This is a genomic window from Paenibacillus sp. MAEPY2 (assembly GCF_000499205.1).
GTDB classification, from domain to species: Bacteria; Bacillota; Bacilli; order Paenibacillales; family Paenibacillaceae; genus Paenibacillus; species Paenibacillus vandeheii.
In genome coordinates this window covers 1-57,671 of record NZ_AWUK01000041.1, presented here as the reverse complement: position 1 = coordinate 57,671, position 57,671 = coordinate 1, and the positions used below count along the sequence as shown (strand labels likewise).

The window sequence follows — 57,671 nt, the reverse complement described above, 5'->3', positions numbered from 1 at the left end:
TTCTGCCCCGGTCGGAACATTCTGTTCCAGCCATTTCTCCACCGCAGCCGTTTTCTCATACTTTGCTTCCTTAACCACATCCATAAAGGCATCCAGCTTGGTGAGGAATTCACTATCGACGGATGCAAGACGCTGCAAGACGCCGTTATAGCCTCTTTGGGCGTTCGCAACCATTTTGTTCGTGTCATAATCAAACAGCGGTGTGTTGTTCAGCCCATAAAAAGTATACAGGGTATAACTGTTCAACTGATCCTGAACCTGCTTGGCCCGATTCGATTTCGGACGCAGCTCCAAGAATCTTTCCTGGCTGAGTGCTCGAAGGAGAATTTCCTGATAGCCAATGACCAGAGCTCCGTCATCCGCAGGCAATTTTTTTGTTTCCTTCATCATGATGTTGATGTAGCTTGAGATATCCTCTGTAATATCAGAGCTATATTTCACGAGGGCCGCATAATTCATAATGGGATAGAGGGAGCCTTCGAGCATGACGAGGCGATAGCCGCTGTCCCGGGCATCTTTTAACAGTGCACGCAGATTCGAGTCCTGGGTACGCTCCATTAGTTTGGTGAAGCTGTCATTTGCTTGGTATGCCTTGAGCATCTTGTCCTGAACGTTAGGAACGAGCAAGCGGTCCGTCATGGAGGTTAGAGCCTTCAGGCGCGCATTCTCCAGTTGGAGCACCATCAGGGTAGCGTGATGCGTTGTTACTTTTTTGATATTGGATTCCAGATAGGTGTCAGCGGCGGGCAAGCCGTTCTTTTTTTTGAGCATGGACTGAAATGTCTTATATATGGCGGTTGAACTACTGGTAGTTACTTTGGTATCCGCGCTCGACGGAGCTGCAATAGCGACCCCTGATAAAGGAGCGGAACCAGTCTGAAGCAGCATGGCGACGGCAGTTGCTGTAATGATGGTACGGATGACGTTACGTTTGGAAAAAAAGGACGCTGGTGTCATAAGGGTGAACCTCCCGTAGTTTAGAGATGATAGGCTACAATACACTAGTCACTTTACATTAAACGAATTCGGGAAGGATGTTGTTTCGGAATAATGACAAATTCTTCTGTTATTTTTAACCTTTGGAGGGTAGATGGAGGAAGGGCATTTCTGCGAAAATATTTTTTGTGGGATTGGAAACTTTTACTCCTATTCATACGTCTTAGATGTGCACAGGAAATTACAGGAATAAAATGAAATTCAAAACGATCACATTTTAACTTAAACAATGAAGAGAATGGGGATATTGGATATGAAGAAAGCGGGAGGACGTCAAGTGAAAAAGGTAATGTCAGCACTGGCTGTATCGGCTATGTTGATGTCAGCACTACCTACGTCGGTTATGGATGCAGCTGCGAGAATTAGTATATATATCAACGATGCGGAGTTGTCATCCGCACAGGCACCTGTCATGAAAGGTGGACGTGTACTGGTTCCGTTGCGGTCCATCTTTGAAGGATTGGATGCCACAGTAAAGTATACGAACAAAACCAAAACGATTACAGCAGTCCGTGAAGATCAGGAAGTGATCCTGAAGCTAGGCTCCAAAACTGCATACATCAACGGTGAAGCAGTCTCATTGGATGTGCCTGCGAATACAATCAAAGGAAATACGATGGTTCCGATTCGTTTTGTCAGTGAAGCATTTGGAGAAAAAGTATTTTGGAACTCTCGCAATCAGCGGGTAGATATTAAAACCACATCCACCCCTCCAGTGGATGAGACGAAATATGGAGCATGGAACATTTATGGTTCTGTATCCGGAAGCAATGGGGATGGTCGTGACCTGACTGTAAGCTTCACACGTCCGACATCCGAGAAGGCTGTATCCTCATATCGGATTATGCTGGTAAAAACGCGTGATGTGAACAGCTTCAATGAGTCTGCGGCATCGGTTGTACCATCCGGTAATTATACATCCGTTTCTCCAAATGGCACTGATCCAAGATTAACGCTGAATGCCCAGACACGCGACGTAAATGGGGATTTGTTAAATACAAGTGAAACCTATCGTCTGTATGTACTTACCATGGGGAACAGCAACAATAATTACAAAAATCTGCTGGCCTGGTCTTCCCAGTCCTTGAAACTAAACAATGTGAAAACGACGGTTCAACCTGTCACAGGCCTTCGGATCGCAGATATCAGTGACTATGGGGATGGCCGTGACTTGGAAATTAACTTTACACAGCCAAGCACCACATCCAATATTACGTATTATCGTGCTTTTGTAGTCAAGGCGAAAGACGCTTCTTCATTCAATCTGACTACGGCCAATAATGTATCCAGTTCGAATTCAACCATTATCTACAAAGGCAACAGCACGGCTGTCAAAAGCCAGCTCAGTTCCTCGACGCGTGATACATCCGGGGAATTGATCAAAAACGGCACATCATATGTCGTGTACATCATGTCAGTGAGCTCCAACGCGGCAACAGCGGACAACAAGCTGTCCTCTGTATCATCTTCGCTTACGCTGGGTGTAAACACAGCAACAGCACCTGTTATCACGTCAGTGAGAGACAATTCGGATTATGGAGACGGTCGTGACATTCAAGTGAGCTTCAACCGTTCATCTGATGAGTCTAAGGTTGCTAATTATCGGATTTTCGTAGTACGTAACTCGGTATCCAGCAGCTTTAATCTGACTACGGCGAGTAATCTGTCTTCCAGCTTGTACTATAATGTGAACAAAACAGGAAACAATATTACAACCACACTGCCATCCTCCATGAAGGACACAAGTGGGTATAACGTAACAAATCTTCAAGATTATCGGATCTACGTTATGGCTGTAGGCAACCAGCAGAACGGATATACCAATGCGCTGTCCTCGTCGTCGACGCTTTTGAGACTGACAACGAATAGTAATGCTGGAGTCGCAAGCAACATCGGAGTGGCTGATGTAAGTGACAACGGTGATGGACGCGATCTGCGGGTTTCGTTTAATAGAGCTTCGGATGAATCTAACGTTTCCGTATATCGAGTATATGTAGTACGTTCCGGAAATGCAGGCAGCTTCACACTGAGCGCAGCGAATGCATCGAACAATTATTATCAGGTGAACAAGACAGGTGGAAATCAGTCATTTACCCTCCCTAACTATATGGTGGATACCAACGGTTACACATTGTCCAATAATGTTAGCTATCGCGTGTTTGTCCTGTCGGTAAGCACAAGTGGAAATTCCAGTCAGAATGCTTTATCTTCTTATTCTTCACAGATTACGTTGACTGCCAATGCAGCTGTGACTGCACCAAGCAATGTGGCAGCAACAGATATTGGGGATAACGGCAATGGTAGCGATCTGCGTGTGACGTTCAATCGTTCGGCGGATGAGACGAATGTGAATCACTACCGTGTGTTTGTGGTAAAGTCGGGTACCAGCTTCAATCAGGCATCAGCTAATGCAGTTGGTAGTGCGAATTATACGTATGTAAGCAAAAATGGAAACAACCAGACTGTTAATCTCTCGAGTGGTGCAAAAACCGCGGATGGTAGCAATATTGTTAATGGAGTGGCCTACCAAGTATATGTAATGGCAATAAATAACAACGGCTCTCTTGCTAATGCATTGTCTTCAGGCTCGGGAGTGATTACATTGGCTTCCAATACGGCTGTAGCCGCAGTTAGTAATGTAAATGCAACGGTGAAAAACCAAGGGCAAGCGGGAGATGCGTCGGATGTATCTATAAGCTTCAGTAAGGCTTCCAGTGAGAATGGGATTTCGGGTTATAAAGCGTTTATAGTACCAGCAAATCAAGTGAGTGGTTTTAATATTTCTTCTGCACTTGGAATTTCTTATAATATTGATATCAACAAAAATGATGCTTCAAGTCCTGTCTTCTTGAATAATGGTCATCGAGATATTAATAATAAGCCACTGGTTGTAGGGCAGAAATATCGGGTCTTTGTTTTATCCGTATCAGACAGCAGTTCTCGTGCTTCCAATTTGTCCGCTGCTTCCAATGAATTTAACATCTTTGCACAAGCTACTGAAGTAAAAGCATCAACGATCAATGAACTTCGGAATACCAGTTCAGCAACGGAAGCCAGTTATAAGATATTTTTTAGTAAACCATCAATTGAAACTGGAATATCTGAATATCGACTTATTGTAGTTAAGGGATCAGATAGTCTGAATCCAGCCTCAGCAGCAACGGCAGTGTATAAAGCAATCACTCCGGGAGAACTTGCATCGGGGGAAATTAACTTGACACAAGGCACAAAAGATTCTACAGGAGCTGATATTTCTGTTGGCGGTGAGTACAAAGTATATATTCTGTCTGTAGCTGGAAATACAACAACGTATAGCAATGCTCTTTCAGCTGCATCAAGCGCAGTCAAACTGGAATTAGCCAAACCTGATGCTTCTGTTCAAGTTACGATTCCAACTGCTGATCCTGCTCAGAGCAGTGGGAATAAACAATAGATTTAAAATGAATGGTATGAACTAATCGCAAAAAGAAATGCTCCCTTTCCCAACTGAAAGGGAGCATTTTCAATTACTACCCAGTAATCAATATACATAACAGGAGTACGTGACCACCTTTACCTCTGATGGAGTGAGGGTATTGTGAAATTTTCCTGAACGGTCTGAAAATAAAAATAGCTGTCGAGAATTTCTCAACAGCTGGCTGGGGGATAATGGCCCCTTTTTTTGAAACTCGATATACTACCTCATCACCGAATGTCGTACTTCCTCTTCGCACATCATACACCTGCATGAGATACCCAATGCTGCTGCCCCACTATGGGCATTAGCATCCTTACGCTTTCTTTCGTCCAAAGAGTGGTCTCAACGTAGCCAATCCTACAATTCCAATCACGAGACTAACCCATGGAGCCAGCGTAAATACGGGAAGGCTGTCACGCAGTGGATATCCTACAAATAGGACAAGCACAACGATAACGATATAGATGGCGATCCCGCGAAGATTGACCTGTGGTCTGGCAGTCTTGTCTGCTCCCTGATCATCTGGACGCTCTGCAAGGCGACGAAGCATTTCAACGAGTGCAATACCGCCAACCGCCGCAACGATAAGAGAGAACAAGCTAATATGGCTAAACGGTTCCGTATCCCCACCTGTCCAGCCAACAAATAGCCCAACAGCCCCCTGAATCAGCATGACAAAAGATAAAGCTGCCCAGGAGATCATGATATACCATTTTGGCGCTCGTTTAACCTGATCCGGCGACTCCGCTGATTCGGCTTCAACTGTTGCTGCCTTTTTGGCTGACGCATTACGTTTATTGGAGTTGCTTCGGGTGCCCGCTGCAACCGTACTTGAAGTTGTGGATGGACCGATATTAGATTCAACAGCATCAGCATCCTCATGATTAGTTGCCACGCCTAGCTGTGAATAGATATCCTGTTCCAGATCAGGTCCATATAACTCGCGCGCAGGTTTACCGTCACGCTGAGCTTGTACGATAGCTCTCCCGGCAGAGAGAATCCATTCTTCTTGCGTTCTCTCATCGGCTGGTGCTTGGCGCGCAATGGTGCTGATCTGGTCGAACAGTTTGACATGTTCCGGTGTCATCTTACTCATTTCGGTCATTTGCCGATTCTGTATTTCTTTCAACTTCTTATAGGAAATCCCCAATGATTGCTCCCCCTGTCTACACACGTTCTGATCCCCGGTGATCTGGAGACCCTGACGGTATTTTAGTATACGGGAAGGGCTCTCGTTTCGCAAAGTCATTCCTTATAAAACAATTGTTTACGATTCGACCATAGCCCTGCGCAGGCCAGAATGACACAGGTGCATAGCAGCACCAGTTTACCGTGAATACGAATCCATTCCAAGATGTGTTCCATGATTTCAACCCTTTCGCCAGAAGGAATCGGAGGCAAATGTTGGCTATGATATATTGTTTAGGTTCTCCTTGGTTCGCCGTTAATATGCGTAAGAGAGAGAGTTCAGTTCCAACGATTGTGTGAAGAATGAATAAAGTGCAGCCGAATCCACCACAATAGTAGCATTTCCAACAGAAACCAGGGATTGGAGTGTGGCAGATATGGATCAACAAAAGGAGCAATTAACAAGGAAGCTGCTGCTGAATAGCAACTCCCGCGGCGTAACGGATGAAGTTGTGCCGATGGAAGACACGTTGGAGGATGCTGAATATGCGGAAGAGTATACAGAGGGAACCTTTCAGTCGGGGAGCTTTTGGGAAAGCTCAACTTCGGTTTATGAAAACGATTGGCAGGGTCGCGTGGAGACCCATGAGATGTTTCGTCGCAGCTATGAGTAATTTCTAACAGAAGATTCAGGTCGCCAATATGGATGGCAGAGTATTGGTATTACTCAACCCGCTTATTAAGAAAAGCTGAGCTGAAATTTCAGTTTCTAGGGTTCTGCACCAGTATATTAGCACTAGGTATAATTCGAGTCAGCTGTAGTCAGCTTGGCTCATTTTTTTCGCGTTTTTGCCGATAAAATGTAGATAAGATATGTCTGGATATGGACATTTCCTCACGTTGACTTGAGGTTCACAGGATGATAATATACTAATATATCTTAATACACATTAAACTTATCGGATTTATATATAATTAACAAAATGAACATGAGCAGGGAAGAATGGAAAGGGGAAATGGGCATGGAGCGTCAGATTAGTATTCGTCATGGGCAGGAAGAATTAACAGCCACGATTCATTATCCGGTCGTCAAAGACATCAAGGAGGGAAATCACCAACAGCGCGTGCCTCTTGCTGTCATCTGCCACGGATTCGTAGGAAGTCGGATCGGTGTGGATCGTCTGTTTGTGAAGACCGCCCGTGAGCTGGCCGAAGATGGGTATTTGGTACTGCGCTTCGATTATATCGGCTGCGGGGAGAGCAGCGGTGAGTACGGAGCTGAAGGACTTGAATCCATGATTACCCAAACACGTTCTGTGCTGGATTATGCCGTAAATTGCAGTGATGTAGATCCAACCCGTGTGACGCTGATAGGTCATAGTCTGGGTGGAGCTGTTGCTCTGCTGACTGCTGTCCGTGATAAACGAGTCAAGAATCTCGTCATGTGGTCATCCGTAGGATATCCGTTCAATGATATTGTGAAGATTACGGGACGTAATGTGTACGATGAAGGGGTGAAACTGGGATCTGCTGATTATCTCGGCTACAAGTTTACACCCGCATTCTTTGAATCACTGGCTGAACATCAGCCGTTCCAGGAAGCCGTTAAATTTAACGGGGATGTTCTGGTGGTGCATGGCACGTCGGATGAGATCATTCCTGTCGACTACGCGTTTCTGTATCAAAAGGTATTCTGGATGCGCCAGGAAGGCCGCTGCGACAAGGAGATTATTTTCCAGGGCGATCATACCTTCTCTTCCGGTAAAGAGCGGGAACAGCTGATCACACGTACGAGAGAATGGCTGGGAGAGCGTCAGAAGATCGAACAGGATTGGCAGCATTGGATGATCTAAAAGGGTCCTATGCCAAGCTTTTTCGTTGGTCTGAAGCATGGCATGGTCAACATGAGCTGATTCAAAAGACAACATGAGCGTACGGAATGCATCCTGATTGGGATGATAGCTTGGAAAAGCACCTTCTTCGGGGTAAAATAGAAGGGTAAGCATCCTATCCGTGTCTGGAGGTTGGCAGCAATGACATTACCCGCATTATTCATTGCGCATGGTTCTCCCGCTCTGGCGGTGGAGAGCAATGACTACACTCACTTTTTGAACCAGCTTGGAGACAGGCTGCCGGCTCCGAAAGCCATTGTTGTATTTACGGCGCATTGGGATTGTCCCGAACCGTCCGTGACAATGGATGATACACATCAGACCTTGCATGATTTTTACGGATTTCCCTCTAATATGTATACAATGAATTACCCAGCATCTGGTCAGCCAGACCTGGCGAATGAGATCTGTGCTCTGTTCACTCGGAGTAATCTTGCACATGAACCGGTTCTAGGCCGAGGTCTGGATCACGGTGTATGGGTACCACTATTACACATGTATCCAGAAGCCAATATTCCTGTTATTGCGGTATCTGTTGATTCGTTGCGTTCCCCGCAGGAACAGTATGATATTGGCCGGATGCTGGAACAGCTGCGTCATGATAATGTGCTGATCATTGGCAGCGGCGGAACAGTCCATAACCTGCGCATGCTTGGTAGCAATGATGAACCACAAGACTGGGCAGTGGAATTTGATAACTGGATTGGCGAGCGGCTTGAGCAGTGGAACACGAGAGAGCTGTTTCAATATGACAAAAAAGCACCCCACGCCCGCACGGCAGTTCCATCTTATGGAATGGAGCACATTGCGCCCTTGTTTTATGCCATGGGTACGGCTGACATGTCCCGATCTGCAAAACGACTATTCCAGTCGTATCCTTACGGTACGCTCAGTTTGAACTGCTGGCAGTTTGGTGACAGCGTATAACTTGGCGCAGACAACAGAACGTGAACAGGTCTATAGGTCATATTATGCCAATACACGGTAGATCATTGACCGCAAGACCTAGGTTAATAAATCGTTGAACAAAAAAGGTTTCTGCTGCCAGCCTGATGGCTTCAGAAACCTTTTTCTATGACTTATGACTTGAGCATTTTGAAAGTTAATGCAGCTACTTACGAAATTCGAAAAGCTCACACGCTGTACGCGAATGATAAGCCAGATCACTTACACTGGACTGCACAACAATGGTATTGCTGTCGAAACGGATAATGATGCCACCAGAATCAATCTGATGGTTATCTTTAAAAACACGAACCTTATGCTTCATGTCCATGGCTTCCTGGAAGTCGGCATCGGTTTCAAGACGGCGCTGGGTTGGCATGTCATGTGCTCCTTTAATTATATTCGATCGATACGTTCATCATAATACGTGTTTCTGTAGATGAGCAAGTCAGATGAATGTGCAAGCATATATAAAGAACAAAAAAAGTCCCGCTCTCCAGGGGGAGGGGAGCAGGACCGGGAATACTATTTATTTTTTTATACTTTTTAATAATTAGGCTGTTTTGTGCGTATGGTTTATCGTTGGTGTATCTTTAGGCTGGCTGCCTTTATTGCGAGTGAACAATCCGCGAAGGTAAGGCATTACCCAACGATCCAAACCGATTTTACCAGCATTTGCACCAGCGACTACAAGGAAGATTTCCATCAGAACCAATTGAGCATTCGTGCTTACGGTTCCCGAGAAGAGGAACGCGAAGTTCATGACCATTGCCATCAGTGCTGCCAGTGTTGTGAAGCATCCAAGAATGAGGCCCAGACCTACCAGGAATTCACCCATCGGGATAACGAAGTCGAACAGTCCTGCGTTTGGTACTGCGAATTTCTCAAGGAAGGTTGCCCACCAAGCTTGAACGGCTGGATGATCACCTGTTGCTTTTTCTACAGCGCCTGCAAGGAAACCACCTGCCTCAAATCCGCCAGTCAGTTTGCCCCATCCGTGTGTCATCCAGTCGTAACCGATATACACCCGAAGTACTGTCAAAATCCACATTGCCACTTTGTTTTCTCTAAGCCATTGGTTGATGCTGAACATATAAACCACTCCTTCATGGAATCTAGTGTGTGTTGTTGTTTTTGTTTTTTCTAAGTGATCACCTTTGATGTCTTTATTGTATAGTTCAAAAGTCATCTTGTTTGTGATTATTATCACAATCTAGTTCAAATTTTAAGTAAGGTTTGAGAAGTTCACATTTAGGACATATTTTTCATCCTGCCTCACGTTTCAAACGTAAAACAAAGGGTAGAAAATGCTCTCCTTATCGAAGACAAATGGTGCTGTGTGTGATTAAATGGAAAGAAATACGTGAAATGGTCACCTACATAAGAGCAACTACAGCCTAGATTTCAGCCATATCGTTCAGGAGGTACATATATTGAAGCAATTGAAATGGAACAAAACGATTTCTGCGGCGTCGCTGTTTATTTTGGCCCTAAGTCTGGTCGCTTGCCAAAATAAGGAGATGGTCCAGGTCCCGGAGTCCGTTCCTACACCTGTACAGGAGGAACAAGTAACGGAAGAACCTGCCACGTCGCTCTACACAGCACCACTGACGGGTCTGCCTGTTGATGCAGCAATTACGCGTCGTCCACTGGCGGTTATGATTAACAATGCTCCTGCAGCGCGGCCCCAATCAGGTCTGAGTGCGGCTGATATTATTATCGAAGTGCTCGCAGAGGGAGGCATTACCCGTTTTATTGCCATCTTCCAGAGTGAAGGCGGGGCTGAGACGGTTGGACCAATACGCAGTATCCGCCCGTATTTGATCGAGCTTGGTGAGAGCTATGATGGTGTATTGGTACATGCGGGTGGCAGCCCGGATGCGTATTCCATTTTGCAAAAGCAGCAGAAACAGCATATGGATGAGATATCGAATAGTGGCCCTTATTTCTGGCGTTCCTCGGATCGTAAAGCACCTCACAATCTGTACACGTCGGCGGACAAGCTAAGAGAAGGCGCAGATACCAAAGGCTATAGTCACGACTTCAAGTCCCCTGTGTATACGTATAACGAAGAAGGTGCGACATCTGCCGGAGAGTTGGCCAAGCAGTTTGAGCTTCATTATTTATTGGAGAGTTACCGGGTTACGTATGATTACGACGAGGTTAGTGGACGATATATGAGATTGGTGAACGGAAAGGCTGATCAGGATCTGGATAATGGCATTCAGATTGGAGCCGCCAACATTATTGTAGCCGGAGCGGATCACAAGGTGCTCGACAACGTGGGCAGAATGTCGGTTAATCTGGAGCAGGGTGGGGAAGCCATGTTGTTTCAGAAAGGTAAAATGATTCGAGGTCAGTGGGTCAAGAAACCGGGTGATATTATTCGATTTGTACAAAATGGGACTGAAGTTGCTCTTGTTCCTGGCAAAACTTTTATCAGTATCGTTCCGAATCAGCCTGACTTTGCAGGGCATATTAAAATTCAAAATTAATCCAATTTGAAGAGAAATGTAAACGCAGTGTAAAATTTCATCATCATTTTTCCAGCCATTCCAAATAATTAAGATTCATTTCAGATTTATGTGATAAGAATATAAAAAAGGATCATGCCTTATGTACAAACCGTGAAACATTTATGATAAGATATCAAAGGTTGTCATTTCATGTTTCATCGGTTATCGGCAATTTCTCGTAAAGGGGATAGAGCTATGAAGCTTAAGAAGAAGAAGGATATATTTTTTGAGACACTAGAGAACATGGCAGATGCGGTCGTGCAAGCGGCAGATTATTTCTCCCAACATGTTTCCAACCTTCAGGATGTGACTCTTTTTGCCAATGAAATGAAGAAGTACGAGTCCCAATGTGATGACTATGTGCACACGATCATTACGGAACTCAACAAAACATTTATCACGCCGATCGAACGCGATGATATTATGGAGCTGACAACGACACTTGATGACGTATTGGACGGACTCGAAGCAACGGCTTCCCGTTTCTATATGTACCAACTGACTGACCCGGACGAATATATCGTTCAATTCGCTGAAATTTTGCGCCAATCGGCTTACGAAATTCAGAAGGCCATTCATTTGCTGTCTCAGAAAAAATTGCTGGCGATTCGCGAGTACACCATTCGTCTGAACGATCTGGAAAACCAGGGCGACGAAGTGCTGCGCAACTGTATCAAGAACCTTTTCGCTACCGTGCCTGATCCGATTGAATTGATCAAACGCAAGGAAATTTACGAACGTCTTGAGACGACAACGGATGCTTGTGAACACGTAGCGAATGTGCTCGAATCCATCATCATGCGTAATTCTTAAGGAGCCAGAGAATAATGGAAACAACGATTTGGGTATTGGGTATAGTCGTCTTCCTTGCACTGGCGTTTGACTTCATCAACGGATTTCACGACACGGCGAATGCCATTGCAACTTCGGTCTCGACACGGGCACTGACTCCGCGCCGGGCAATCCTTATGGCTGCGGTGATGAACTTTGTCGGTGCCATGATGTTTACTGGAGTAGCGAAGACGATTGGGGGAAGTGTAACAGACCCCACCACGCTGGATAATGGGATCGAGGTCGTCATAGTCACCTTGATCGCCGCGATCATCTGGAATCTCGTTACATGGTGGTTCGGCATTCCTTCTTCATCCTCGCATGCACTGATTGGCGCTCTTGCTGGAGCTGTACTTGTTGGCGCAGGAGCTGATAAAGTCAAATGGAGTGGATTTATTGACATCGTCGGAGGATTGTTATTATCTCCTCTGATCGCATTTGCCATCGGTTATGTGGTCATGACCATTCTCAAATATATTTTTGCCAAACGCAGTCCGCATAATGTGAACAAAGGTTTCCGTACGGTACAGATTTTCACAGCAGCGCTCCAGGCGTTTACGCACGGTACCAATGATGCACAGAAGGCCATGGGGATTATTACTTTTGCATTGGTCGCAGCAGGTGTACAGGATCATCTGGATGTTCCGTTGTGGGTTAAAATCTCCGCGGCAACAGCGATGGCGCTCGGTACTTCCATCGGTGGTTGGAAAATCATCAAAACGATGGGAACCAAAATTTTTAAAATTGAACCGATTAACGGGTTTGCAGCTGATCTGTCAGCCGCGTCTGTTATTTTCACGGCAACGCTGCTCCACCTGCCGGTGAGTACAACTCACGCTATCACATCTGCCATTCTGGGTGTAGGTTCCGCGAAGCGTTTCTCAGCCGTCAAATGGGGACTTGCTGGACGTATCATTATTACGTGGTTTATTACGATTCCGATTTCCGGGGCGCTGGCAGGATTGCTGTACTGGATCATTTTCTAATTAGAAGAAGTATTCAGGAACCAATTCGGTGGTTCAGACAAACTGTTCATAACTGTGTGAATATCGGGATATGTGGACAATTATACAATCAAAACGAAGAGACGCCTGTGCATGAACGTGTGGACAGGCTGGATATGTGGATAGCCATCCGTGGAATGATAAACCAAAAGAAGATATTCCTGTGGATACAGGAAACTGTGGATAGGGAAATGAGAGAAGCCAACAGGGTTGGCTTTTTTTGTTGTCGCGTTCACAGGATAACGTGTGTATAATGGGCTGTTGCAGGAGACGATTCAGGGGTTAAAGTTGTACAATAACGTAAAGGATACAAGACAAGGACGTGGTCTAATTTATGATTCGTACACTCGCCATCTCACGGGATCATCAGGTATCTGTAAATGTACCGCTTACACAGCTGGATCTGCAGGATTACGCTTGGGTTTGGGCGGATTTCAATCAGCCTTCGGAAGAGGAAAGCCGATTGCTGGATACATATTTTCATTTTCACCCATTAGCTATTGAGGATTGTATGCTTGTGCTGCAGCGGCCCAAGCTCGATTATTATGACAACTTGCAGTTCCTTGTGCTGCATGCGCTGAACCCTTCCACGTTGGAAGCGGAGGAGGTGGATCTGTTTCTAGGTTCGAACTTCCTGGTGTCCTTTCATCACGGCGTACTGGAAGAAGTCGATGAAGCGTGGGAGCGGTTGCTGCATCATGCGCACGAACGAACCATCTGGGCTCGGGGTCCGGTGGCAGCGGCGTATACGGTGATGGACAAGCTGGTCGATCATTATTTCCCGTCTCTGTTTGCCATTGAGGATGAGCTGGCTGAACTGGAGAACCGGGGCGGCAAGGAGTCGGTGGAAGACCTGATGAATCAGGTGTTCGACTTGCGCAGTCGATTGCTGAAGCTTAGAAGAACGGTAGTGCCGATGCGGGATTTGCTCTATCGGGTGGTCAATTCCCAACATGTGCAGCGATCAGGGGAGCATACGGTATATTTTACGGATATCTATGACCATTTGTTGAAGCTGACAGACATGATTGAAGCCGATCGGGAAATGACGGCAGACCTGCGCGACAGTTACATCTCCTTGAATTCTAATCGAATGAACCAGATAATGAAGACCCTTACCGTGATTACAACCGTCTTTATGCCACTGACGCTAATCGCGGGGATCTATGGCATGAACTTTGCCTATATGCCTGAGCTGCAATGGAAGTTTGGGTATGGGGCAGTGCTGCTGCTGATGTTTGTTCTGGGCGGAAGCATGGTGGCCTGGTTTGTGAAGCGGGGCTGGTTTAAGTAAGGAAGAATAGAAGCTAAGCCGGATAACAAGTAAATAGTAAGATGAAGGTTAGCGATCTGCAAAGATCGCTTCTTTAGCCTGTGAAAGATGTGCATAAGAGGGCAAATAGGAGTACATATAGATTCGTTTTCGGAATAGATGTCCACATGTGGATAAGATAAATGAAGAAGCATCATGTGCATAACTTGATTTTGAGGGAATTGGGGCTGTTACAAACATGGGTAAAAGGAAAAAGGAAAAAGGCATCTTCAGTACTGAAGACGCCGTGGGGAATTTCTCAAGGAGCGGAATCCATGAGCTGACTTTCAACATGGGATTCATATCATAAAATGAACCGTGCTGAGTGTTCATCCTAAGTTGGATGGCTACAGGCCCTTCGTAGGTTACTCCGTTTGCTCCAATACAAATGTGGCTGTAGCGGTAGGTTGTCCATTAACGACAATCGTTAGCGTATGCAAGCCAGCGTAATGCTTTCTCGTCGTAATGACTTTGAACGATTGCTTCGTTGCAACCTTGGTTCTCCCGGTAGGGAAAGTTTTGTCCGAGCATTTGAACCGTTTGGGTGCCTGCTTGCCATTTGCTTTCATATATCCGATTTCATATTCGATCCGCAGCATCTGGGACTGACCACTTTCATTCACGACATCAAAGGAAAAATGAAGATCTTCCCCGATGGCCACGGTATCACTTGCAAGCTGAAGATGCTCGATATGTGTCGCATCTTGCTCGACATAACCAAAGAGGCTCAGCGCTTTCGGATGTCCCTTTTTCAGCAATGAGCGGCTTGCGTGACGAACGATCCAGTCCGTATGCTCATGTTGTCCATACCAGCTGGAGGCCAAATCCAGAACCAGTTCCGGATGATCTTTCGAGATGTCGTTCAGGTGATTGGCTACACTTTTCCGGACATACAGAGATTCGTCCTGCTTCAATTCATGGAGAATTGGAAGTACTGGCGTTGGATCGGTGATGAATCCCCGCAGTTTGGAGCCCCATGGTAGACGTGGGCGACAGCCTTCACTGGCAAGTCTGCGAATATGCTCATTGGGGCTGCTTGTCCAATGCATCATTCGTTTCATCGTTTCGATCGGATATCGTTCAATAAACGGGCGTACCGCGAACTCGGAACTGGAATAAGGTGTGAAGAGGGTCAAGTACTTCATGGATAGCTCGAAGTTTTCCGGTGCAAGTCCATTCACTTCGACAAAATCCGGTACGAACAGGTACTCGACTCCTCGCATCTGTGGTGCTGTCTGCTCAATAACATGCAATGCTTCTTCATAGTTGTCAGGCAGAACCTCGGTCAAAGCGAGTGTAATCCGGCGGATACGGGCTTTGAATTCCAGCTCCCCCCAGCCCTCGGCGAATACAAGTTCACGAAATTGCTGCTTGTCCAGCTTGGGGTAAAATTGGAGTAACCGTTCTCCCGTCCGGTCGATTAATGCGGGAGTATATTTATCTTTGAACAGTTCCATAGTCCGCCTCCTTTAATTACTATCCAGTATACCTCAAATCACAGGAATAAGAACATAAGTTCCTGAAAATATCTATTATGAATAGGTTCTTACTATGAAAGAATGAGTGGATTGAAGGGGAAGAATAAGGTTGAAGTGGATTAAGCACCCCCTAATGAAAGAGGGCGCCTGGGAAAAAAATTAGATTTTGTTGCTTCTTTTGGGACGACGTTTCGTAGAATTGGATTTATTACGGCCGGATTTGCTATTCGAATTACGTTTGCGCGGAGCAGAAGTCGTTTTCTTACGGCGTTTGCGTGAGCGAGGTGGCGAATACTCTTCATAATCTTTATCCGCCGCACTGCTTTTTTTTCCTTTTCCAAAAGGCAGAATCCCCATCACCAGTTTCATCATTGGTGCCATCTGCTGGAAACCGCCAACAACCTTTTGCATTTTGCCGATTCCACTCATGATCCCATCAATTCCACCGAAGCGGTCGATCATTCCTTTCAGTTCGCCAATATTGGCCAGGGAAAAGCCTGAGGAAGACGCAGGCGCTTCCACTGGAACAGGAGAAGCAACAGGAGCTCCCCCACCGAACAAGTTTCCGCCAGGTCCCCCCGGACCACCTGGACTATAAGGTACAAGTCCGGATGCTTCAACTTCTTGGAATGGAGGATAGTATGGATCTACTCCAGGATACATGGGCTGAACCTGGCCTTCATTCAATGACCGCGGGTTCGCCCCAGGCGGCATATAGGCAGAAGTATGGGGCTGCCGATGCGTATGGGAAGACGGACGCTGCCGTGGAGCGGGCCGGCGGTGATAATAATGCTGTGGCATGAACTATCACGTTCCTTCTATGTTGGATTTCGGAATTGCGTTCCTTCAGCTGCTCAATGTGCATAACAGACCGAGATGGAACTCCCTTTTGATATACTGTATGTTGTTAGCGGAGAGACGGCGTAGGCGAGTATCCCGTAAAGCGGGATATTTGCGGATTTGGGCGCAGGAGAGGATGAGAGGTTCACAGTAGAATTTTATTCTTTGGACACAAATTCGTCACATTTAAAATGGGTAAATACCTACAAATTTAATCGGAAATATACGTGGGAAAAGGGTGAAAACCGTGAGATAGAGGGGAATTGTGCGCGCAGGGAGGACATTAATACGCCATGTAAGCGGTAACATGTATTTTTGTTCTGTAGTGCGTGAAATCGTTAACGCTTGAAATACCAACTCAGGGTGAGTACAATGAAGGTACACAGTAACCGCTAGGGGATGATGATGAAATGCAGCTGAAAAAGCTAAATGATAAAAGCATTGAACAATTATTTGAGGCTATTTTGACTCTAAAAGATATTGAAGAGTGTTATGTGTTTTTTGATGACCTCTGCACTGTAAACGAGATTCAATCCATGTCCCAGCGGCTGGAAGTAGCACGTATGCTTGGCAAAGGAAATACCTATAACCAGATTGAAGCTGAGACAGGTGCAAGTACAGCCACGATCTCTCGTGTAAAACGCTGCCTGAACTACGGCAATGACGGTTATAAAATGACACTGGAACGCCTGGGACGTTAAGGATGAAGAAACCGGGTGTACTCATCATTAGTCACGGTTCTCAGGAGAAGACCTGGGTAGAATCCGTCGATGACGCGGTCTCCCGGTTGAAACTGCCTGAACCACTGCCCGTGGAAGCCGGGTTTCTTGAACTTGTGGAAGGACGTCTGATCCAGGACGGTATCGACCGACTGGAAGCACAAGGCGTAACCGATATATTGGTCGTACCTCTGTTTGTTTCGTCCGGCAGTACACATGTGGATGAGATAGAGTATGCTATTGGTGCCAAAGATGCTCCGGAGCGTGAGACGGATCTGGAACCATTCGTGGTGAAGGCACAAGTCCACTTCGGTTATCCTGTGGATAATGATCCGGATATTGCGGTCATGGTCTGGGACAAGGTAAAGGCCCTTTCACAGCAACCAGAGCAGGAAACGATTCTGCTCGTCGGACATGGGAGCATTCACAATGGATTCCGTCAGCGCTGGGAAGCGGGTATTTCTTCGCTCGCACAGCGGGTGCAGGAAGTCAGTGGTGTAGCTCATACGGATTATGCGCTGCTTAATCCGGATAGTGTTTACGACAAGGCGAAATACTGGAGTGAAGAGCGGGGGAGCCGGGTGATTGTGGCGCCGCTGTTTTTGAGTGCCGGTTATTTCACCATGAAGGTGATTCCGGGCCGACTAAAGGAACTGGATTATGTGTATAGTGGCGAGACGCTGCTTCCACATCCGCTATTAGGACATTGGCTAGAGCGCCAGATTCAACATTTACTGGAAAAATACAATGAGGTTGAGATTTAGTATAGGGGAAAAGGGTCGCTGGAAGCGCTCATTTCCGGTAGCTTTTAACCTCAGATTTAAACCAAAACGGCAGAGATGCCGTTTTTTTGTTTGCACTTTAGACATGTGGAGTGCTCAGTATCCTAATCTCTATGAAACACTAAAACACGCCGAATAAGGCGTGTTTTTTTGTGTTAGGCAAAGCCCTTTACGAGGCGCAATTCCGGGTTCATTCCAGTCAGACAGAATGGAGGATCAGGGTTATAACTCAGAAATGATTCTCTTTACAGGAAAGTTTTTGTCTGATAAGATGTCAACATTCAATTGTTAACCTTAATAAAATATTTTGGTTAACAATTGAAATGATCTAACGGAAGGTGATATCTTATGACACATTATGAAAGACTGGCAGCTATAAATAAGGCTCATCTATGGAACCCTTTTACGCAGATGAAAGACTACAATAACTCCGATCCTCTCATCATTGAACGAGGCGAAGGCGTCATGCTGTATGACGTCCAGGGACGTGCTTATTATGATGGCTTCTCCTCGGTTTGGCTTAATGTTCACGGACATAACATACCCGAGCTGAACCAAGCCATAACGGATCAGTTGGAACGTGTTGCACATTCTACGTTACTCGGAATGGCTAACGTGCCAGCTATTGAACTTGCTGAGAAACTAGTGGAGATTTCCCCAGAGGGATTAAATAAAGTATTTTATTCCGATTCGGGAGCAACTGGTGTCGAGATCGCAGTGAAGATGGCGTTTCAATACTGGAAGAACCGAGGAGAAACCGGTAAAACGAAGTTTATTACGATGAATCAAGCCTATCACGGAGATACGATTGGTGCGGTAAGTGTCGGTGCAATTCCGTTGTACCATGATGTGTTCCGTCCGATGCTGTTTCCTACTCATGTCATTCCATATCCTTACGTTTATCGACATGAGAACGGTGAACTGGAAGCCATGCAAGCTACGTTAGCCGCATTGCGTAATGTACTTGATACCAGCGCAGACGAAATCGCGGCGATCATCGTAGAGCCGATTGTGCAAGGAGCTAGCGGCATTCTGATTATGCCTGAAGGCTGTTTACGCGAGATGGCAGCACTTTGTCGTTCTTATGACGTACTGTTCATAGCCGATGAGGTGGCAACAGGCTTTGGTCGGACAGGCGCTATGTTTGCTTGTGATCTCGAAAAGGTATCACCTGATTTGATGGTGATAGGCAAAGGCCTTACAGGAGGCTATTTGCCAGTGGCAGCGACATTGGCAACAGATGAAGTGTACAACGCTTTTTATGCCGATTATGAAGATCAGAAAACATTTTTCCACGGTCATTCTTTCACAGGTAACCCGCTCGGTTGTGCAGTAGCTTTGGCTAACTTGAAACTATTTGAAGAGCGCAACTTGGTAGAAGGTGTAAGAGCCAAGGCGACTTTTGTAGAAGGCAAGCTCGCAGCGCTTAAAGATTGCCCGCATGTCGGTGATATCAGGCAGAAGGGGTTGATGGTAGGAATTGAGCTGGTACGGGATAAGGAGACTCGTGAACCTTACAATTGGGCCGAACGCATCGGTGTTCGTGTAACCGGGCGGGCCAGAGAGCTTGGCATGCTTACGAGACCGCTTGGCAATGTTGTGGTGTTCATTCCTCCTCTTGCCAGCACAGAGGCTGAGCTTGATGCAATGACCGATATTCTGATGAAATCCATTCTTGATGTCACCGAAGGTGGCTTGGAATGATGAATGTAATTCGCGGATTATTCGTAACAGGCACGGACACCGATGTTGGGAAAACAATCGTTACAGGAGCTCTTGCTGCTGCGCTTCGTGCTGAAGATCTGAATGTAGGCATCTGGAAGCCCGTGCAGTCCGGTGCACTTCTGGGCAGCGGAGAAACTGATGCAGAACGTCTATTGCAATACAGCGGAATTCATGAACGTGCCGAGGATGTGGCGTCATTTACTTTCCAAGCTCCTCTTACCCCGATGCTCGCTGCCAAGCAGGATGGGGTGGATATTACGTTACAGGAGATAATCACCGCTGGTCAGCCGCTAATCCATCGATTTGAATCGGTACTCATCGAAGGGGCAGGGGGCGTCGCTGTTCCACTGACTGAAGACTCTCTTGTAGTAGATCTGATCTCGGAGCTTCGGATACCAGCTCTGATCGTTGCCCGCTCAGGTCTAGGTACAATTAATCATACACTTCTTACGGTGTCATACCTTCAGCAACATGGGGTTCCAATTATAGGCTTCATTCTGAACGACGGTGATTCAAACGAAATGTATAACGACTCGAGCGCTGCAACGAACGCCGAACTGATTGAACGTTATTGCGGCATATCCTTTATCGGACGCTTTCCGCGCTTAACGGGCGAAATCAATACGGAACTGTTGATCCAAGTGATTCGAGAGAAGATCCAGTTAACACCAATCAGACAGGCTATAACAGTTCAATCCATGGGAGGATGAATGAAGGTGAACACAATGACAGGTAATCAAGAGTGGTTGTCGCTTGCAAAGAAATCATTGAATGGCGAATGCTTAACCATTGAAGAGGGGCTTGCCGTGCTAGAAGCAAACGACGATGAGGTACTGCCGCTGATGCAAGCGGCTTTCCAAGTGAGGCAATATTTTTACGGCAAAAAAGTGAAGCTGAACATGATCATCAACGCCAAAAGCGGCTTTTGTCCCGAAGACTGCGGTTATTGCTCACAATCGGTTGTATCCACGGCACCCATTCAAAAATACAGCTTGCTCGACAAAGAAACCCTTCTTGCAGGAGCACGCGAAGCTATGTCGCGTAAAGCAGGAACCTATTGCATTGTAGCCTCAGGGAAAGGTCCGACCAATAAGGATCTGGATCAAGTTGTAGAGGCGGTTAAGGAAATCCGTGAAACGATGCCGCTTAAAATCTGTGCCTGTCTCGGAATCTTGAAAGACGGCCAAGCAGAACGTTTGGCTGAAGCAGGTGTGCACCGATACAATCACAACCTGAACACAAGCAAAGCCAATTACCCGTCGATAACCACCACGCATACCTATGACCAGCGTATTGAAACCGTGGAAAAGGTAAAAGCATACGGCATGTCCCCCTGCTCCGGTGTCATTATCGGTATGGGGGAGAGTAATCAGGAGATTGTCGAGATGGCTATGGCACTTCGTGAGCTTGATGCAGATTCAATTCCGATTAATTTTCTCAATGCGATACCGGGAACTCCTCTGGAAGGCGCGGGTCGCACTCCGGCGATGAAGGCACTCAAGGTACTGGCATTGTTCCGGTTCATCTGCCCATCCAAAGAGATTCGTGTTGCCGGCGGGCGTGAGATCAATCTTCGTACACTTCAGCCTTTGTCACTGTATGCAGCAAATTCACTCTTTGTAGGTGATTATCTAACGACGGCAGGTCAAGAAATCTCAAACGATCATCAAATGATTGAAGATTTGGGCTTTGAGATTGAGCTAAATGCTCTTTAAGGCGGTACAGACTATGAACTGGATGGAAAAAGAACTTGCGTTATTGGCGAATGCCTCCAATGAACGTTACTTACGTGACAGTGCCGCTGTTCCGGATGGTCCGGGTTATACGTTGAGAGGAGATCGAGTGCTCCTTAATCTGGCCTCCAATGATTATCTGGGACTCGCACAACATCCCGCTATCATCAATACGATTCGCGAGACGCTTCTTACCGAAGGAGGGGGTTCGGGGGCATCTCGCCTTGTCACTGGGAACCGTCCGCTGTATAGCCGTCTGGAAGAAGCGCTGGCCGCTTGGCAGCATAGTGAGGCAGCACTTGTTTTTGCAAATGGCTATATGGCTAATTCCGGAGTCATTCGTGCACTCGTGGGTCGAGGGGATGTGGTTTTCAGTGATCAATTAAACCATGCGAGTATCGTGGATGGGATTGTACTGAGCCGCGCAGAGCATGCCCGGTATCGGCATAATGATATGGAGCATCTGAAGGTGTTATTGAACAAACACCGGGATAAACGACGTAAGCTGATTGTTACGGATGCCGTCTTTTCCATGGATGGGGATCAAGCACCCTTGCGTGAACTCGTTGCGCTCAAACAGGAGTACGGGGCGATGCTGATGGTGGATGAGGCCCACAGCGGGGGGATCTACGGGGAACGGGGTGAAGGACTATGCTCTATGCTTGGTCTCCAAACTGATGTGGATGTGCATATGGGGACATTTAGCAAATCGTTTGGTTTATATGGAGCTTATGTCTGCGGCAGCCGAACATTAATCCGCTTTCTCATCAACAAAGCAAGGCCGCTTATCTATTCAACGGCATTGCCGCCTTCTCTCGTCGCTGGGATTTCAACAGCGTTAACCTTGGTACAAACGGACCATTGGCGTCGTGAACGTCTCTACTCAGTCAGTAAGTTATTTCGTTCTTCACTTGGTGGCGCCGGATTTAACGTCGGGCCCGGGGATTCTCCTATTGTTCCAATAGTCGTCGGTGATAACGAAAGAGCTCTTCGTTTCAGTGCAGCCCTTGAAGAAGGCGGTATTGCCGGAGTTGCCATCAGGCCGCCTACTGTTCCTGACGGCACAGCACGAATTCGCTTCTCTTTATCAGCTGATCATACCCCTAAGGAACTGAGCGATGCAGTTACGCTAATCGGCAAGATCGGGCTTCAATTAGGGGTGGTGAACTCATGAATGCCTCAGGTAATATCCCGCTGCTAATAAAGCAACAGACAAGCGGAACCATAGTGTGGCTAACGGGATGGAGCATGCCAGATGCGGTGTTTGACCTTCTTCGCCTGTTATTGCCTGATTTCCGGCATATTTCTGTTGATTACAGCACTGCCGATTCTCCGGAGAACATGCTATGTCTAGCTGAGACGGCAGTGAGGAATATTTTATTTGGTGGAGGGTTAGGTTCCAGGGGAAAGGCGCTTCATGGTCCGCTTTTGGTATCAGGCTGGTCGCTTGGAGGTTTACTGGCGCTTAGATTAGCGGCTAAAGGCTACGCTGATGGTCTTGTGTTATTCGGTGCAACTGCGCGTTTTACCCGATCCAAAGAAGAGCTTGACCGTGGCATGGCAGATGCGTACGTTAGGCAGATGATCAAAGGGATCTCAAGGGATCGACATGCAGTTGAAACGAATTTTCGAAAGATGATGTTTACGGAGCAAGAATGGGAGACAGGCCTTGCTGAAAGTCTACCTCAAACGGGTAGCTGGACAATCCAAGCACTACTGGCAGGTCTTCAATTGTTACGAACCGAGAATAGCTTTTCTCAACTGCCGAGTATAGATTGTCCGGTTCTTCTTTTTCACGGGACTGAGGATAGGATATGTCCTTACGGTGCTGGCTTGGAGCTTACAGCTCATTTACCTCAAGCCAAGTTAATGACATTAACAGGCTGCGGGCATGCCCCCTTTTTGGGAAGGGAAGCACACATAGCGGATGAATGGAGGAGATGGTGGCGTGACCAATAGTAGAAATAGTGCTGTTCAACGCCAATTTAATCGTAGTGCGATTTCTTACGATACACATGCGCAAGTGCAGCGTTCGATGGCTGATCAGTTAGCAAGATCTCTCGCAGAATGGAAAAATAAAGGGCTCCCAAGTGAGCCGAGCATTCTCGAAATCGGTTGTGGCACGGGGGCTCTGACTCAAATCGTAGTGAATGCATGGCCCAGTGCGAAGATTACTGCAATTGACATTGCACCCGAGATGATCGAATTGGCTTCGAAACGGTTCCGGTCAGCACAGCATCCAGGTTCAAGAAATCGATCAGCAGATCGTTTGCGTTTTCTTCAAGCGGATATTGAGACATGGGCGGCAACGGCTCCAGAGTCCTCCGTGGATATCATCGTCTCCAATGCATGTTTTCAATGGCTAAGTTCTCCGCAGGAAACACTGAGTCAACTGCGGCGTATGCTGCGCCCCGGAGGCTTGCTGATATTTACGACCTTCGGGCCGGATACATTTCGAGAGATGCATGAGGCATTTAATGAAGTTTATCGAGTCAACGGAATGGAACCACAGCGACATGGACTGTCGTTTGCATCGCCTGTCCAATGGGAAACCATGCTTCAGGAATCCGGATTTTCGAATTTCAATTGTGAGCGTTCAATTCATAAGAAAAATTATGCTTCTGCAAAGGATTTTCTGTATTCGGTTAAAGGGATGGGAGCTAGCACTTCAGAAGCAGTAACGGTATCTGGTTATAGCTTGCGACGATTGTTCACCGATATGTATCAGGAGTATGAGAATAAGTTCAGCATACAGGGAGGAGTCGCAGCAACTTACGATCTCCTATTTATTCAATCAGTAGTCTAGCCCCCTGACGAGGTAACATTTAACAACTGCTACTCTTGAAATGACTCTTCCTGTGCCCATACACAGTTATTTTGTAAATGAACCGCTGTCGACCCAAAATCAATAGCTGTTTTGTAATACCAAATCTTATAATCTATTTTCTCCAAATACGTTTCCAGTTCAGCAATTTTCTCCAGAACAACGTTTTTGTGTGTTTCAAATACTTCAAGACGCTGCATTAATGTAGCGTCTCCTTCTATGCTCCAATCGACGTACTCTTTGATTTTCTTCACGGGCATACCACTTTTTTTGAGACAAGTAATCACTGCAAGCCACTCAAAATCACTCTCTTTGAAATCCCGGTTACCTGCTTGATTACGATCAACAAAGGGCAATAAGCCCTGCTTGTCATAAAAGCGTAATGTATGTGCGGTTAATCCTGTCCTGTCTGCAACCTGACTAATTGTATATCCCAATGTATAAGCCACCTTTGTTAGTAGATATTCATGATTGTAGAGATTAGAGTGTACTCTAAGTCAAAACAATATTCAAAAAAAGAAATGTGTCGGAGCAGATAAATCAAGATGATGTTTGACTTAGACAATACTCTAAGGATTAGAATTTTTTTGCATCAAAAATTTTAATCTTAGGGAGAGAGTGAAATGAGTAAACCAAGCGTTTGGATCATCACTGGATGTTCCACTGGGTTCGGTAGAGAACTTGCAAAAGCAACGATTAAAGCAGGTTATCATGTTGTTGTAACAGCAAGAAATCTGGATTCAATTACTGACCTTGTCCCTGGAAATACAGATAAGGTTATGGCCATGGAGCTTGATGTTACCAAGCCTGAACAGATTGAAAAAACAGTCAATGCCACTATAGAGAAGTTTGGCCGGATTGACGTTCTAGTCAATAATGCTGGAGTCGGATACTTTAGCTCTATTGAGGAGGCTGCTGAGGAAGAAACACGGAAAATGTTTGAAATTAACTTCTGGGGTCTTATGCATATGACGAATGCAGTTTTACCTTATATGAGAGGCCAGTCCTCAGGACATATAATCAATATATCTTCCATTGGAGGTTTAGCTTCGTTTCCTGGCGTGGGTTACTATAATGGTACTAAATATGCTGTTGAAGGGATATCGGAAAGCCTGGCCCAAGAGGTTGCGCCGTTTAAAATCAATGTAACGTTGGTTGAGCCAAGTAACTTCCGCACAGATTGGTCCGGACGCTCAGCCGCTAAAACAAAATCAGCGATTAAGGAATATGAGGAACTCATTTCACCGTTTGTAAATGCAGAAAACCACGGAAAAGAACCCGGAGATCCCAAAAAAGCTGCAGAAGCAATCGTTAGCATGGCTGAATTGGAAGAGCCTCCGCTTCGTTTGTTGCTTGGAGCGGATGCTTACCATACCGTGGTGAACAAATATACAGAGCAACTGAAAAAATTTGAGGAATGGAAAGAAATATCGGTGAATGCTGATTTTCAAGATTAAATGAGGCAAATCCAAAAGAGACAGACTCCCCAAATTCTAAATAAAAGAAATAATAAAACGTCATCACTTTGCGTGATGGCGTTTTTGGGGTGGTCCGGTCAGCTGATCCTTTATCGAAGAAGGAACAATCAGATGAAGTTCCAGCATAGAGATTAATTCTTCTGCAATTTCTTCGGCTGGATAAGGCATGGAATTCATAATCCACCATTCCAGCAAACCAGCGGCGGCAGAGGCCAGAAACTGTATAGTGATCTCCCTGTTAAGTCCCTTGTGAATGCCGCACGCATCAACCTGCTCTTCGACCCCCTGAATCAGGAGCGTCATGAGTCGATTTCGGAATGCCGGGATGCCTTTTTGAGTTAATAGCGTGGTATAAACGGGAGCGTGCTGCTCCAGGTAACGGAATGTTCGGAGCAACGCATCTTTAACGGTCATGGGAGTGGTAGGACCCTCCACCATACAACTCTCCACCAATTGCTGCAAATACGTCTCGATACTTTGATCCAGCAGATCGAACTTATCCGTATAGTGTAAATAGACGGTACCACGGTTAACATCGGCCCGATCAGCAATGTCATTAATCGTAATTTGCTCGAAATCTCGCTCTTCCAACAACCCGATAAAGGCCTCGGTTATGGCTTTTCTTGTTTTGACAACTCGTCTGTCCATGGCTCCTCCTCAGAAGTTTTCAACAATATGGGTTCATTCGTTGATTATTCAACAAAAACGGATGTTTTAGCGATTGAAGCGTTGTAGATGCTTTGTTACTCTTATTTTATCAACAACTGTTGATAAAGCAACGAATATCCATAAAAATTTGAAATAGAGGGATAACTAATGAACATATTAGTGTATGGCGCAGGCGTTCTGGGCAGTCAGTTGGCGCAGGTGCTGGTGCGCGGGGGAAATGACGTCACCATTCTGGCTAGAGGGAAGCGAGCAGAGGAACTGGAGAGAGAGGGTATCGTCATTCGTCATGTGTTCCAGTTTAAAACGACCGTTGATCCGGTTCGGGTAACAAGAACGCTGGAAGAGAATGATGAATATGATCTTATTTTCGTAGTTATGAAATATAACGATTTTCCATCCGTGCTTCCCATTCTGGCGGCCAATCAGAGCAGCAATATTGTGATTGTTGGCAACAACCCAGATGCACGAAGCATGCAAATCTTTTTGGAGGAAAACAGCAAGGTGGAAAAAAGGATCGCATTTGGTTTTCAGGTCAGCGGTGGGCGGCGGCAAGAAGACCGCATGTTATCTATTGGTGGAGCAAGCGGGCAAATGGTGATTGGTGGACTGGACGGTGAGATTGCCTTTAAATCGATACTGGATCAAGCTTTTGAGAAGACGAAATACAAGTTGAATTACCTGGACGATATCGATGCCTGGCTGAAAAGTCATATTGTGCCCATCCTGATGCTTAATGCGGTGAGCTTTAATGAGAAGCGTGAGATGATCAAGCTGGATGGGAACAGAAAGCAACTCCAGCATATGATTGGGGCGATGGATGAGGGCTTTCGCGTGCTTGAGGCCATGGGCATAACGATAATACCGGAGATCCAGGCTAAACTGATTCGCAAGCATCAACGGATGTTTTACCTTCTATTGAAGATTTATAGTATGCTTCCGGTGTATAAACTGGTTGCGGGTTCTTATGGGGAGATTGAAGCGTTAAATGATGCATTTACCGATTGGAAAAAGGTTACCTACACGCCCACTCCTCATTGGGATGTTCTCAAAAAGGAATATTCTAATCTCAAATGAGATGACTCACTGTAAAAGTGAAATTTCTTCTGAAAATTTGCCTATAGTGAGCATCCTGCACACATCTTCCTATTGCTCAATGTCCCAATCCCGACTACAATTAAACCAACTAATAAAATGGGGATAAGGAGATATGAAGATGCGGGAAGTACCTATGCGCTATGTCAAAGCGAACCAGATTGGGATTGTGTTATTTGTTATCCTGTCATTTCTGTTCAACCAGCCGTTAATTCTGGGAGCATTATGGATCATCCAAGTCATTGGTCTGGCATCCGGAGGCAAGCTTAATCTGTTTGTACAGATTGGGAAGGCTGTGTTACCTGGAAAAGGTACAGAGACGCAGGCAGTGGAACTGCAACGCTTCAACAATGTTCTGGCCGTATTGTTTCTTACGCTGGCACTTGTCTCATTCGGCCTTGGTTGGCAGGTAGCGGGTTATATTTTCTCGTCGATGCTTCTCCTCGCTGCAAGTGCCGCGTTGCTCGGTTACTGTGTAGGCTGCACCGTATATTTTTGGTATAAACAATTCCGTGCAGGCAGAAAGATTGGCTTTTAAACTATATGTAGTTGCAAAACAATCCCCTCCAAGTGCAGTGTAGACTTGAAGGGGATTTTACTTTTTTATCTGAACCAGGCCTTGTTTAAATTGTTCGTAAAATTACTATCGTTCAAAGGAACATTGGCACTGCCGAAATCTGTTGTATTCAGCGCATTACGCGCGGCAGACGTTAGATCATCCCAGCCGATCAAAGGCTGCATTCCACCCACGGTCCCCGTTACACCAAGCTCATGATTTAGAGGCCAGGTACTATTATAGCTAATCAACGGATTGGTACCGTTCAGGTTTGTGTTACTTGGTGCAACATTGGTGAACTGCCCATGTCCTGAGTATGCGATGGAGAGGATTTGAGGATTTACTGCTGCGGGATTGTCTACCCATACAACGATGCCTTCCCAGTCATGACGATGGCCGAGGCCGGAGGAAGGAGAGTCTTTCGGGAAGTACCCATGCGTACATAATCGCCCATACGCCATTGTGCCATGCTGAACGGGAGTACACTTGGCCTGTGTTTGAACTGCAGTTTCCATTCGGTGAACCGGATGTTTGCAAGCCGCCGTTGGTATTGCCCTGCTGATCCACTGCGGGGAATGGAACACATCCATGGTAGACTTTTAGGTAAGGTTGAAAACGTTTGGCTGCTATTTGCGTGACTGTGACAGGACTTACTTCCTGGAATCCGACAACCTGATCATGGTTAATTACGGCTGCTTCAACAGCTGTGGCAAAGGGAATACAGGCCAAGAGTGAAACCATGAGCAATAATACGATTCTTTTCATTTGGTGATCTCCTTCATGGGTATGATAGTGTGATTTGTTGAGGATGCACTACGACTATATTGGAAAAGGTTTCATTTTATTTATCATCTCATTTAGATATTTGTAAAATTTTTGAAGGATATGGTTGTTCTCATCATTTGAGAGGGGATAAGACTATTTCCGGCCCAAGCGGGCAGAATGGTGATGGATGGTTATGAACGACAGGAAAACGATAGGACTAGATTCAAGAGGAGTGCGAAAGGTTTATTTTGTAAAGGATAGACAAGTTCGGAAGATAAGAGAGAGAGCGTGAATGCCAATACATGGCCAGTGTGGAGTAAGTTAATTCTTTAGCATGTATTGATAATGTTATCCTGATGTAAAATTTTGAACTGATTCGATATGATAATAATTACTTATCCATCATAGGCTAGGACATCTTCACATTTGATGATATGATAGAATATAAAGGCTATGGAATGAGACGGAATTCCTTATGCATATATATAGGTAGAGAAAAGTGTTGGCGTAGGATTAACGGAAATGAATCATTGTGTAAAATGATACCCGGCTGTGGTCACTCGCAGGTGGAAACAAAATGAGGTCATGCAGACTCATGGATAATGTGGAATAGGTGGCGTATGAGATGAAAAAAGCTCGCTTAATATATAACCCGACCTCAGGCCGGGAAGAAATGAAGAAACGTCTGGCTGATATTTTGCAGCGTTTGGATCAAGGTGGCATTGAAGCCTCTTGTCACGCAACAACGGGTGAGGGAGATGCAACCCGGGAGGCGGAGCTGGCGATTGAGCGCGGATATGACATGATTATTGCCGCTGGCGGCGACGGTACGTTGTATGAAGTCATTAATGGTATGGCCGAGCGTGAGAATCGTCCACCGCTGGGTGTATTTCCTTTGGGAACGACGAATGATTTTGCGCGTGCACTGGGTATTCCTAGACAGTGGGAAGATTACGTGGATCTGGTTATTAACCAGCAGCTTCGTCCGCTGGATCTGGGCAAGGCGAATGATAAATATTTTATCAATATTGCGGGTGGGGGTTCGTTAACCGAACTGACCTATGAGGTGCCAAGTCGTCTGAAAACGATGATTGGGCAGCTGGCCTACTATATGAAGGGTATTGAGAAAATGGCAAGTCTGTCTCCGCAGGAGCTGGTTATCCGTGCGGCGGGGCAGGAAGAGATTCATGATGAATTCATGCTGTTCCTCATTGCCAATACAAACTCCGTCGGGGGCTTCGAGAAGCTGGCTCCGGGTGCGACCATTGATGATGGTCTGTTCGATGTGATCGGTGTGCGCAAATGTAATCTGGCTGACATGATTCGCCTCGTAACCCTTGCGCTGCGTGGTGAACATCTAAATGATAAGAAGGTCGTTCATTTCCAAACGGATTATATGGAAGTGACTTCGCCGGGCTATGTGCAGTTGAACCTGGATGGTGAGCTGGGCGGTACATTGCCAGCCGCATTTACGAACTTGCGTCATCACCTGATGTTGTATCGTTAAGCGTAGTATGGATCGGGGAGAAAGCGTGATTTCCTGTTGCCGTGTACAATGGGATCACGTATAATCTCATGGTACCTGAAAATGAATGGAATCTCCCTTGCACAAGGGATGAACATATAAGAAGAAAGAAGTGAATGTACGTTGTCTAATACGAACCGCAGCGGTCGTGGAAAAAACCGCCGGAATTCGGCTGCCTCTCAGGGGCAAGGGAACGCGTCAGCATCCCATCAGCCGAGCAAACCATCTCGTCCATCTACACGTCAGCAAGGGAAAGAGGTGCGACCACAAGGCGCATCTCTTTCTGCCGTTCGTCCTAAGGGACGGGAACGTGAATCTGCACCAATCGAAGGACTTCCGGTTAGCAAAAATGAAGAGACTGTCATCGATATCATTGGCATGAACCATGATGGTGAGGGTGTCGGCCGGGCCAATGGATACACGTTGTTTGTGCAAGGTGCGCTTCCGGGCGAAACCGTGCGCGTGAGAGTGATGAAAACGAAGAAGCAGTACGGCTACGCCAAACTGCTGGAGATTGTGAAGGCAAGCCCGGATCGTGTATCCGCACCTTGCCCGATCTACGATCAATGCGGCGGATGCCAGATCCAGCATATGAGTTACGCCGGACAGCTTGCGTGGAAACGCCAGTTGGTAGTGGATAATTTGCAGCGGATCGGCAAGCTGAATGTGTTGGTGGAGGATGCGGAACAGGCAATCGAACCTGAACAAACCTCTACTGAAGAACAAATGAACGGCAGCAACCGTATCCGTCTTCGGATGGAAGGTGTCATGAATGAAGAAGATGCGGAGCAGGGAATTCGTGTGCTTCCTACGATGGGTATGGACGAGCCGTGGCGCTATCGCAATAAAGCACAGGTGCCAATTGGTTCAGCCGAGGGCGGCTTGGTGGGTGGTTTTTACGCCAAAGGAAGTCATCGGATCATCGACATGGACACCTGCCTCATTCAGCATGAGCATAACGATGAAGTGGTGGCCAAGGTCAAGGAGCTAGGCAGCCATCTCGGCATTAGCGCATATAACGAAGAGACAGGTCGCGGTCTGCTGCGTCATGTAGTGGTGAAGAAAGCATTCCGTACAGGCGAGATGATGCTCGTTCTGGTCACCAATGGCCGCGATATTCCGCACAAGGATGAGTGGATCGGCAGTATTCGTGAAGCAATTCCGCATGTGGCGAGCATTTGCCAGAACGTGAACAAGAAGCAGACCAACGTAATCTTTGGCGATGAGACCCGCGTCCTGTGGGGCCGTGATGTGATTTACGATTATATCGGAGATGTGCAGTTTGCGATCTCCGCGCGTTCGTTCTACCAGGTGAATCCGGTGCAGACGGAAGTACTTTATGGGAAGACGGTAGAGTACGCAGGACTGAGTGGCAAAGAGACCGTGATTGATGCCTATTGCGGCATCGGGACGATTTCTCTTTTCCTCGCGCAACATGCAGATCAGGTGTACGGGGTAGAGATTGTTCCCGAGGCGATTGAAGATGCTCGCAGTAATGCGATGTTGAATGAGATGAAGAATGTCAAGTTTGAAGTCGGCGCTTCCGAGGATGTGATCCCACGCTGGAAAGAACAAGGCATCGAAGCTGACGTCATCGTTGTCGATCCACCGCGTAAAGGCTGCGATCCACGTTTGCTGGATACGATCCTGGAGATGAAGCCGGAGCGCGTGGTGTATGTGAGCTGTAATCCAAGCACCTTGGCACGCGATTTGCGTGTGCTGGAGGATGGTGGGTATCGTACGGTTGAGGTAACGCCGGTGGATATGTTCCCGCATACGGTGCATGTGGAGTCGGTGGCGATGTTGGTTAGAAGCTAATACCTTTCTGAAAAAGTATACGGCCCAAACTCAAGGAGTTTGGGCTAAATTAGTAGCATAACGTAATTAGATTGATGAGCACAGCGTGTTCTTCAAATCCGTCAGAATCTACAGTCAAATATCCTCAACTCGTTTTATCAGCAGCTGTAAGTTGTTATCTCGATAGCTTCCAATGGATCGTTTATGCGGAGAGTAACGAAGCTCAGGTCAATTAAGGCCTCTATGGACGCAATCTTCATCTGGAACGTCGGTGGATTTTTATTTGGGATTATTTTAAAATTGGGATGAACATGTATTATAACATTTTTTATAATATAAAGTGACGTTCTGGAGTTTTGTTTGATGTTAATTACCCAAGCAATAAAAAAGACAAGCTACTGAAATACTAGATTGAAATAAATCAGATCAAGGGAGTATTACTATGATTACAGGTGAATTACGAAGTAAGGTAGATAAAATATGGGAGATATTCTGGACAGGTGGTATTACTAATCCATTGTCTGTTATTGAACAGTTTACCTACCTTTTATTTATAAAGGGACTTGATGACAAACAAAAAGAAGAAGAAAGACTGGCAGAGTTTGTCGGTATGGATTTCAATAAGATTTTTAACGAAAATCAGCAAAACCTCAGATGGCATAGCTTTAAGCAAATGAGTGCATCTGATATGTATGAAACGGTTTCAAAGCAAGTGTTTCCTTTTATTAAAACCATGCATGGTGACAAAGATTCAGCTTTTACTAAATATATGGATGATGCGATCTTTATGATTCCTACACCGCAAATGTTAGAAAAAGTTGTAACAAATATTGATAGGTTACCCGTAAAAGAAGATAATACAGCAGATGATACCAAAGGGGATTTATACGAATATTTACTTTCTAAAGTTGCAACAGCTGGTACAAACGGTCAGTTTAGAACACCTAGACACATCATTCAAATGATGGTCAACTTGATGCAGCCAACACCAACGGATATTATAGTTGACCCTGCTGCTGGTTCAGCAGGTTTTCTCGTCGCGTCAGGTGAGTACCTAAAACGAAATAATGAGGACATGTTTACTATTAAAGAATTGAAAGACCATTATCATAGAGATATGTTCTTTGGTAATGACATGGATAGAACTATGCTTCGTATTGGTGCTATGAACATGATGCTTCATGGTGTTGAAAGACCAAATATTGAATATAGAGATTCTTTATCAGAGACAAATAAAGACAGTGAAAAATACACTTTAGTTCTGGCAAATCCGCCATTTAAAGGCTCGCTGGATTATGATAGTGTATCTGCTGACCTTTTAAAAGTGACAAAAACAAAGAAGACAGAATTGTTATTTTTAGCCCTGTTCTTAAAAACGCTTAAAAAAGGCGGTAGATGTGCTTCTATTGTGCCAGATGGTGTACTATTTGGCAGTTCTAATGCTCATAAATCCATTCGTAAAGAGATTGTAGAAAACCATCAGTTACAAGCAATTATTTCTATGCCTAGTGGAGTTTTTAAGCCATACGCAGGGGTTTCTACTGCTATTATAATTTTCACAAAGACTGGTGCAGGTGGCACTGATAAAGTATGGTTCTATGATATGCAGGCAGATGGCTTATCTCTAGATGATAAGCGTCAAGTAGTAGGTGAGAATGATATACCTGATATTATTAACCGTTACCATAACCTTGAAAATGAAAAAGATAGGAAGCGTACGGAGAAATCCTTCTTCGTAGATAAAGGTGAAATTGTAAAGAATGACTATGACTTATCTATTACTAGATATAAAGAAAGTGAATATGAGGAAGTAGAATATGAAGCACCCAAGGTTATTATTCAAAGGATTAAAGAACTAGAACAGCAAATTCTTAATGGTCTTAATGACATTGAGAGGATGGTGTAGGGATGACAGTTATTAAGGATATATTCAAAATAACAAAGGGTAAAAAAGAGGAAGAGACAGATATTTTGGAGGGTTCATTTAAAAGATATATTCAGATTGAAGATTTACGCCATAATGAAAATCTAAAGTACTGCATTCCTAATAAAAAGAGTGTGCGTGTAAACAAAAGTGATTTAATTATTGCTTGGGATGGTGCAAATGCAGGAACTATAGGAGTAGGTTTAGAAGGTGTTATTGGTAGTACATTAGCCAAACTTGAATTAAAGAATGCTAGCGTTAATCCATATTATGCGGCAAGATTTCTTCAATCGAAATTTCAATATTTAAGAGATAGTTGTACTGGAGCCACTATACCGCATATTAGTAAAACAGTATTAGAAAATTTATCCCTACCATTGCCGACATTCGAAACCCAAAAGAAAATCGTCGAAGTTTTGGACAGAGTTCGAGGGCTCATTGATGTAAGAAAAGAGCAAATTAGGTTGATGAACGAATTGATTGATTCTTTATTAAATAGCAAAGTAGGTCCCAAATCAGCTGATTATGAATCTTGGAAAAGCGTCCAGATAAAAGATGTAGTAAAGCCAGGTAAAAATAATATGAGAACTGGGCCGTTTGGAAGTGACTTATTGCATTCAGAATTTGTATCTGAAGGTGTGTATGTTTTAGGTATAGATAATGTTGTGACTAATAGATTTAATTGGGGAAAAGAAAGGTACATTACACAAGATAAGTATATGAAATTGAAAAGGTATACTGTATTTCCGGGAGATGTACTTATTTCAATAATGGGGACTACTGGCAGATCAGCTGTTGTACCAGATAATATACCATTAGCGATTAACTCAAAACATTTAGCTTGTATTACACCAGACATTAATATTATACATCCTTTATTTTTATCATTATCAATAACGAAGAATCAAAACATTTTAAGACAAATCAAAATGAGAAATAAAGGAGCAATAATGAATGGATTGAATTTAGGAATTATTAAAGAATTAGAGCTAAAATTGCCACCGATTGAGGACCAAAATGAGTTTGCTAAAGTTTTTATGTTAATAAGTGAACAAATAGGAAAAATTTGTAAATCATTAAGTTTGATGGAGGAAAAATTTGAGGGTATTTCACAAAAAGCTTTTACAGGTGATTTATTCGGAGGTGACTAAATGAAGTATTTTGATGAATATGACGAATACATTGAAAAATTACTTCTTGTTCAGTTTGGTGCCTCTGAAATCATTAAGCATAATCTTACAAAGGGAGAAGTAAGAGAAGATTTTCTGAAAAAAGAAGTCAAAGAGCAGTTTGAAAATATTTGCTATCATAAGGGTTTTATTGTAAATAATGAAAGGGAATATCAATCGGGGCAGTTAGACATGATTATTACTGGTAATAATGCAAGAATTAGAAAGTATGGAGACCAGTCAATGGTAGACATACATGATGCAAGAATAATTCTTGAAGTTAAAAGCTGTACAACTACAAGTGATTTGAAAAAACTTGATCAACTTGCTATGGATATTAAGTCATACTCAGATACACCACAATCCATTAGGGTAGGTATGTTCTGCTATTCATACGCAATACAAGAGTCTAATATGCTGAAAAAATTTGGATTTCGATATGATAAAGAGATTGATGGATATATTGATGATAAAAGCATTGACAAAGATTTTGAACACATTGACTTTGTTCTTGCACTGGATGGGAAAAAAGAAGACGAGCAAGAGAGCAAAGATTTCTTTTTAATAAAGGATATGTACAGTAATCGTTTTGTTCTGAAAAAGAAAGAGCCTGTATCTAAAGATTTTTTCATGCTCTTCAGTACCTTGTGATGGAAGGTATTTATTTAAATTTTAAAATAATTCTAGTTAAAGTTGCAATCTAAGATAGCATTTAGTTTGTAACTTTAAAAAGGGGGGGCAACATGTGCTACAACTTTGATTTCCTAAAAAAAGAAGAAAAATATAAAGACTTTACATACGCCTGTATCGAAGCTGAGAAAAGTTTGGTAGTTTCTTATGCCAGTACAGCAATTCTAGCACGTAGAGCATTGGAATTGGCTGTGAAGTGGGTGTTTAGCCATGACGATGAACTGGAAGCACCTTATCAGGACAATTTGGCATCGCTTATTCATGATTACAGGTTTAAACGTATCATTGATACAAAATTGTTTCCAATGATTAAATATATTCAGCAACTGGGGAATAAAGCAGTTCATTCAGCTGCACCTATAACAAGAGAGCAGGCAGTTCTAGCACTTCAAAATCTATTTGAATTCATTTCTTGGATTGATTACTGCTACTCAGACGTATATGAAGACTTCGTCTTTGACGAAAGCCTTCTTGGGGATAACGAAAAAGAAAAAAAGACAAGAGATGAGCTCAAAGACCTTTATGACCGTCTTGGTGCAAAAGACCGTAAACTGGAAGAGATCATTAAGGAAAATGAAGAGCTTAGACGGGCCAATGCAGCGAAGCGCGTAGATAATAAGAAAAATCGTATGTTTAAAGTAGATGAAATTTCTGAATTCAAGACACGCAAAATGTATATTGATTTAGAACTAGAATTAAATGGTTGGATTAAGGGTAAAGACTGTTTTGAAGAAATCGAAGTAGAAGGTATGCCAAATGAAGCTGGTCTTGGCTATGTGGACTATGTCCTCTTTGGTGACAATGGCAAACCACTGGCTATAATTGAAGCGAAGAAAACCAGCATAAATCCTCGGGTAGGGCAAATTCAAGCACAGCGTTATGCAGATTGTTTGGAAAAGCAATATAAAGTCAGACCAGTCATATTCTATACTAACGGTTTTGAGTATTATCTATGGGACGATGCAAGTTATCCGGAACGTCTGGTGTCTGGTGTATATCCCAAAGAAGAACTGGAGTGGCTACATTTCAAACGTGAAAATAAATCATCATTGAAAGACCCTGTCATCAATGATGATATTACAAATCGTCATTATCAGAAGATGGCGATTACAGCGGTTTGTGACACTTTGGAGAAAGCAAATCGTAAAGCTCTGCTTGTTATGGCAACTGGTTCAGGCAAAACAAGGACAGCTATTTCAACCATTGACGTACTAATAAAAAGAGGATGGGTTAAAAATATTTTGTTCCTTGCAGATCGTAAAGCACTTGTGAAGCAAGCGAAGAAAAATTTCAAAGCTTTATTACCTGAACTATCACTTTGTAATCTTTTAGACAGTAAAGATAATCCGGAGAGTCGAATGGTATTTTCAACGTACCCAACTATGATGAATGCCATTGATAATATTAAAAACAAACGAAGTGAAAAACTATTCACAAGTGGTCATTTTGATTTGATCATTATTGATGAGAGCCACCGAAGTATTTATAAAAAGTATCAGGATATTTTTAATTATTTTGATGCCATTCTATTAGGGCTTACTGCTACACCTAAAAATGATCTTGATAAAAATACTTACTCCATTTTTGAGCTTGAAAACAATGTACCAACCTATGCTTATGAGTTGGGCGAAGCAATCGAAGAGAGTTATTTGGTACCTTATCACACTATTGAAACCAAGATGAAATTCCTTGAGGAAGGGATTCATTATGATGATCTAACAGAGGAAGAAAAAGAGCAGTTTGAAGAAACCTTTGATGATAATGTGAAAGAAATCAGTGGAGAAGCTTTAAATTCATTCCTGTTTAATAACAACACTGTAGATACAGTGCTTCAGGATTTGATGGAAAAAGGGCTAAAGGTAGAAGGTGGCGATAAACTTGGGAAAACTATCATCTTTGCTAAAAACAAAAAACATGCAGATTTTATAGTTAAGCGTTTTAATGTTTTATATCCGGAATACTATGGCAATTTTACTAAAGTTGTTTACACAGGTATCCCCTATGTGGAAAGTACCATGGAAGATTTTGAAGTGAAAACAAAGCTCCCGCAAATCGCTGTGTCTGTAGATATGCTTGATACAGGAATTGATATTCCTGAGATATTAAATCTGGTATTTTTTAAAAAGGTGCGCTCAAAGACGAAGTTTTGGCAAATGATAGGTCGTGGCACACGTCTTTGCGAAGATTTGTATGGCATAGGTATAGACAAAAATGGTTTCAGAATCTTTGATTACTGCGGAAATTTCGAGTTTTTCAGAGTTAACAAAAATGGTAAAGAAGCTAAAATGATAAAATCACTCACAGAAAATCTATTCAATATCCGTATAGAGATTGTTAAAGAACTACAAGTGCTTGATTATCAGATAGAGGAGTATATTCAACACAGAAATACTTTGATTAAAGGCATTATAGAAGAAATTAAAGGTATTGACGAAAGTAAATTTAATGCCAGAATGAAGCTTCAATATATTCATAAATTCAATCATGAAAGTGCCTTTGAATGCCTTTCGGATGCCGATGTTAGAGACCTTGGAGAACATGTTGCACCACTAGTGCCAACCATAGATGATGATGAATTGGCAAAGCGTTTTGATTATTTGATGTATACGATTGAATATGCGGATCTTAAACGAGTACCAGCCTCAAAGCCTAAAAATCGTGTTGTCAGTACAGCCGAAAAGCTTACCAATAAAGGGGCAATTGAAGAGGTAAAACAGCAAAAAGGATTAATTTACAAAGTACAAACTAATGAATACTGGGCAGAAGCAGATATTTTTGATCATGAAGAGGTTCGGGAGGCACTGAGAGATTTAATTAAATTTCTGGATACTCAGTCTGGCGAAATTTATTATACTAATTTTACTGATGAAATTATGGAAACTAGAGAAAATCCCGGTGAATATTCAGTTAATGACATGCAAAGCTATCGCAAAAAAGTAAACAAATACTTAATGGAACATCAAAATGATCTGGTGATCTACAAACTGCGAAGTAATAAACCTTTAATACAAGAAGACATTAAGTATTTAGAAAAGATTTTATGGCAAGATCTTGGCACGAGAGAAGACTATAAAAAAGAATTCGGTGATGAACCACTGCTGAAATTAGTAAGTAAAATTGTTGGACTAGACCCACAAGCAACAAATGAAGTCTTTTCAGAATTTTTATCTGATGAAAGCTTAAATCTAAATCAGATGGAGTTTGTAAAGTTGGTTGTCAATTATATTATTAAAAACGGTAGCTTGGACAAACGAGTGCTTAATGAACATCCATTTAATAAGCGTGGCAATGTAATGCATTTATTTGATGAAAAGCTGGATGTTGCTAAGAAAATTATTGGTGTGATTGATAAGATTAATGGTCGGTTGAGCATTTAGAGTAGGTAGGGGATAGCAGTATTAAATATCAAGAATTTTGAAACTAGTATTGGGATTATAGAAAAATAATTCAAATTCAAAAGGTTGAATATGTATCAAGTTTTGGCGCTGCTAAGCGAAAAAACAGCCTTTTTATCAAAATCTTGATAGGGATTGTCTTTTAGAGAGAATGAAAATTAATATCTTCATCCCATCTCCTTATCTATTTTAGACGAATTTTTCAAGCCGAGTGCGACAGTTCCTTTGAAAAGGATTCGTAAGCGGTTCTCTAGCCCAGACATTTACGTGATCTGTGATTGATTAAGTGCAGAGCTTCATCCGTGATTTGAGCGAAATCCGTCTCCTTAGGGAAAAACTCTCGAAAGAGACCATTGGCACTTCCATTCGAGCCACGTTGCCAGAATACGGATCCGCGAAATACATTTGCACCCCATGAATGGCTTCCAGGCTGGTGTAGCAGGCAAACTCCTTGCCACGGTCTGCGGTAGCGGTTTGAAACGCATGGGAAAGGTACTGCGTGGCCACGACCTCAAAGGCAATTTCCATGGACAACGCGGTGGGGTTAGGCATATGAATCGCTGTGTACAAGCGTGTCTTTCGTTCGATGAACGTAGCTATGCACCCCTTACTTTTCCCACGGACCGAGAGTATCGTATCCAGCATCCAGCTCCGATTGGCCGAAGTTCCCCAATTACGAACCTCGTTTGGACGCTGAGAGATGGGCTTTCCCACAGCAAACTTGCCGCGCGTCTCTGCTGGCTTCTACCGCTTACCTTTGTGTCACAGGACGGCAAGCACGCCTTTGCCTGTATAAAGCCAGCGATATATCGTTTTAAAACATACCATAGTAGCTCATGGTGGGTTCTCCTTGTGTGGTGTGGGAATCTTCATTCTACACGAATCCGGCCATGGCCCTTTTTTTATTTATTTCCAAGTAGGTGTCGCACTTCATATACAATACGTCGAATATTTTAATTCTATGGTTACTTGAGTTCTAATAATTAATAAACCTTCTGGAATTTTTAACTATTCTTTTTACGAGAGTCAATAACTAAAGTTCCCATATTTTTTCTCCATGCATATGGAAAGGCTTTAAAGTCTCTTCACTTTAAAGCCCCTAATCCATTTGGACACTTTAAGCTACCTCAGATTTAATATAATAGTAACCAAAGATAGGGGGGGAGCTTTTTTTACTCCATTCTTGTGACTGGCATTAATACGGAGTACAAAATACATTTATCTGATCTTGATTTAATTCAATTGGATCTTTTCAGACTTCTTATCAAGTAGATATCCCAAATAATCTATAATCGCTGATATCGACATCATTTTTGAGAGAGAGAAAAAACTATTTTCTTCCCCAAGTTTAAAGCATTTTAACGAATATGCTTTCAGGCTGATCGTTGAGCTGTATTTTCAAAAATCATGACCACCCGTCCAACGGGTGGTTTGCTCTTGGGGTATAACCCCCTGTTGCCAAACTGCGCCTAAAGACGCTAGCCTGACAGAAAACCTGTTCAGGCTCAGTGTTATTTGTCACTTTCACTTACCAGTTAAACTGGTTTTACTTCTTTTTGCTCTTGTTACTGCTAAATGGATCTTCGTATTCTTTTACACTCAGTTTATCTAACGCTTGATCATGTGCTTCTTGTTCACGAATATACTTTTTTACCGTTGCTTCATTTAGACCCACTGTACTCACATAGTATCCTTCTGCCCAAAACTTTCGATTTCCGTATTTATACTTGAGCTGGGCATGCTTCTCGAATATCATTAACGAACTTTTTCCCTTTAGATATCCCATAAACGTTGAGACAGCAATTTTCGGTGGAATCGCTACCAACATGTGAACATGATCTGGCATCATGTGACCTTCTATAATTTCTACTCCCTTATACTTACATAGACGTTTGAAAATTTCGATTAAATCTTTTCTCACTTGATTATAGATTTCTTTCCGTCTATACTTCGGGGTGAATACAATGTGGTATTTGCACATCCACTTTGTGTGAGCTAGGCTGTAGCTCTTGTTTGCCATCTAAGACCATTCCTTTCTTTGAGCCTGAACATCTCAATTTTATCGGAATGGTCTTGGTGGTCAAACCCTCGATTCCTCCACCCGCATAGCGGGTGGTTTTTTGTCACGCACTCAACTGGCTAAAGCCATAATAATAAAGAGGAGCTTTCGCTCCTCTTTAGTTTATTGATCACAATAGCTTAAAAAACTCTCCACTCCATCATCCCAGGCGGTAATTAATATAATTAATATACGTGCACACCCGTACCAAGCACGGATTTGTTTTGTACGGAATTACCGGATAGATATACCTTTTGCAGATTAGGCATCTGGCTTAGGGTCTCTATATTGGAAATGACATTGTTCTCGAGATGAAGCTCTTCTATGGCCTGCCAGTTGCTCATAAATTCGAGAGAAGTCAAATTGCTGTCTTGCAGAGAGAAGGAACGCAGAGCTGACAGTTTGGCAAAGTAAGGCATCATGCGGTCAACTTCAGTAACAGAGGTATTGTTTATGCTGAAATATGGCTGCTCTAAGGTCAAATGTTCAAGCACGCTGTTCTCCGCGGCCGCCTTTTGTTCAAAGTTCAGCCTGCACTCGGAGCACACCAAAGATTTCACCTGCTTCAAACGAAATAAGGCGTCGCTTTCCTTGAACAGTGACGAGTCGTAAATGCTTAGGGTCTCTAGGCGGGACAAGCCGTCCAGGGCGGTTAGACGAGTTATTTCACTGATCTCCCAGAGGGAAAGCTGCTTCAGCTTCGGAAATTTCCTCAACGCCGCCAAATTTAACTCTCCGCTTCCGCCACGGAGCGTCAGGTTGGTTGCGACGGGCGCCTTCAGCCCCGGGAGAAAGGAGGTCGGTATTTCCACTCGCCCTACATTAGGCAATGTCAGCGCTTCTGCATTCTCGTAGTAACCTGACAACGTTAACTCCCGTAGAGAAGAGAGACTGTTTATGGTTTTTACCGAGCTAAGCTTGCTTAAGGAAGCCAGGCGTAGCTTGGTGATGGAGGTCTTGTCGGCCAGGCGCTCCAGGTTGGAAAAATTTACATTTTCAATATCTAGCGTTTGTAGAGCAGGCATATTTTGCACAAAGTCGATGGACTTTACGTTGGTTAAATAGGAAAGCTGAAGCTCCTGAAGCTGGGTTAAGGCGTACAGCGGCTGCAGATCGGTGGCTTCACTGTGCTGTATGGACAAGGATGATAGCCCGGTCATGGACGACAACCATCCGAGTTCATCGACAAAGGTGAGCGACAGGGACTTGAGCGGCAGTTTATTCAACAGAAAGAAATCCGTTACGGACTCATCCACATAGGTAATGGATAAAGAGTCCAGATTGGGGAATTCCAGCAGTAGTGCCAATTCCTGATTGCTGCGAAGCTGAGTGGAAAGCTCCGTAATTTTAGACTTGTCGCCAAAGTAGCCCGAAAATTTACTAAAGGATTCGTTAAAAGCGCCTCCATAACTTTTTAATCCGGGCATATGGGCCAAAGTTGTTTGGTCCGTCTGGGAGATTTCATAGGTATTCGTCAGGTCCAATGCTGTCAGTCCCTTAAATGCTTCAAAATCCCGCTGATCGATCTCCTGAGTATTCAGTTTCTTGTCCTGAGTAACATAAGTGATCTTCTCGGCCTGTTCATCGCTGAAGGGATCGGAGAGGCTATATGTAAACCTCCACTGATCATTCTCCGAATGCTCTACAGTTAAATAGCGAAGACGAGCCAATTCCTCCTCTGTCGGCAAGGCAGACCCTTTGTCGAAGATATCTCGCAAAAATGAGAGCAGAACCTTGCTTTCGGGCATCTTTCGCACAGGCAGATTGGCTTCTGTTTTTGAATAGGTAGAGCTGTTGCTATAATAAAAATAAGTACCGATGGCGCCAGTTATGACTAACATTAGTATCAGCATTAGCATTAGCATTAGCTTTACGGAGACAGCCTGCTTCCGCGGTGCTTTAGAGGGCGTTCCGTGGTAGTGATTAATGGTCTGGTCTACGTAATAGACATGATTTTGCTTCAATAAAAGCTCTGTTTCACAATAGGGACACTTTAAAATCTCACCCTCTTTGTATTCAATTCTTCCGTTGCAATTGGGACAGTTTAACGGGATAAACGCCACGAATGTCCCCTCCTTCATTATGATGGTCGTAAGATCATGCTGAACGGTCATCTGACTTCATTATACCTTGTGAATTTACGATTGATGAGAGAAAGAAGTTTCACATAGCGAAGGAGCAGGGGAATCCTGCTCCTTTTTGATCTTTTTTAAGTATGGCAGGTGGTAGGCATTATTAAATAAATCATTAAGCGATCGAAGTAATCGGGTATTTAACATGCAAAGGGTAGATATTTTCGCCGGGGGTTTTTACAAATAAGCCGTCATTGGTGATTGTACTTTTTAGAACGATATGATCTGTTGCATCTGGCGTGAAATGGAAGGTTATTTTCTCCGTATCCTCATCTGCAATCTGATGTAAAATATCTGTCATATGGATTTTGTTTAAGCTAACTACATCGAAGAGGTCGATGTTATGTTTCTCTTTTTTATAAATAACGATGACGTTTTCATTTTCCAAGTAATAAATATCATCACTAAAAACATTCAGGCAGTAAAACATGAATATGCCCTGGGTATGATTAGTTGCAAAATGCTGCGAAACAGGTAGTCTTTCGGATGCGAATTTATGGATAAGGCGCAAATCCTCCGCGTTAGTAACATCGAGTTTCTGAATGTTCGCAGGCTCCGGTGATTTTTTTGCCGTATAATTCATTGAAAAAAGATGTTCTTCCACAGGCTTAAACCCAAACTTGGGGTAAAAATCAAGCACCGATTCATTGGCAAAAAGGTACATGTAATCGTACTTGTTCTCGTATTCCTCTAAAACTTTATTCATTAAACGTGCAGAAAGTCCTTTCCCCCGATAATTAGGATGTGTCATCACCGTGCCGATTTGAATCGCTTTTTTCTTCTCCGCGTGAATGATGAATTCAAGGATGTTAACGGAAACATTGGCAATAACCTGATCTCCATCTACAAATGAAAAAGGTATGTATCGTTCTCCCCAAAACCCTTGTTTGTACCAATTTTCAAATTTTAAATCAAAAGTGTTAGCAGCAAGTTCGAAGAAACTTGTTCGAAGTGCTTCATTGTTTCTATAATCCTTCTTAAAAATAAATTCCTGCAAGGTCTTTCCCCCTTAGTCCTCAAAAGTGACTGTCTGTATATTAATGGTATTATCCAGTACTTTAACTGGTTTAACAAGCATCGGATTCACGGAACCGCTTGACTGTGGATTTTATGTATTTGATAGAGATTTATCATGATATTGAACATAACAATTTCGTGACGAGTAATGAACACCGTTTCAGCTTATATAGCTTCTCGATTCTATCTGCCGCGGCATGATCAGCAGAACGAAGAGCATGTCCACGTACAATGATCAGACTTGGTATAGTGCTGTAAAAAACTAAGATTCACCTTTAATTTGGAGTAAGATTTCTCTTTCATGAAGTGGTATTATCTGGGGTGAAGGAGGCTGGTTACAACAAATTATGTAAGCGATTTATATAGTTCGTAAAAAATTTTGGTGTGGGGGGAATGCTTCGAATGAAGAAATCATTTAAGCAGGTCGTTTCCGGGTTACTCGCAGCGGCTCTGCTTCTTCCAGGCGGCTTGATTGCTCCGGCAGTTAGCGCTGCGGATCTAACGGCATCTAATTCACAAATTGTGTATCAAGAAACATTCCAGTATGGTCAAGGCAAGGTAACTCAATCAGGCGGTGCTCAGCTGAGCACTGTAACAGGCAAGCCGTTTGAAGGCAATGATGATGGAGCAGCTTTAAAAGTTAGTAACCGATCTAATAACTGGGATGGCGTGGACCTCGCTTTTGATGACCTTGGTTTGTCCGTTGGCAAAGAGTATTCTGTAACCGCTTCCGTTTATGTCGATACTGATGCTAACCCGCCTGCAGCTGGGAAAGCTGTCCTGGAGATTGTATCTAATAAGGGCGTTACTGGCTCAGAGGGGTACACTGGAATTAGCTCTGCTGACTTTAAAGCAGGACAAGGCATTACGCTATCCGCCGCTCTCTCCGTTACCAGTGTGGACAAGACAGCTCTGCGAATCAAGTCTGATGAAGCAGGTAAAGGTGTCTCTTTCTATATCGGGGATATCACGATTACCCAAGCAGAAGCACCTGCAGAGCCTACTGTAGTCCTCAACCAAAGTTTTGAAGACGGCAGTACCGATGGATGGGGCAAGCTGGGTTGGGGATCGAGCGGGGATACTGCGGTCGTTGATAACTTAGCCTCCGAAGGCACGAAATCTCTGAAGTTCTTCAACCGGGCTGATGAGAAGGCCGTTCCTGCTCTCGTACTTACGGGTAAAATGAAATCCGACCGTAAGTATGATATTTCTCTCAAGGTTAGACTCGGTTCCGGTGAAGGCCAGTTCCATCTGGCTTCCAAAATAAATTCTGAAATATTAGCCGATGACCAGAAGTATCCTTGGATTATAGGCAACAAGCTTGTAACCGCTTCTGACTGGACGCTATTAGAAACCAAGGGCTACGAAATCCCTTCTAAAACGAATGAGGTCATCATCTATGTTGAACCATCGGGCAATACGTTAACCTCGGATATTTACATTGATGAAGTCATCATCACCGATGTAACCCCTGATCAAACCGAACCGGAAAATGTAGATAAAACGGGCATCTCTGCAGACTTTGAGAATGGTCTGGATGGATTCAAAGCACGAAATGGCCGTGAAACGGTAGTTCTTTCCGAAGACGATAATCATACATCTGGCGGCAAGCAAAGCTTGCTTGTGACGACTACGACACAATATGATGCAGCCTTGGTTGATGCTACTGGAAAAATGGCAAAGAATCATGAATACCAGCTCTCTGCTTGGGTGAAAATGGCACTTGGCCAAGCACCTACAACACTTCGAATTAGTGTTCAATATGCTGACAGCGGCTTTGCGAACGTTTCACCAAATGCAACCGTTACCGATCAGGAATGGGTACACTTAACGGGTAAGTACACGCTCACCACTACTCCAAGCGTACTCAATGCTTATATTGAAACAGCAAACAACGATGGAGGCAACCGTACCTTTTTCTTGGATGACTTTGCTCTAAAATATGTGGGACCTGTAGCTGCCGCACCTCCGATTCAAGAAAATCTTCCTAATATCAAGGATATTTATGAGGATGATTTCCTGATTGGGAATATTGTTAATCCGTCTACATTTGATGAGACTCGGCTCAAGCTTCTGAAGAAGCATCACAATGTCGTCACGTTTGAAAATGACATGAAGCCGGATTATGCATATGATACGGACAGACAATTTGATTTCACCGCAGAAGATGCTCTTGTCCAAAGAGTAAAGGATGCAGGTCTTGATTTGCACGGTCACGTGCTCGTATGGCATGCGCAGTCACCTACATGGCTTCATACGGCAGAGAGTGGTAAACCATTGAGCCGTGAGGATGCTCTGACCAATCTAAGAACACATGTTAAAACGGTCGTTGAGCACTTTGGTGACCAAGTCATTTCTTGGGATGTTGTCAACGAAGCCATGAACGATAACCCGGCTAATCCGGAAGACTGGAAAAATGCATTGCGTAATTCAGGCTGGTTACAAGCCATCGGCCCTGAATTTATAGAGGAGGCATTCCTTGCGGCCAAACAAGTCATTGACGAAAACGGCTGGGATATCAAGCTTTACTACAATGACTACAACGATGACAACGAGAATAAAGCTACAGCTATCTATAGCATGGTGAAAGAGATCAATGAGAAGTACGCCGTAAATCACCCTGGCAAGAAACTGATTGACGGCATCGGCATGCAAGCCCACTACAATTTGGGCACGAGATTGGACAATGTCAAGATGTCGCTCGAACGTTTCATTTCTTTGGGTGTAGAAGTCAGTGTCACCGAGTTGGACATTATGGCAGGCACCAATTCTACAATTACTGAAAAAGAAGCAAAGCAGCAGGCCTATCTGTATGCGCAATTAATGGATCTCTATAAGAAGAACAGCGAGCATATTTCGCGTGTCACCTTCTGGGGATTAAATGACAGCACCAGCTGGAGAGCCGAGCAGAATCCAACCTTGTTTGACAAGAATTTTCAAGCAAAAAAGGCGTTCTACGCGGTCGTTGATTCGCAAAAGTACATGGCGGAAAATCCACCCGAAGCCCTTGAATACAAGAAATCAAGCGCGCACTATGGGACACCAGCTATCGATGGCTCCGTAGACAGTGTATGGAGTAATGCTCCTGAAATGAAACTCGATACGAAGCAAATGGCATGGTCAGGTGCGACAGGAACAGCAAAAGCACTGTGGGATGACGACAATCTGTATGTGTTGGTTCAAGTCAGAGACGATCAACTGAACAAGTCCAACCCGAATGTATGGGAGCAGGATTCCGTCGAAGTATTTGTCGATGAAAATAACGGAAAAACAGCTACCTTCCAGGACGATGATGGACAATACAGAGTGAACTTCGAGAACGCCGCTTCCTTTAATCCTGCGGAAATCGCAGCAGGCTTCGAATCCAAAGTCTCTGTTTCCGGTACCAACTACACCGTTGAAATGAAGATTCCGTTCAAGAAGGTTAAGCCTGCGAACAATGCCAAAATTGGCTTTGATGCGCAGATCAATGATGCCAAAGACGGCAACAGAATCAGCGTGAACGCATGGAATGATCCATCCGGTCAAGGTTACCAGGATACTTCCGTATTCGGTGAATTGACGCTTACTGGCAAACCTTCTTCAGGCGGAAACAATGGCGGAGGCAACAGTGGTGGAGGTAACAACAGCGGGGGTAACAGTGGCGGATCGAACTCAGGAACTACGCCGCAGCCGCAGCCACAGGCGCAGCCTCAACCACAGCTTCCGGGCAACGACTCAGTAATTATACCGATAATCAAAGTCGAAAATGGAACCGCCACAGCAACCGTTTCGAGCGATAGCCTAAATAAAGCCATTGAAAAAGCTTCTCCAGGTGCAAATGGCAAGAAGCAGGTTACCATTGATGTGCCGAAGCAGGCCAATGCCCAATCCTATGTGGTGCAGCTGCCGACTTCCAGTCTGCAAAGCAACAATAATGTTGAGTTTGTGCTTAAGACGGAGAATGCAACACTTCAAATTCCGTCTAACATGCTTTCTAATATTACGGAGCAAGCCGATCAAGTCTCTATTCAGATTAACAAAGTCTCAGCAGATCGTCTGGGCGCAGATTTTCACGCTATTGTGGGCAGCCGTCCGGTGATCGATCTAAGCGTAAAAGCTGGTGACCGTCTCCTTGCCTGGAACAATCCTGCGGCTCCTGTAACGGTATCTGTTCCGTACACGCCTGCTGCACAAGAGCTTGTCAATGCACATCAGATCGTGATTCTTTACATTGACAATCAAGGACAGGCAACAGCCTTACCAAGCGGACGCTATGATGCCAAATCCGGCTCGATGGTGTTTAAAACAACTCATTTCAGCACCTATGCTGTAGCCTACGTAACCAAGTCTTTTGCCGATGTGCAAAACGTCCTATGGGCGAAACAAGCAGTCGAAGCGATGGCTGCACGCGATATTATTAAAGGAATCTCTGATGGTAGCTTCGCTCCTGCAGCTTCTATCACGAGAGCAGACTTTATCACCTTGCTTGTCAGAGCACTTGAATTGAAGGGCTCAGGCACGAACGGGGCAGCCTTCAGCGATGTACAGCCAACTGCTCACTATGCCCAGGCTGTGGCTATTGCCAAAGAACTTGGAATTGCCTCTGGATTCGAAGACAACACATTCAAACCAGACAGCAGCATTTCTCGTCAAGACATGATGGTTCTTACGGCAAAAGCCCTGAAAGCAGCAGGTAAGCAATCTGCCGACAACGGAAATCTAGCTCCTTATTCCGATGGTGCAAGCATTTCCACTTACGCTGTGGATAGTGTAACTTCCCTTGTAGGAAGCGGAATCGTCAACGGCAAAGATGGCAAAATCGCACCAACTGAATCATTGACCCGTGCTGAAGCAGCGATGGTTCTGTACCGGATCTGGGAAATGTAAATATGTAAATTTTAATTGAATCAACTGATAAAAAAGACTACCCTCGTATGTTATTTGGTCGGGGGTAGTTTTACTTTTTTATATCTAATGCTCGGCGGTGGGGAGAATGTAGATACCATCTTTGGCGGATTCTCCACGGATTCCGTAACGACCGGGTCTACTTTTGTAATGGGAGCTAGTAAAGTAAAAACTCGTCCATCACTCTGCGGAAAAATGCACAACTGCACTATATAACATCTTGTTGCGAAGCGGGTCGAAAGTCACTTGATGCTGAACATGCTTCACCCGGAGCAGAAGCGCTTTGTTCATTCCGATTCGTTCTTCGATCGCTCGTTCCAGTTCACGGAAGTCATAAGCCTGCAGGCATTCGACTTTGTCTTTGATAATATCCAGCGTAATTTCCATGTTTAATTCAGGCCTCCTCCAAATCACGATTTGCAGGTTTAAAGCCTGCCGAGCTTCATTTTAGAGGAGCTTCTCCAGTTCGGCAAGAGTAATCGATCAAAAAATTACCGATGTAAGAAGCTTGTTTTCTATTATGAAGACCGAAACGAGAAAGTTAAGTTGTGGTTCTATTGTTCTACTGATGAACTCGTGCTGAAAATTACATAAATACGTGATAAAATCGGGAAAGGTGAATTCCGAAGATTTACTGGAAGCAATAACATAAACTGATGTTTGAACGAAGTTACATTTGTATGGTACAAGTGAAGAAGCAGCAAGGACATCAAAATGTAAATTGCAACGAAACTGTTAATGCTAATGTAAATGATAAATATACAGATGCATGAGTTACGATTTTTACTATTAATAAGGGCATTAGACTGTCCTCGAAGGTATAGAGGGGTTTAGAGATGACAAAGGAAAACTTTTGGCGTGATTTACCACGACCATTTTTTATACTTGCACCCATGGAAGATGTAACGGATGTTGTATTTCGACATGTCGTAAGTGAAGCGGGCAGACCGGATGTGTTTTTTACCGAGTTTGCGAATACAGAGAGTTATTGTCACCCGGAGGGAAACAAAAGTGTGCGCGGGCGTTTGACTTTTACGGAGGATGAACAGCCGATTGTGGCGCATATTTGGGGAGACAAGCCTGAATTTTTCCGTGAGATGAGTATCGGGATGGCGAAAGAAGGCTTTAAAGGCATCGATATCAATATGGGTTGTCCTGTAGCGAATGTAGCACAGAATGGGAAAGGAAGCGGGCTGATCTGTCGTCCCGAAATCGCAGCGGAGATCATTCAAGCAGCCAAGGCAGGGGGACTGCCTGTCAGCGTCAAAACACGTCTCGGATTCACAGCTGTAGACGAATGGCGCGACTGGTTGACTCATATTTTGCAGCAGGACATTGTGAATCTGTCCATTCACCTGCGGACGAGAGAGGAAATGAGCAAAGTAGACGCTCACTGGGAACTGATTCCGGAGATTAAGAAACTTCGTGATGAGATAGCACCAGATACACTGCTGACCATTAATGGGGATATCCCTGACCGTGAGACCGGCTTGAAGCTGGCTGAGCAATATGGCGTAGATGGCATTATGATTGGACGCGGTATTTTCCAAAATCCGTATGCTTTTGAGAAGGAGCCGAAGGAACACAGTAGTGAGGAATTGCTTGATCTGCTGCGGCTTCACTTGGACCTGTATGATCAATATTCAGAGCTTGAACCGCGTGCGTTCAGCCCACTGGCCCGCTTCTTCAAAATATATGTCCGGGGATTTCGAGGAGCAAGTGAGCTCAGGAATAGCTTGATGAACGCGAAATCAACAAATGAAGTGCGTGCTTTGCTCGATGAATTTGGAAGTAAGGAACACGATGAGGCGGAGTAACGTGGAAGTTAACATCTCTTTGTTAAGGGAATGTGCGAAATGGGAGAGGGAAGACTGGAAATCCATGTGACTGTTTGAAATATAATTAAAGCTAAACAGCAATTCTTCCAAATAATTTTGGGAGAAAGCAGTTTAGCTTTTTTGCATTATTTCTAATTCAATAGATAAAGAATAAGCCCGCGATTTTATTGAAAAAGGCCTAGGGCATTAACGCGTATACTCCAGTTGTGCCATCGCGAGGGGCTGAGGATTAGCAAGCACCCATAACACCGCCAACTCGCATAATCTAGCAGGCGCATCATAATCCGATCCATTGCGAAGTCTACCGGCCAAGTCTGCTACCTCTTGGAGAAGTACCGGAGCTAATGGCGCACCACTGCCAAGGTGCCGAGTCAGCGCATCCAGCATCTTACGATACTCAGCATCCCAGTTTCCACCGCCATTATTCAATACTTCATGAGAGACGCGTCCTGTGATGCGGATCACCTCTCCCTGCACCGTTTGCGCATGGCCCTGAGGCGGGATGAGATATTCCCAAAGCTCTTGGTGCTGTTTGGACCAGGTGGTTGCAGTTACCTGAATGGGGGCAGTTCCATCGTTCATGATTCGATTCGCTACCGGCTCGACATCAAATAGTCGATAAAACTGGAGCAGCGCGTCTGAGACTTCGTCAACGCTGTCCTTATTGAACTTTTCCCGGAAGAATTCAAAATCCTTGCCAATTCGCTTCACGGACTCTTTCATAGCCGGGGTGACCGATGCTCCGGCATTCAGCAGAATCGCGGAGATCTCCGCCATGTTGACAATAGCACTATTCCTGCAATTGACTAACCCCTTAGCTAAGGAGGGATTCCCCTGTTTATTCTCTATGTTGATATTAGCACCTTGGGTTACCAATTCCTGTTTCTATATCAATAGGAGAGGCCATTTCGTGGTGCTGTGTTATACTTTAGGTGAATGTCGTTATTGGAATTAGAGAGGTACATGTAGATGTTTAATTTAAGATGTTTGCCGCCATTCGAGCGGTAGGCTTATTGAAAATAGGAGGATCTATGTCCTGGAGTAAATTGAAGCAACAGCTGGAGAGTTTTCTCAGTCCTACGTTAGCTGGAAGAGTTGAATATCGCGCAACCGGTTATCGCTATTCACCTGATAAAGCAGGGCTTTGTTATATTTCGGTAGATAAAAAGAACGTACTCAATATGAGTGATAAAACCAGCTCAATCAGATGGTATCAGACGGAGCTGGAAATTAAGAATGATCCCAATATCGAAATTCCGATCAGCGATGATGAATTGGAAGCCGTCAGAAAGGAAACAAAAGGGACCGTTCCAGAGGATCGTCTAAACGTAATTGCAAGAAATAGAAAAGTATCCGTACTCTCAAAGGAGCTTTTGTCAGAACAGGCTGCATTAAGTAAATCCAATTTTGTCGCTACAGCGAATAAGTTCTTATCTACTTCTATAGAAGAAAGCATAGAGAGCGATGATATCTTATTGAATATTCTAGCTTTGATAGACAGACGAGTTGGCAAAAAGCGGATTTTAAACATGGGAGATATGATGAAGTTAAAGCATCCGATTGTGCAATATTTTTATGAACTGCGGCGCAGTGCGTGATGAGGATAAATAATGTTCGTTGAAAGAATCATATTGCACTTGTGGAAGAGAGGGAATTTCATGTCTGAACAAACAAAGTCGGAAAGAGTTCATCAGGTATTTGAAAAGATATCGGATCAATACGACTCGATGAACTCGGTCATCACGTTCAGGAGACATATCGCATGGCGCCATGATGTTATGAAACGGATGAATGTGAAAGTAGGTAGTAAAGCTCTTGATGTGTGCACTGGAACCGGGGATTGGGCGATTGCTTTAGCAAATGCTGTTGGAACGTATGGAGAAGTCATTGGATTAGATTTTAGCCAAAACATGCTCAGAATAGCACAAGATAAGCAAGAGCAACAAGCTTTAAAGCAGCTTACACTTATCCAGGGAAATGCCATGGAGCTTCCTTTTGAAGATGATTCATTTGATTATGTAGCCATTGGTTTTGGTTTAAGAAATGTACCCGATTATTCCACCGTACTGCGGGAGATGTATCGAGTAACTAAACCAGGCGGACAAGTCGTTTGTTTAGAAACATCCCAACCCACATTAATCGGTTATAGACAAGCATCCCTCTTTTATGTTCGCTATATCATGCCCTTGCTTGGAAAGTTTATTGCCAAAAGTTATGATGAATACTCATGGTTACAAGAATCAGCCCGTCATTTTCCCAATAAAAATGCACTGAAACAAATGTTTTTGGAAGCGGGATTTTCCAAAGTAGATGTAAAAAGCTATAGTGGTGGTGTCGCGGCAATGCATAAGGCGATAAAATAGATAATAGAAAGAGGGGTATCGCCCCTAGGCAGAGCATTGCCCAAGGTAAAACAACGGTTTCAGCACCGGCTCAGTCCGTTATCAATCAGAATCAGACTTCGTTAGAGTTGGCGAAGACAGCCTTGGCATATCATGAGGGCTGTCTTCCTAAAGGAATAAGTCGCTGACAAAGCGGCTTTTTTGGTATGGTATTATGACTATGATTGCATAAAATGATCAAGTGACAGAAGGGAAGTACGAATATTACATTGGGGTATAATAATTTTTTGAAATGTTATTTGGGAGGAGATTAGCTGATACTTGAAGATGCAATTGCAAGAGAAAACGAAGAAGAGACGACTTAACACTAAAGTTTCTAAGTTATTATACATATGCGATAAACCGGATGCTCCGCCTTCACTAATACACATAACGTTCCTACTCGAAAACATAGGTGGGGAAATACGCTTCCCATCGAACGAGTTTGATTATAAGTGGTATGGAGATGGTTCCGATCCAAAAACTTGCAGCTTATGGATTCTCAGAGAATTTTATGGCGATTGTTCAAAAAGGCTTTCCTGAGTCAGGAAGCTACAAAGGTCTAAAAAGCAACATTGGCTTATAGGGAGGACCGACGAATGAAAAATATTTATGTTGTTCGACATTGTAAAGCAGACGGACAAGCTCCTGACGCTCAATTAAGTGCGATTGGTGCTGAACAAGCGGAAAAACTTGCTGGATTTCTCTCGAACAAAGATATCGATTATATCATCTCAAGTCCATAGTCTTTCTTCTGTTTTTAGCACGACTTTAATTACCTTTTTGGTCCCGATCTTCATATCCTCCTACCGTTGTATTGTTTGAATTGTAATAATCTGATTAAAAAAATTGTGGAATTAATTTAGAAAATGGAAATAAAATAAGATAATAGTACATTCAAAATCTGTGGCATGTCTCACGGGAGCGCTACAGATAAATAAAAAACAAGGAGGTTTGAAAATGACTAATAAAAGGTTTCCTTTTAATCCCTTATCACTTTTGGTAGTTTTAGCAGTATTTCTATCCACATTCTGTGTAGCCGTACCGTCAGTAAACGCAGCCGCTAGAGGAGCATGGGCTCCAAATACCACATATGCAGTAAATGACACAGTAACCTATAGTGGAAGTACTTATACCTGTCTTCAGGCACATACTTCTCTCGTAGGTTGGGAACCGTCCAATGTTCCTGCTTTATGGCAGAAAGACGGTAGTGGCGGAACTACGCCACCAACCACACCACCGACAACGAACGGAGTAACATTCTATGCAGATATAAACTATGGAGGAAAAGTAGTGACACTCGGGATAGGCAATTATACACTGTCTCAGTTGAACACAAACGGAATTCCGAATGACTGGATGTCGTCTCTTAAGGTTCCAAGCGGTTGGACGGTTGATGTATATGAGAATGATAATTTTGGAGGAACAAAGTGGACCTTTACTTCAGATTCTTCCTGGGTTGGCAACACGATCAATGACAAAATGTCATCGGTCAAGATTTATACGGGTTCAACATCTCCTACAGTAACAAAGCCTGCCGAGGTTCCAAGCCATATCTGGACATATGTCATCAATGCGGACAATACCTATGGGAAAGGCGGAGATTTTGCTTTATTGCTAAGTGCTGTTATCAAAAAGGAAAGCAGCTTTGGAGCAGGTTTACCAGGTAGTCCATCGGCCGGCGACGGATTGATGCAGGTAGAACCAAACACACGCAATGCGTATTTATCTCAATTCAGCTCAAAATTTGGCCGTGCGTATAATCATAGCAGTGAACAAGATCAGGTATATCTGGGCGCGTTGATTTTAAATGAGAAGATTACGAAGTTTGGAAATATCTACAACGGATTATTACACTACAACGGTGGAGATAACTGGTATCCGGGAGCTACGGATTCTTATGGCCGTCCTATTCTGGCAGATCAATATGCAAATGCAGTTTACGCTACTTATAAGGGCTATGGCGGTAAGAATTAAGTTGTTACATTGAACAGCCGATGGTAGCCCATATCTGGGGAGATAAGCCGGAATACTTTCGTCAAATGAGTATCGGCATGGCGAAAGAAGGGTTTAAAGTCATCAATATTAATATGGGTTATATTACTAAATCTGGAATTAATGGTCATGTTGAGGTAGATGAACACGGAAATTAAATGGACAGTCGATAATATTTTTGGAAAACATGGCCGACTTGGCTGTGTTTTTTCTTTTGGAAACATTCAGTATCAAAAGTAATCTTAGCAGTCATTCTAGTTATAGCTTCTAGCTATAACTAGTTATGGTTTTTAAGTATCTCTTCTAACCTCGCTTGGCGTGATATGATAATCGTATACAACGAGGGGGTTTTTTACATGACTGATAAGTTCCAGATCGTAGGGAGTTTGTTGCGGCCCGATGAGCTGCTGACATATAAAACGCAAATTGAACATCGTGATGATATCCAATATCCATTCTATGAAAGCTTCGAAGGTTATGAGAAATGCGAGACGGAGGCAATCCAACAGGTTGTGAAGAAGGAGATCAAGCATGACCTGTCGATTATTACAGATGGCGAGTTTTCCAAATCGATGTGGCATCTGGATTTTGTGTGGGGTTTTGGCGGAGTTGAGCGTTATATCGCGGATCATGGCTATTTTTTCAGAGACGTGGATGGGACTTCGAAATATGAAACACGCAAAGATATCGGCTTGCGTATTACGGGCGAACTGAGCGGAAAGAATCATCATTTCATTCAACTGTTCAAACAACTGCAAGACACGGCGGGTGACCAGCAAACGAAACTTTGCGTTCCGTCGCCATCCCATATCTTTGGTGAACTTTCCTGGTCGGATAATATTGGCGGTACGAATGCTGTTTATCAGAACATTCAGGAGCTCAAAGCGGGTCTTGTGAAGGCGTATAAGGAATTTGTCGAAGAATTCGCTGCGGTAGGCGGTAAAATCCTGCAATTCGATGATTGCTTGTGGGAGCTTTTTGCAGACGACAACCCGAACTCTCCATTTACAGGGGAGCATATTAATCAAGAAGAAGTACAAGGTCTCGCTACCGAATTTATTGATATTAACAATACCGTGATTGACTTCGGTCATAGCCTGGGCTTAAAAATGTGGACACACAATTGCCGCGGAAACTATGATTCCCGCAACATGGGCGGCGGATCTTACGCGAAAATCGCTAATCTGTTTCTGAAGCAGTTGAAATATGATCGCTTCTTCCTGGAATGGGATGATGATCGGGCGGGTTCTATCGAAGCATTGGAAGTTTTCAAGGACAGACCTGAAACGGAAATTGTATTAGGTTTGTTGTCATCCAAAACCAACACACTTGATGATGAAGCTCGTGTGATCCGGTTGCTTGACGAAGCCTCCAAAATTATTGATAAGGATCGTCTGTTGCTTTCGCACCAATGCGGCTTCGCATCCTGCGATGGCGGTAACGAACTAAGCGAAGCTGAGCAATGGGCCAAGATCGATCAAGGTCAGAAGATTGCCAAGCAATACTGGGAAAACTAAATTTCGAATAGCAGCATCTTGAACTAAAAGGGATGCCTCGTAGCGCCGCCAATAATCATAGCCCCGTCAAGTAGACAATAAAAAAGAGATTTTATTAAGCGGCGGCTTTTTCCCGGAATTTAATCGGGGAGAGGTCGCCTAGTTTGTTATGGAAACGTTCCATGTTGTAAAACGAAAGATACTCCGTAATTTGGCTCTCTGAGGTTTCTCCAAATACAACTACAGACAATGCTTGTACTAAGTACTCGTCACATCGCCACATCACTGTACAGGTATATAATTTACCTTCTTAAAAATCAATTTGAAACTTTTTCCTATTACAGTAAAGAAGCTGACTTTGACATTGATGGTATGATGATTTTAGTTTCAGCATTCGCACTCTGTGAATCTCCGATACTTTTAATGTTTTGGTCTTGCTCTGAAGACCAGGGTTATCTATCATAAACTGGAAAATCCATATTTTATTCTGCATCTCTTTCTAGCAAAATCCATTAGGAATCATGGCTCTGAGCATATTCGAAGATGACTTCTAAACTCTCAGGTAGATTTGAACTTTCAAGCTTGTTATATTTTGTGGAACAAAAATAATTAGTAGAACCCTTG

The 57,671-nt window shown here is 43.9% G+C and carries 46 protein-coding genes and 4 pseudogenes (1 of these 50 running past the window's edge); 34 read left to right on the top strand and 16 right to left on the bottom strand.

Annotation, left to right across the window (positions count from 1 at the left end; all coding sequences use genetic code 11):
• Positions 1-957, bottom strand: the 5' portion of a protein-coding gene (locus P364_RS37055) for a hypothetical protein (protein WP_024633530.1). 15 nt of this gene lie to the left of the window's left edge; the window shows 957 of its 972 coding nt (coding positions 1-957); its start codon is at positions 955-957; its stop codon lies beyond the left edge, outside the window.
• 292 nt (positions 958-1,249) lie between these two features.
• On the opposite strand from P364_RS37055, the gene P364_RS0129005 reads away from it, so the two are divergent.
• A complete protein-coding gene (locus tag P364_RS0129005; RefSeq protein WP_052016827.1) occupies positions 1,250-4,429 on the top strand; it encodes a copper amine oxidase N-terminal domain-containing protein in 3,180 nt (1,059 codons plus the stop codon).
• 337 nt (positions 4,430-4,766) lie between these two features.
• Here the strand turns inward: P364_RS0129005 and P364_RS37050 are convergent, their stop codons facing one another.
• Positions 4,767-5,603 carry a DUF1129 family protein gene (locus P364_RS37050; RefSeq protein WP_024633528.1) on the bottom strand — a complete coding sequence of 279 codons (837 nt, stop codon included), beginning with the start codon at positions 5,601-5,603 and terminating at the stop codon, positions 4,767-4,769.
• Positions 5,604-6,018: 415 nt separating this feature from the next.
• Between P364_RS37050 and P364_RS0128995 the strand changes: the two genes are divergently transcribed.
• The 3 genes from P364_RS0128995 to P364_RS0128985 all read left to right on the top strand — a co-directional run bounded on the left by P364_RS0128995 (position 6,019) and on the right by P364_RS0128985 (position 8,400).
• Complete coding sequence (locus P364_RS0128995) at positions 6,019-6,255, top strand: hypothetical protein (protein WP_024633527.1); 237 nt, start codon at positions 6,019-6,021, stop codon at positions 6,253-6,255.
• Between the two features lie 348 nt (positions 6,256-6,603).
• Positions 6,604-7,434 carry an alpha/beta hydrolase gene (locus P364_RS0128990; protein WP_024633526.1) on the top strand — a complete coding sequence of 277 codons (831 nt, stop codon included), beginning with the start codon at positions 6,604-6,606 and terminating at the stop codon, positions 7,432-7,434.
• 180 nt (positions 7,435-7,614) lie between these two features.
• The gene (locus P364_RS0128985) at positions 7,615-8,400 is read left to right on the top strand and encodes a DODA-type extradiol aromatic ring-opening family dioxygenase (protein WP_024633525.1); all 786 of its coding nucleotides are present in this window, start codon (positions 7,615-7,617) and stop codon (positions 8,398-8,400) included.
• A gap of 184 nt (positions 8,401-8,584) precedes the next feature.
• Here the strand turns inward: P364_RS0128985 and P364_RS0128980 are convergent, their stop codons facing one another.
• Positions 8,585-8,797 (bottom strand): hypothetical protein, encoded by a 213-nt coding sequence (locus P364_RS0128980; protein WP_024633524.1) that lies wholly within the window; start codon positions 8,795-8,797, stop codon positions 8,585-8,587.
• 174 nt (positions 8,798-8,971) lie between these two features.
• Positions 8,972-9,511: a DoxX family protein gene (locus P364_RS0128975; protein ID WP_029881392.1), complete on the bottom strand. Its 540-nt coding sequence runs from the start codon at positions 9,509-9,511 to the stop codon at positions 8,972-8,974.
• 340 nt (positions 9,512-9,851) lie between these two features.
• Between P364_RS0128975 and P364_RS0128970 the strand changes: the two genes are divergently transcribed.
• The 4 genes from P364_RS0128970 to corA all read left to right on the top strand — a co-directional run bounded on the left by P364_RS0128970 (position 9,852) and on the right by corA (position 14,063).
• Complete coding sequence (locus tag P364_RS0128970; RefSeq protein ID WP_024633522.1) at positions 9,852-10,913, top strand: DUF3048 domain-containing protein; 1,062 nt, start codon at positions 9,852-9,854, stop codon at positions 10,911-10,913.
• A gap of 216 nt (positions 10,914-11,129) precedes the next feature.
• On the top strand, positions 11,130-11,747 hold the full coding sequence (locus tag P364_RS0128965; protein ID WP_024633521.1) for a DUF47 domain-containing protein: 618 nt from the start codon (positions 11,130-11,132) through the stop codon (positions 11,745-11,747).
• A gap of 14 nt (positions 11,748-11,761) precedes the next feature.
• Positions 11,762-12,751, top strand: a complete 990-nt coding sequence (locus P364_RS0128960; protein WP_024633520.1) for an inorganic phosphate transporter — start codon at positions 11,762-11,764, stop codon at positions 12,749-12,751.
• Between the two features lie 352 nt (positions 12,752-13,103).
• Positions 13,104-14,063, top strand: coding sequence for a magnesium/cobalt transporter CorA (corA, locus tag P364_RS0128955; RefSeq protein WP_024633519.1), 960 nt, complete (start codon positions 13,104-13,106; stop codon positions 14,061-14,063).
• A 383-nt stretch (positions 14,064-14,446) separates the two neighbouring features.
• Here corA and P364_RS0128950 read toward each other — a convergent pair whose 3' ends face one another.
• Both P364_RS0128950 and P364_RS35725 read right to left on the bottom strand, forming a co-directional pair.
• Positions 14,447-15,538, bottom strand: a complete 1,092-nt coding sequence (locus tag P364_RS0128950; RefSeq protein ID WP_024633518.1) for a DNA alkylation repair protein — start codon at positions 15,536-15,538, stop codon at positions 14,447-14,449.
• A gap of 180 nt (positions 15,539-15,718) precedes the next feature.
• On the bottom strand, positions 15,719-16,360 hold the full coding sequence (locus P364_RS35725) for a hypothetical protein (RefSeq protein WP_081718217.1): 642 nt from the start codon (positions 16,358-16,360) through the stop codon (positions 15,719-15,721).
• A gap of 449 nt (positions 16,361-16,809) precedes the next feature.
• Here P364_RS35725 and P364_RS0128940 point away from each other — a divergent pair, with 449 nt between their 5' ends.
• The 8 genes from P364_RS0128940 (at position 16,810) to bioC (ending at position 24,164) form a co-directional block, all read left to right on the top strand.
• On the top strand, positions 16,810-17,100 hold the full coding sequence (locus tag P364_RS0128940) for a YerC/YecD family TrpR-related protein (protein ID WP_017690665.1): 291 nt from the start codon (positions 16,810-16,812) through the stop codon (positions 17,098-17,100).
• A 2-nt stretch (positions 17,101-17,102) separates the two neighbouring features.
• Positions 17,103-17,882 carry a sirohydrochlorin chelatase gene (locus tag P364_RS0128935; protein ID WP_024633516.1) on the top strand — a complete coding sequence of 260 codons (780 nt, stop codon included), beginning with the start codon at positions 17,103-17,105 and terminating at the stop codon, positions 17,880-17,882.
• A 366-nt stretch (positions 17,883-18,248) separates the two neighbouring features.
• On the top strand, positions 18,249-19,604 hold the full coding sequence (gene bioA / locus P364_RS0128930; protein ID WP_024633515.1) for an adenosylmethionine--8-amino-7-oxononanoate transaminase: 1,356 nt from the start codon (positions 18,249-18,251) through the stop codon (positions 19,602-19,604).
• Positions 19,601-20,335: a dethiobiotin synthase gene (bioD, locus tag P364_RS0128925; RefSeq protein WP_029881390.1), complete on the top strand. Its 735-nt coding sequence runs from the start codon at positions 19,601-19,603 to the stop codon at positions 20,333-20,335. The genes bioA and bioD overlap by 4 nt, the downstream gene beginning before the upstream one ends.
• A gap of 15 nt (positions 20,336-20,350) precedes the next feature.
• A complete protein-coding gene (gene bioB / locus P364_RS0128920; protein ID WP_029881389.1) occupies positions 20,351-21,340 on the top strand; it encodes a biotin synthase BioB in 990 nt (329 codons plus the stop codon).
• Positions 21,341-21,353: 13 nt separating this feature from the next.
• On the top strand, positions 21,354-22,532 hold the full coding sequence (bioF, locus tag P364_RS0128915) for an 8-amino-7-oxononanoate synthase (RefSeq protein WP_024633512.1): 1,179 nt from the start codon (positions 21,354-21,356) through the stop codon (positions 22,530-22,532).
• On the top strand, positions 22,529-23,317 hold the full coding sequence (locus tag P364_RS0128910; RefSeq protein WP_236642179.1) for an alpha/beta hydrolase: 789 nt from the start codon (positions 22,529-22,531) through the stop codon (positions 23,315-23,317). Before bioF ends, P364_RS0128910 begins: the two co-directional genes overlap by 4 nt.
• Entirely contained in the window at positions 23,307-24,164 is an 858-nt protein-coding gene (gene bioC / locus P364_RS0128905; RefSeq protein WP_024633510.1) for a malonyl-ACP O-methyltransferase BioC, read from the top strand. Before P364_RS0128910 ends, bioC begins: the two co-directional genes overlap by 11 nt.
• 29 nt (positions 24,165-24,193) lie before the next feature.
• On the opposite strand, the gene P364_RS0128900 is transcribed toward bioC, so the two are convergent.
• Entirely contained in the window at positions 24,194-24,619 is a 426-nt protein-coding gene (locus P364_RS0128900; RefSeq protein WP_024633509.1) for a MerR family transcriptional regulator, read from the bottom strand.
• 186 nt (positions 24,620-24,805) lie between these two features.
• Between P364_RS0128900 and P364_RS0128895 the strand changes: the two genes are divergently transcribed.
• A complete protein-coding gene (locus tag P364_RS0128895; protein WP_024633508.1) occupies positions 24,806-25,639 on the top strand; it encodes an oxidoreductase in 834 nt (277 codons plus the stop codon).
• A 63-nt stretch (positions 25,640-25,702) separates the two neighbouring features.
• On the opposite strand, the gene P364_RS0128890 is transcribed toward P364_RS0128895, so the two are convergent.
• Positions 25,703-26,308 carry a TetR/AcrR family transcriptional regulator gene (locus P364_RS0128890; protein WP_024633507.1) on the bottom strand — a complete coding sequence of 202 codons (606 nt, stop codon included), beginning with the start codon at positions 26,306-26,308 and terminating at the stop codon, positions 25,703-25,705.
• Between the two features lie 168 nt (positions 26,309-26,476).
• Here P364_RS0128890 and P364_RS0128885 point away from each other — a divergent pair, with 168 nt between their 5' ends.
• Entirely contained in the window at positions 26,477-27,403 is a 927-nt protein-coding gene (locus tag P364_RS0128885; protein ID WP_024633506.1) for a ketopantoate reductase family protein, read from the top strand.
• A 139-nt stretch (positions 27,404-27,542) separates the two neighbouring features.
• Positions 27,543-27,959, top strand: coding sequence for a DUF4395 domain-containing protein (locus P364_RS0128880; RefSeq protein WP_024633505.1), 417 nt, complete (start codon positions 27,543-27,545; stop codon positions 27,957-27,959).
• A gap of 65 nt (positions 27,960-28,024) precedes the next feature.
• Here P364_RS0128880 and P364_RS35720 read toward each other — a convergent pair.
• A pseudogene (locus P364_RS35720) lies at positions 28,025-28,742 on the bottom strand (NPP1 family protein).
• Between the two features lie 625 nt (positions 28,743-29,367).
• Between P364_RS35720 and P364_RS0128870 the strand changes: the two are divergent.
• The 6 genes from P364_RS0128870 to P364_RS0128845 all read left to right on the top strand — a co-directional run bounded on the left by P364_RS0128870 (position 29,368) and on the right by P364_RS0128845 (position 39,224).
• Complete coding sequence (locus tag P364_RS0128870; protein ID WP_024633504.1) at positions 29,368-30,249, top strand: diacylglycerol kinase; 882 nt, start codon at positions 29,368-29,370, stop codon at positions 30,247-30,249.
• Between the two features lie 141 nt (positions 30,250-30,390).
• Positions 30,391-32,085, top strand: a complete 1,695-nt coding sequence (gene rlmD / locus P364_RS0128865) for a 23S rRNA (uracil(1939)-C(5))-methyltransferase RlmD (RefSeq protein ID WP_024633503.1) — start codon at positions 30,391-30,393, stop codon at positions 32,083-32,085.
• Between the two features lie 421 nt (positions 32,086-32,506).
• Positions 32,507-33,970 carry a type I restriction-modification system subunit M gene (locus tag P364_RS0128860; RefSeq protein ID WP_029881387.1) on the top strand — a complete coding sequence of 488 codons (1,464 nt, stop codon included), beginning with the start codon at positions 32,507-32,509 and terminating at the stop codon, positions 33,968-33,970.
• Between the two features lie 2 nt (positions 33,971-33,972).
• On the top strand, positions 33,973-35,139 hold the full coding sequence (locus P364_RS35715) for a restriction endonuclease subunit S (RefSeq protein ID WP_024633502.1): 1,167 nt from the start codon (positions 33,973-33,975) through the stop codon (positions 35,137-35,139).
• Positions 35,140-35,808 (top strand): hypothetical protein, encoded by a 669-nt coding sequence (locus tag P364_RS0128850; protein WP_024633501.1) that lies wholly within the window; start codon positions 35,140-35,142, stop codon positions 35,806-35,808.
• Positions 35,809-35,900: 92 nt separating this feature from the next.
• Positions 35,901-39,224, top strand: a complete 3,324-nt coding sequence (locus P364_RS0128845) for a DEAD/DEAH box helicase family protein (RefSeq protein ID WP_024633500.1) — start codon at positions 35,901-35,903, stop codon at positions 39,222-39,224.
• Positions 39,225-39,492: 268 nt separating this feature from the next.
• Here the strand turns inward: P364_RS0128845 and P364_RS35710 are convergent.
• The 4 genes and pseudogenes from P364_RS35710 to P364_RS0128825 all read right to left on the bottom strand — a co-directional run.
• Positions 39,493-40,067, bottom strand: a pseudogene (locus P364_RS35710) (IS30 family transposase); the annotation flags it as partial.
• Between the two features lie 721 nt (positions 40,068-40,788).
• Positions 40,789-41,262, bottom strand: a complete 474-nt coding sequence (gene tnpA, locus P364_RS0128835) for an IS200/IS605 family transposase (RefSeq protein ID WP_024633498.1) — start codon at positions 41,260-41,262, stop codon at positions 40,789-40,791.
• A 224-nt stretch (positions 41,263-41,486) separates the two neighbouring features.
• The gene (locus tag P364_RS0128830; RefSeq protein WP_024633497.1) at positions 41,487-43,364 is read right to left on the bottom strand and encodes a leucine-rich repeat domain-containing protein; all 1,878 of its coding nucleotides are present in this window, start codon (positions 43,362-43,364) and stop codon (positions 41,487-41,489) included.
• 184 nt (positions 43,365-43,548) lie between these two features.
• Positions 43,549-44,430: a GNAT family N-acetyltransferase gene (locus P364_RS0128825; RefSeq protein WP_024633496.1), complete on the bottom strand. Its 882-nt coding sequence runs from the start codon at positions 44,428-44,430 to the stop codon at positions 43,549-43,551.
• Positions 44,431-44,852: 422 nt separating this feature from the next.
• Here P364_RS0128825 and P364_RS0128820 point away from each other — a divergent pair, with 422 nt between their 5' ends.
• A complete protein-coding gene (locus P364_RS0128820; protein WP_024633495.1) occupies positions 44,853-49,319 on the top strand; it encodes an endo-1,4-beta-xylanase in 4,467 nt (1,488 codons plus the stop codon).
• Between the two features lie 198 nt (positions 49,320-49,517).
• Here P364_RS0128820 and P364_RS0128815 read toward each other — a convergent pair whose 3' ends face one another.
• A complete protein-coding gene (locus P364_RS0128815; RefSeq protein WP_024633494.1) occupies positions 49,518-49,724 on the bottom strand; it encodes a DUF2536 family protein in 207 nt (68 codons plus the stop codon).
• A 449-nt stretch (positions 49,725-50,173) separates the two neighbouring features.
• Between P364_RS0128815 and P364_RS0128810 the strand changes: the two genes are divergently transcribed.
• Positions 50,174-51,154, top strand: coding sequence for a tRNA dihydrouridine synthase (locus P364_RS0128810; protein WP_029881385.1), 981 nt, complete (start codon positions 50,174-50,176; stop codon positions 51,152-51,154).
• 207 nt (positions 51,155-51,361) lie between these two features.
• Here P364_RS0128810 and P364_RS0128805 read toward each other — a convergent pair whose 3' ends face one another.
• Positions 51,362-51,952, bottom strand: coding sequence for a hypothetical protein (locus P364_RS0128805; RefSeq protein ID WP_201770147.1), 591 nt, complete (start codon positions 51,950-51,952; stop codon positions 51,362-51,364).
• 254 nt (positions 51,953-52,206) lie between these two features.
• Between P364_RS0128805 and P364_RS0128800 the strand changes: the two genes are divergently transcribed.
• From P364_RS0128800 to P364_RS0128770, 7 genes and pseudogenes are all read left to right on the top strand, one after another.
• Positions 52,207-52,773 (top strand): SF0329 family protein, encoded by a 567-nt coding sequence (locus P364_RS0128800; RefSeq protein ID WP_024633492.1) that lies wholly within the window; start codon positions 52,207-52,209, stop codon positions 52,771-52,773.
• A gap of 60 nt (positions 52,774-52,833) precedes the next feature.
• The gene (locus P364_RS0128795) at positions 52,834-53,538 is read left to right on the top strand and encodes a demethylmenaquinone methyltransferase (RefSeq protein WP_024633491.1); all 705 of its coding nucleotides are present in this window, start codon (positions 52,834-52,836) and stop codon (positions 53,536-53,538) included.
• A 299-nt stretch (positions 53,539-53,837) separates the two neighbouring features.
• Positions 53,838-54,142, top strand: a pseudogene (locus tag P364_RS38325) (NUDIX hydrolase); the annotation flags it as partial.
• A 13-nt stretch (positions 54,143-54,155) separates the two neighbouring features.
• The gene (locus P364_RS37040) at positions 54,156-54,302 is read left to right on the top strand and encodes a histidine phosphatase family protein (RefSeq protein ID WP_143812670.1); all 147 of its coding nucleotides are present in this window, start codon (positions 54,156-54,158) and stop codon (positions 54,300-54,302) included.
• Positions 54,303-54,516: 214 nt separating this feature from the next.
• The gene (locus tag P364_RS0128780; RefSeq protein ID WP_024633490.1) at positions 54,517-55,533 is read left to right on the top strand and encodes a carbohydrate-binding protein; all 1,017 of its coding nucleotides are present in this window, start codon (positions 54,517-54,519) and stop codon (positions 55,531-55,533) included.
• Positions 55,534-55,544: 11 nt separating this feature from the next.
• A pseudogene (locus tag P364_RS38320) lies at positions 55,545-55,652 on the top strand (tRNA-dihydrouridine synthase); the annotation flags it as partial.
• Between the two features lie 255 nt (positions 55,653-55,907).
• A complete protein-coding gene (locus tag P364_RS0128770; RefSeq protein ID WP_024633489.1) occupies positions 55,908-57,068 on the top strand; it encodes a cobalamin-independent methionine synthase II family protein in 1,161 nt (386 codons plus the stop codon).
• Positions 57,069-57,162: 94 nt separating this feature from the next.
• Here the strand turns inward: P364_RS0128770 and P364_RS38530 are convergent, their stop codons facing one another.
• Positions 57,163-57,330, bottom strand: a complete 168-nt coding sequence (locus P364_RS38530; RefSeq protein WP_081718214.1) for an IS3 family transposase — start codon at positions 57,328-57,330, stop codon at positions 57,163-57,165.
• Positions 57,331-57,671 lie beyond the last annotated feature (341 nt).

Coding starts and splice junctions, on each gene's coding strand:
- P364_RS37040 (WP_143812670.1), top strand. CDS start 54,156: ATGAAAAATATTTATGTTGTTCGACATTGTAAAGCAGACGGACAAGCT.
- P364_RS0128860 (WP_029881387.1), top strand. CDS start 32,507: ATGATTACAGGTGAATTACGAAGTAAGGTAGATAAAATATGGGAGATA.
- P364_RS0128985 (WP_024633525.1), top strand. CDS start 7,615: ATGACATTACCCGCATTATTCATTGCGCATGGTTCTCCCGCTCTGGCG.
- P364_RS0128895 (WP_024633508.1), top strand. CDS start 24,806: ATGAGTAAACCAAGCGTTTGGATCATCACTGGATGTTCCACTGGGTTC.
- P364_RS0128940 (WP_017690665.1), top strand. CDS start 16,810: ATGCAGCTGAAAAAGCTAAATGATAAAAGCATTGAACAATTATTTGAG.
- P364_RS0128770 (WP_024633489.1), top strand. CDS start 55,908: ATGACTGATAAGTTCCAGATCGTAGGGAGTTTGTTGCGGCCCGATGAG.
- P364_RS0128845 (WP_024633500.1), top strand. CDS start 35,901: ATGTGCTACAACTTTGATTTCCTAAAAAAAGAAGAAAAATATAAAGAC.
- P364_RS0128965 (WP_024633521.1), top strand. CDS start 11,130: ATGAAGCTTAAGAAGAAGAAGGATATATTTTTTGAGACACTAGAGAAC.
- P364_RS0128935 (WP_024633516.1), top strand. CDS start 17,103: ATGAAGAAACCGGGTGTACTCATCATTAGTCACGGTTCTCAGGAGAAG.
- P364_RS0128795 (WP_024633491.1), top strand. CDS start 52,834: ATGTCTGAACAAACAAAGTCGGAAAGAGTTCATCAGGTATTTGAAAAG.
- bioF (WP_024633512.1), top strand. CDS start 21,354: ATGAACTGGATGGAAAAAGAACTTGCGTTATTGGCGAATGCCTCCAAT.
- P364_RS35715 (WP_024633502.1), top strand. CDS start 33,973: ATGACAGTTATTAAGGATATATTCAAAATAACAAAGGGTAAAAAAGAG.
- P364_RS0128805 (WP_201770147.1), bottom strand. CDS start 51,952: ATGGCGGAGATCTCCGCGATTCTGCTGAATGCCGGAGCATCGGTCACC.
- P364_RS0128980 (WP_024633524.1), bottom strand. CDS start 8,797: ATGCCAACCCAGCGCCGTCTTGAAACCGATGCCGACTTCCAGGAAGCC.
- tnpA (WP_024633498.1), bottom strand. CDS start 41,262: ATGGCAAACAAGAGCTACAGCCTAGCTCACACAAAGTGGATGTGCAAA.
- bioA (WP_024633515.1), top strand. CDS start 18,249: ATGACACATTATGAAAGACTGGCAGCTATAAATAAGGCTCATCTATGG.
- P364_RS0128885 (WP_024633506.1), top strand. CDS start 26,477: ATGAACATATTAGTGTATGGCGCAGGCGTTCTGGGCAGTCAGTTGGCG.
- P364_RS0128850 (WP_024633501.1), top strand. CDS start 35,140: ATGAAGTATTTTGATGAATATGACGAATACATTGAAAAATTACTTCTT.
- corA (WP_024633519.1), top strand. CDS start 13,104: ATGATTCGTACACTCGCCATCTCACGGGATCATCAGGTATCTGTAAAT.
- P364_RS0128995 (WP_024633527.1), top strand. CDS start 6,019: ATGGATCAACAAAAGGAGCAATTAACAAGGAAGCTGCTGCTGAATAGC.
- P364_RS0128960 (WP_024633520.1), top strand. CDS start 11,762: ATGGAAACAACGATTTGGGTATTGGGTATAGTCGTCTTCCTTGCACTG.
- bioB (WP_029881389.1), top strand. CDS start 20,351: ATGACAGGTAATCAAGAGTGGTTGTCGCTTGCAAAGAAATCATTGAAT.
- P364_RS0128870 (WP_024633504.1), top strand. CDS start 29,368: ATGAAAAAAGCTCGCTTAATATATAACCCGACCTCAGGCCGGGAAGAA.
- P364_RS0128990 (WP_024633526.1), top strand. CDS start 6,604: ATGGAGCGTCAGATTAGTATTCGTCATGGGCAGGAAGAATTAACAGCC.
- P364_RS0128975 (WP_029881392.1), bottom strand. CDS start 9,511: ATGTTCAGCATCAACCAATGGCTTAGAGAAAACAAAGTGGCAATGTGG.
- P364_RS0128950 (WP_024633518.1), bottom strand. CDS start 15,538: ATGGAACTGTTCAAAGATAAATATACTCCCGCATTAATCGACCGGACG.
- P364_RS0128780 (WP_024633490.1), top strand. CDS start 54,517: ATGACTAATAAAAGGTTTCCTTTTAATCCCTTATCACTTTTGGTAGTT.
- P364_RS38530 (WP_081718214.1), bottom strand. CDS start 57,330: ATGTGGCGATGTGACGAGTACTTAGTACAAGCATTGTCTGTAGTTGTA.
- P364_RS0128820 (WP_024633495.1), top strand. CDS start 44,853: ATGAAGAAATCATTTAAGCAGGTCGTTTCCGGGTTACTCGCAGCGGCT.
- P364_RS0128815 (WP_024633494.1), bottom strand. CDS start 49,724: ATGGAAATTACGCTGGATATTATCAAAGACAAAGTCGAATGCCTGCAG.
- P364_RS0128800 (WP_024633492.1), top strand. CDS start 52,207: ATGTCCTGGAGTAAATTGAAGCAACAGCTGGAGAGTTTTCTCAGTCCT.
- P364_RS0129005 (WP_052016827.1), top strand. CDS start 1,250: ATGAAGAAAGCGGGAGGACGTCAAGTGAAAAAGGTAATGTCAGCACTG.
- P364_RS0128810 (WP_029881385.1), top strand. CDS start 50,174: ATGACAAAGGAAAACTTTTGGCGTGATTTACCACGACCATTTTTTATA.
- bioD (WP_029881390.1), top strand. CDS start 19,601: ATGATGAATGTAATTCGCGGATTATTCGTAACAGGCACGGACACCGAT.
- P364_RS35725 (WP_081718217.1), bottom strand. CDS start 16,360: ATGCCACAGCATTATTATCACCGCCGGCCCGCTCCACGGCAGCGTCCG.
- P364_RS0128880 (WP_024633505.1), top strand. CDS start 27,543: ATGCGGGAAGTACCTATGCGCTATGTCAAAGCGAACCAGATTGGGATT.
- P364_RS0128890 (WP_024633507.1), bottom strand. CDS start 26,308: ATGGACAGACGAGTTGTCAAAACAAGAAAAGCCATAACCGAGGCCTTT.
- P364_RS0128910 (WP_236642179.1), top strand. CDS start 22,529: ATGAATGCCTCAGGTAATATCCCGCTGCTAATAAAGCAACAGACAAGC.